Source organism: Kitasatospora sp. NPDC032757, assembly GCF_055579305.1.
Window position 1 is genome coordinate 489552 of record NZ_JBVINN010000001.1, and the last position, 55692, is coordinate 545243.

55 protein-coding genes and 1 riboswitch (2 of these 56 running past the window's edge) are annotated in these 55692 nt (G+C 72.8%); of the genes, 11 read left to right on the forward strand and 44 right to left on the reverse strand.

Going from position 1 to position 55692, the window contains the following annotated elements; genetic code table 11:
* The 6 genes in view from carB to pyrR are tightly spaced (at most 5 nt apart) and all read right to left on the reverse strand, a layout consistent with a single transcriptional unit that may run on beyond the window.
* On the reverse strand, nt 1-904 hold the start of the coding sequence (carB, locus tag ACZ5WK_RS02160) for a carbamoyl-phosphate synthase large subunit (RefSeq protein ID WP_465544039.1). Its footprint begins 2408 nt before the window's first position; 904 of the gene's 3312 nt are visible here — the first part of the coding sequence; its start codon is at nt 902-904; its stop codon lies off the left edge, out of view.
* A complete protein-coding gene (gene carA / locus ACZ5WK_RS02165) occupies nt 897-2087 on the reverse strand; it encodes a glutamine-hydrolyzing carbamoyl-phosphate synthase small subunit (RefSeq protein ID WP_465544041.1) in 1191 nt (396 codons plus the stop codon). Before carA ends, carB begins: the two co-directional genes overlap by 8 nt.
* Nucleotides 2084-2677 carry a PH-like domain-containing protein gene (locus ACZ5WK_RS02170; protein WP_396321643.1) on the reverse strand — a complete coding sequence of 198 codons (594 nt, stop codon included), beginning with the start codon at nt 2675-2677 and terminating at the stop codon, nt 2084-2086. Before ACZ5WK_RS02170 ends, carA begins: the two co-directional genes overlap by 4 nt.
* Nucleotides 2674-3978, reverse strand: coding sequence for a dihydroorotase (locus ACZ5WK_RS02175; RefSeq protein WP_465544043.1), 1305 nt, complete (start codon nt 3976-3978; stop codon nt 2674-2676). The genes ACZ5WK_RS02170 and ACZ5WK_RS02175 overlap by 4 nt, the downstream gene beginning before the upstream one ends.
* Complete coding sequence (locus ACZ5WK_RS02180) at nt 3975-4967, reverse strand: aspartate carbamoyltransferase catalytic subunit (RefSeq protein WP_465544045.1); 993 nt, start codon at nt 4965-4967, stop codon at nt 3975-3977. The genes ACZ5WK_RS02175 and ACZ5WK_RS02180 overlap by 4 nt, the downstream gene beginning before the upstream one ends.
* 5 nt (nt 4968-4972) lie before the next feature.
* The gene (gene pyrR / locus ACZ5WK_RS02185; RefSeq protein WP_396321646.1) at nt 4973-5596 is read right to left on the reverse strand and encodes a bifunctional pyr operon transcriptional regulator/uracil phosphoribosyltransferase PyrR; all 624 of its coding nucleotides are present in this window, start codon (nt 5594-5596) and stop codon (nt 4973-4975) included.
* A 329-nt stretch (nt 5597-5925) separates the two neighbouring features.
* On the opposite strand from pyrR, the gene bldD reads away from it, so the two are divergent.
* Entirely contained in the window at nt 5926-6429 is a 504-nt protein-coding gene (gene bldD, locus ACZ5WK_RS02190) for a transcriptional regulator BldD (RefSeq protein WP_031072501.1), read from the forward strand.
* A gap of 211 nt (nt 6430-6640) precedes the next feature.
* Here the strand turns inward: bldD and ACZ5WK_RS02195 are convergent, their stop codons facing one another.
* From ACZ5WK_RS02195 to ACZ5WK_RS02215, 5 genes are all read right to left on the reverse strand, one after another.
* On the reverse strand, nt 6641-7543 hold the full coding sequence (locus ACZ5WK_RS02195) for a hypothetical protein (RefSeq protein ID WP_465544048.1): 903 nt from the start codon (nt 7541-7543) through the stop codon (nt 6641-6643).
* Nucleotides 7544-7765: 222 nt separating this feature from the next.
* A complete protein-coding gene (locus ACZ5WK_RS02200; protein ID WP_465544050.1) occupies nt 7766-8608 on the reverse strand; it encodes a thioesterase family protein in 843 nt (280 codons plus the stop codon).
* A 159-nt stretch (nt 8609-8767) separates the two neighbouring features.
* Nucleotides 8768-9205 carry a transcription antitermination factor NusB gene (gene nusB / locus ACZ5WK_RS02205; protein ID WP_148647555.1) on the reverse strand — a complete coding sequence of 146 codons (438 nt, stop codon included), beginning with the start codon at nt 9203-9205 and terminating at the stop codon, nt 8768-8770.
* Between the two features lie 4 nt (nt 9206-9209).
* Entirely contained in the window at nt 9210-9773 is a 564-nt protein-coding gene (gene efp / locus ACZ5WK_RS02210) for an elongation factor P (protein ID WP_148647556.1), read from the reverse strand.
* Between the two features lie 85 nt (nt 9774-9858).
* Nucleotides 9859-10965 carry a M24 family metallopeptidase gene (locus tag ACZ5WK_RS02215; protein ID WP_405365934.1) on the reverse strand — a complete coding sequence of 369 codons (1107 nt, stop codon included), beginning with the start codon at nt 10963-10965 and terminating at the stop codon, nt 9859-9861.
* A 208-nt stretch (nt 10966-11173) separates the two neighbouring features.
* On the opposite strand from ACZ5WK_RS02215, the gene rpmG reads away from it, so the two are divergent.
* Together rpmG and ACZ5WK_RS02225 are read left to right on the forward strand one after the other, a co-directional pair.
* Nucleotides 11174-11338 carry a 50S ribosomal protein L33 gene (rpmG, locus tag ACZ5WK_RS02220; RefSeq protein ID WP_405365933.1) on the forward strand — a complete coding sequence of 55 codons (165 nt, stop codon included), beginning with the start codon at nt 11174-11176 and terminating at the stop codon, nt 11336-11338.
* Nucleotides 11339-11376: 38 nt separating this feature from the next.
* A complete protein-coding gene (locus ACZ5WK_RS02225; protein WP_465544054.1) occupies nt 11377-11643 on the forward strand; it encodes a type B 50S ribosomal protein L31 in 267 nt (88 codons plus the stop codon).
* Nucleotides 11644-11764: 121 nt separating this feature from the next.
* On the opposite strand, the gene ACZ5WK_RS02230 is transcribed toward ACZ5WK_RS02225, so the two are convergent.
* Nucleotides 11765-12337 carry a helix-turn-helix domain-containing protein gene (locus ACZ5WK_RS02230; protein WP_396321652.1) on the reverse strand — a complete coding sequence of 191 codons (573 nt, stop codon included), beginning with the start codon at nt 12335-12337 and terminating at the stop codon, nt 11765-11767.
* Nucleotides 12338-12476: 139 nt separating this feature from the next.
* Here ACZ5WK_RS02230 and ACZ5WK_RS02235 point away from each other — a divergent pair, with 139 nt between their 5' ends.
* On the forward strand, nt 12477-13355 hold the full coding sequence (locus ACZ5WK_RS02235; protein ID WP_465544056.1) for an EamA family transporter: 879 nt from the start codon (nt 12477-12479) through the stop codon (nt 13353-13355).
* A 22-nt stretch (nt 13356-13377) separates the two neighbouring features.
* Here ACZ5WK_RS02235 and nicT read toward each other — a convergent pair whose 3' ends face one another.
* Nucleotides 13378-14601: a Nickel transporter NicT gene (gene nicT, locus ACZ5WK_RS02240; protein WP_465544058.1), complete on the reverse strand. Its 1224-nt coding sequence runs from the start codon at nt 14599-14601 to the stop codon at nt 13378-13380.
* Between the two features lie 33 nt (nt 14602-14634).
* A riboswitch (cobalamin riboswitch) is annotated at nt 14635-14826 on the reverse strand.
* 82 nt (nt 14827-14908) lie between these two features.
* Between nicT and ACZ5WK_RS02245 the strand changes: the two genes are divergently transcribed.
* Nucleotides 14909-15337, forward strand: coding sequence for an ArsR/SmtB family transcription factor (locus ACZ5WK_RS02245; RefSeq protein WP_465544060.1), 429 nt, complete (start codon nt 14909-14911; stop codon nt 15335-15337).
* A gap of 132 nt (nt 15338-15469) precedes the next feature.
* On the opposite strand, the gene ACZ5WK_RS02250 is transcribed toward ACZ5WK_RS02245, so the two are convergent.
* Together ACZ5WK_RS02250 and ACZ5WK_RS02255 are read right to left on the reverse strand one after the other, a co-directional pair.
* Nucleotides 15470-15958, reverse strand: coding sequence for an SRPBCC family protein (locus ACZ5WK_RS02250; protein ID WP_465544062.1), 489 nt, complete (start codon nt 15956-15958; stop codon nt 15470-15472).
* Entirely contained in the window at nt 15946-16464 is a 519-nt protein-coding gene (locus tag ACZ5WK_RS02255; RefSeq protein WP_465544064.1) for an RNA polymerase sigma factor, read from the reverse strand. Before ACZ5WK_RS02255 ends, ACZ5WK_RS02250 begins: the two co-directional genes overlap by 13 nt.
* Before the next feature lie 138 nt (nt 16465-16602).
* Between ACZ5WK_RS02255 and ACZ5WK_RS02260 the strand changes: the two genes are divergently transcribed.
* Nucleotides 16603-17052 carry a DUF3995 domain-containing protein gene (locus ACZ5WK_RS02260; RefSeq protein ID WP_465544066.1) on the forward strand — a complete coding sequence of 150 codons (450 nt, stop codon included), beginning with the start codon at nt 16603-16605 and terminating at the stop codon, nt 17050-17052.
* A gap of 152 nt (nt 17053-17204) precedes the next feature.
* Here the strand turns inward: ACZ5WK_RS02260 and ACZ5WK_RS02265 are convergent, their stop codons facing one another.
* From ACZ5WK_RS02265 to ACZ5WK_RS02325, 13 genes are all read right to left on the reverse strand, one after another.
* Entirely contained in the window at nt 17205-18014 is an 810-nt protein-coding gene (locus tag ACZ5WK_RS02265; RefSeq protein WP_465544068.1) for an Fpg/Nei family DNA glycosylase, read from the reverse strand.
* 94 nt (nt 18015-18108) lie between these two features.
* Nucleotides 18109-18990: an AAA family ATPase gene (locus ACZ5WK_RS02270; RefSeq protein ID WP_465544350.1), complete on the reverse strand. Its 882-nt coding sequence runs from the start codon at nt 18988-18990 to the stop codon at nt 18109-18111.
* 313 nt (nt 18991-19303) lie between these two features.
* Nucleotides 19304-19732 carry a type II 3-dehydroquinate dehydratase gene (gene aroQ / locus ACZ5WK_RS02275; RefSeq protein ID WP_396321816.1) on the reverse strand — a complete coding sequence of 143 codons (429 nt, stop codon included), beginning with the start codon at nt 19730-19732 and terminating at the stop codon, nt 19304-19306.
* A gap of 8 nt (nt 19733-19740) precedes the next feature.
* A complete protein-coding gene (aroB, locus tag ACZ5WK_RS02280) occupies nt 19741-20829 on the reverse strand; it encodes a 3-dehydroquinate synthase (protein WP_465544070.1) in 1089 nt (362 codons plus the stop codon).
* Nucleotides 20822-21343, reverse strand: a complete 522-nt coding sequence (locus tag ACZ5WK_RS02285) for a shikimate kinase (RefSeq protein ID WP_465544072.1) — start codon at nt 21341-21343, stop codon at nt 20822-20824. Before ACZ5WK_RS02285 ends, aroB begins: the two co-directional genes overlap by 8 nt.
* The gene (gene aroC / locus ACZ5WK_RS02290; protein WP_396321663.1) at nt 21340-22524 is read right to left on the reverse strand and encodes a chorismate synthase; all 1185 of its coding nucleotides are present in this window, start codon (nt 22522-22524) and stop codon (nt 21340-21342) included. The genes ACZ5WK_RS02285 and aroC overlap by 4 nt, the downstream gene beginning before the upstream one ends.
* 304 nt (nt 22525-22828) lie before the next feature.
* Entirely contained in the window at nt 22829-23659 is an 831-nt protein-coding gene (locus ACZ5WK_RS02295; RefSeq protein ID WP_465544074.1) for a shikimate dehydrogenase, read from the reverse strand.
* 34 nt (nt 23660-23693) lie between these two features.
* Nucleotides 23694-25682, reverse strand: a complete 1989-nt coding sequence (gene mltG, locus ACZ5WK_RS02300) for an endolytic transglycosylase MltG (RefSeq protein WP_465544076.1) — start codon at nt 25680-25682, stop codon at nt 23694-23696.
* 153 nt (nt 25683-25835) lie between these two features.
* On the reverse strand, nt 25836-27113 hold the full coding sequence (gene mltG / locus ACZ5WK_RS02305; protein ID WP_465544078.1) for an endolytic transglycosylase MltG: 1278 nt from the start codon (nt 27111-27113) through the stop codon (nt 25836-25838).
* A gap of 90 nt (nt 27114-27203) precedes the next feature.
* Nucleotides 27204-27695, reverse strand: coding sequence for a Holliday junction resolvase RuvX (gene ruvX / locus ACZ5WK_RS02310; protein ID WP_465544080.1), 492 nt, complete (start codon nt 27693-27695; stop codon nt 27204-27206).
* Entirely contained in the window at nt 27695-30364 is a 2670-nt protein-coding gene (gene alaS / locus ACZ5WK_RS02315) for an alanine--tRNA ligase (RefSeq protein WP_465544082.1), read from the reverse strand. The genes ruvX and alaS overlap by 1 nt, the downstream gene beginning before the upstream one ends.
* The gene (locus ACZ5WK_RS02320; protein ID WP_465544084.1) at nt 30364-30819 is read right to left on the reverse strand and encodes a DUF6167 family protein; all 456 of its coding nucleotides are present in this window, start codon (nt 30817-30819) and stop codon (nt 30364-30366) included. The genes alaS and ACZ5WK_RS02320 overlap by 1 nt, the downstream gene beginning before the upstream one ends.
* A gap of 4 nt (nt 30820-30823) precedes the next feature.
* Entirely contained in the window at nt 30824-31300 is a 477-nt protein-coding gene (locus ACZ5WK_RS02325) for a DUF948 domain-containing protein (RefSeq protein ID WP_396321671.1), read from the reverse strand.
* Nucleotides 31301-31603: 303 nt separating this feature from the next.
* Between ACZ5WK_RS02325 and ACZ5WK_RS02330 the strand changes: the two genes are divergently transcribed.
* A complete protein-coding gene (locus ACZ5WK_RS02330; protein WP_465544086.1) occupies nt 31604-33763 on the forward strand; it encodes an ATP-binding protein in 2160 nt (719 codons plus the stop codon).
* Nucleotides 33764-33852: 89 nt separating this feature from the next.
* Nucleotides 33853-34173, forward strand: coding sequence for a tetratricopeptide repeat protein (locus tag ACZ5WK_RS02335; RefSeq protein WP_465544352.1), 321 nt, complete (start codon nt 33853-33855; stop codon nt 34171-34173).
* 229 nt (nt 34174-34402) lie between these two features.
* On the opposite strand, the gene rpsD is transcribed toward ACZ5WK_RS02335, so the two are convergent.
* The 4 genes from rpsD to ppk2 form a co-directional block, all read right to left on the reverse strand.
* On the reverse strand, nt 34403-35017 hold the full coding sequence (gene rpsD / locus ACZ5WK_RS02340) for a 30S ribosomal protein S4 (protein ID WP_063346792.1): 615 nt from the start codon (nt 35015-35017) through the stop codon (nt 34403-34405).
* A 340-nt stretch (nt 35018-35357) separates the two neighbouring features.
* Entirely contained in the window at nt 35358-36707 is a 1350-nt protein-coding gene (locus ACZ5WK_RS02345) for a replication-associated recombination protein A (protein ID WP_465544089.1), read from the reverse strand.
* A 48-nt stretch (nt 36708-36755) separates the two neighbouring features.
* A complete protein-coding gene (locus ACZ5WK_RS02350) occupies nt 36756-37370 on the reverse strand; it encodes an antibiotic biosynthesis monooxygenase (protein WP_465544091.1) in 615 nt (204 codons plus the stop codon).
* A 118-nt stretch (nt 37371-37488) separates the two neighbouring features.
* Nucleotides 37489-38316 carry a polyphosphate kinase 2 gene (gene ppk2 / locus ACZ5WK_RS02355; RefSeq protein ID WP_465544093.1) on the reverse strand — a complete coding sequence of 276 codons (828 nt, stop codon included), beginning with the start codon at nt 38314-38316 and terminating at the stop codon, nt 37489-37491.
* Nucleotides 38317-38521: 205 nt separating this feature from the next.
* Here ppk2 and ACZ5WK_RS02360 point away from each other — a divergent pair, with 205 nt between their 5' ends.
* Nucleotides 38522-39463: a LysR family transcriptional regulator gene (locus ACZ5WK_RS02360; protein WP_465544095.1), complete on the forward strand. Its 942-nt coding sequence runs from the start codon at nt 38522-38524 to the stop codon at nt 39461-39463.
* Here the strand turns inward: ACZ5WK_RS02360 and ACZ5WK_RS02365 are convergent.
* The 4 genes from ACZ5WK_RS02365 to ACZ5WK_RS02380 form a co-directional block, all read right to left on the reverse strand.
* Nucleotides 39460-39966, reverse strand: coding sequence for a GNAT family N-acetyltransferase (locus tag ACZ5WK_RS02365; protein WP_465544097.1), 507 nt, complete (start codon nt 39964-39966; stop codon nt 39460-39462). The two genes, ACZ5WK_RS02360 and ACZ5WK_RS02365, sit on opposite strands and share 4 nt — an antisense overlap.
* A 93-nt stretch (nt 39967-40059) precedes the next feature.
* Entirely contained in the window at nt 40060-41862 is a 1803-nt protein-coding gene (gene aspS, locus ACZ5WK_RS02370) for an aspartate--tRNA ligase (RefSeq protein ID WP_465544099.1), read from the reverse strand.
* A complete protein-coding gene (gene hisS, locus ACZ5WK_RS02375) occupies nt 41859-43121 on the reverse strand; it encodes a histidine--tRNA ligase (protein ID WP_465544101.1) in 1263 nt (420 codons plus the stop codon). The genes aspS and hisS overlap by 4 nt, the downstream gene beginning before the upstream one ends.
* A gap of 11 nt (nt 43122-43132) precedes the next feature.
* Nucleotides 43133-43840, reverse strand: coding sequence for an MBL fold metallo-hydrolase (locus tag ACZ5WK_RS02380; RefSeq protein WP_465544103.1), 708 nt, complete (start codon nt 43838-43840; stop codon nt 43133-43135).
* 243 nt (nt 43841-44083) lie between these two features.
* Between ACZ5WK_RS02380 and ACZ5WK_RS02385 the strand changes: the two genes are divergently transcribed.
* Together ACZ5WK_RS02385 and ACZ5WK_RS02390 are read left to right on the forward strand one after the other, a co-directional pair.
* Entirely contained in the window at nt 44084-44920 is an 837-nt protein-coding gene (locus ACZ5WK_RS02385; RefSeq protein WP_465544105.1) for a peptidylprolyl isomerase, read from the forward strand.
* 262 nt (nt 44921-45182) lie between these two features.
* Nucleotides 45183-46412, forward strand: coding sequence for a DUF349 domain-containing protein (locus tag ACZ5WK_RS02390; RefSeq protein ID WP_465544107.1), 1230 nt, complete (start codon nt 45183-45185; stop codon nt 46410-46412).
* Between the two features lie 70 nt (nt 46413-46482).
* Here the strand turns inward: ACZ5WK_RS02390 and ACZ5WK_RS02395 are convergent, their stop codons facing one another.
* The 8 genes from ACZ5WK_RS02395 to ruvC all read right to left on the reverse strand — a co-directional run.
* Entirely contained in the window at nt 46483-48900 is a 2418-nt protein-coding gene (locus ACZ5WK_RS02395; protein WP_465544355.1) for a RelA/SpoT family protein, read from the reverse strand.
* A gap of 247 nt (nt 48901-49147) precedes the next feature.
* Nucleotides 49148-49699, reverse strand: coding sequence for an adenine phosphoribosyltransferase (locus ACZ5WK_RS02400; protein ID WP_396321684.1), 552 nt, complete (start codon nt 49697-49699; stop codon nt 49148-49150).
* A gap of 26 nt (nt 49700-49725) precedes the next feature.
* Nucleotides 49726-50832: a protein translocase subunit SecF gene (gene secF, locus ACZ5WK_RS02405; RefSeq protein WP_465544109.1), complete on the reverse strand. Its 1107-nt coding sequence runs from the start codon at nt 50830-50832 to the stop codon at nt 49726-49728.
* Between the two features lie 4 nt (nt 50833-50836).
* Nucleotides 50837-52645, reverse strand: coding sequence for a protein translocase subunit SecD (secD, locus tag ACZ5WK_RS02410; RefSeq protein WP_465544111.1), 1809 nt, complete (start codon nt 52643-52645; stop codon nt 50837-50839).
* A gap of 146 nt (nt 52646-52791) precedes the next feature.
* Nucleotides 52792-53199, reverse strand: coding sequence for a preprotein translocase subunit YajC (yajC, locus tag ACZ5WK_RS02415; RefSeq protein WP_465544113.1), 408 nt, complete (start codon nt 53197-53199; stop codon nt 52792-52794).
* 247 nt (nt 53200-53446) lie between these two features.
* Nucleotides 53447-54538, reverse strand: coding sequence for a Holliday junction branch migration DNA helicase RuvB (gene ruvB / locus ACZ5WK_RS02420; protein WP_396321688.1), 1092 nt, complete (start codon nt 54536-54538; stop codon nt 53447-53449).
* 157 nt (nt 54539-54695) lie between these two features.
* Nucleotides 54696-55307: a Holliday junction branch migration protein RuvA gene (ruvA, locus tag ACZ5WK_RS02425; protein ID WP_396321689.1), complete on the reverse strand. Its 612-nt coding sequence runs from the start codon at nt 55305-55307 to the stop codon at nt 54696-54698.
* Nucleotides 55304-55692: the 3' portion of a crossover junction endodeoxyribonuclease RuvC gene (ruvC, locus tag ACZ5WK_RS02430; RefSeq protein ID WP_465544116.1), read on the reverse strand. The gene runs 181 nt beyond the window's last position; 389 of the gene's 570 nt are visible here — the last part of the coding sequence; the start codon falls outside the window, past its right edge — the gene reads right to left on this strand; its stop codon occupies nt 55304-55306. The genes ruvA and ruvC overlap by 4 nt, the downstream gene beginning before the upstream one ends.

Consider the following 55692-nt stretch of genomic DNA (forward strand, 5'->3'; position numbering starts at 1 on the left):
TGACCCGGCCGTCCTCGGGGTTGACCGCGAACTGGATGTTGCAGCCGCCGGTGTCGACGCCGACCTCGCGGATGACGGCGATGCCGATGTCGCGCAGGATCTGGTACTCGCGGTCGGTGAGGGTCATCGCCGGGGCGACGGTGATGGAGTCACCGGTGTGGACGCCCATCGGGTCGAAGTTCTCGATGGAGCAGACCACGACGCAGTTGTCGTTCTTGTCGCGCATCAGCTCCAGCTCGTACTCCTTCCAGCCGAGGATGGACTCCTCCAGGAGCACCTCGGTGGTCGGCGAGAGGGTCAGGCCCTGGCCGGCGATGCGGCGCAGGTCCTCCTCGTTGTGGGCGAAGCCGGAGCCGGCGCCGCCCATGGTGAAGGAGGGGCGGACCACGACCGGGTAGCCGCCGAGGGTGTCGACGCCGGCCAGCACGTCGTCCATGGTGTGGCAGATGACCGAGCGGGCGGACTCGCCGTGGCCGATCTTGGCGTTGACCGCCTCGACCACGCCCTTGAAGAGCTCGCGGTCCTCGCCCTTGTGGATCGACTCGACCTTGGCGCCGATCAGCTCGACGTTGTACTTGGCGAGCACGCCGTTGGCGTCCAGCGAGATCGCGGTGTTGAGCGCGGTCTGGCCGCCGAGGGTCGGCAGGAGGGCGTCGGGGCGCTCCTTGGCGATGATCTTCTCGACGAACTCCGGGGTGATCGGCTCGACGTAGGTGGCGTCGGCGATCTCCGGGTCGGTCATGATCGTGGCCGGGTTGGAGTTGACCAGGATGACCCGCAGGCCCTCGGCCTTGAGCACCCGGCAGGCCTGCGTGCCCGAGTAGTCGAACTCGGCGGCCTGGCCGATCACGATCGGGCCGGACCCGATCACCAGGACGGACTTGATGTCAGTGCGCTTAGGCACGCTGGCCCTCCATGAGCTCAACACTGTGCTTGTCGTCGCCTCGCATGAGCGCGACGAACCGGTCGAAGAGGTAGGCCGCGTCGTGCGGGCCGGCTGCCGCTTCGGGGTGGTACTGCACGCTGAAGGCGGGCACGTCCAGCGCCTGGAGGCCCTCGACCACGTCGTCGTTCAGGCAGACGTGGGAGACCTCGACGCGGCCGTAGGGCGTGTCGCTCACCTTGTCCAGCGGTGCGTTCACGGCGAAGCCGTGGTTGTGCGCGGTGACCTCGACCTTGCCGGTGGTGCGGTCCTGGACCGGCTGGTTGATGCCGCGGTGACCGTACTTGAGCTTGTAGGTGCCGAAGCCCAGCGCGCGGCCGAGGATCTGGTTGCCGAAGCAGATCCCGAAGAACGGGGTCCTGCGCTCCAGCACGCCCTGCGCCACGGCGACCTGGTGGTCGGCGGTGGCCGGGTCGCCCGGGCCGTTGGAGAAGAAGACGCCGTCCGGCTCGACGGCGTAGACGTCCTCCAGCGTGGCGTTGGCCGGCAGCACGTGCACCTCGATGCCGCGCTCGGCCATCCGCTGCGGGGTCATCGCCTTGATGCCGAGGTCCAGCGCGGCGACGGTGAACTTCTTCTCGCCGATCGCGGGCACCACGTACGGCTCGGTGGTGGCGACCTCGGCGCAGAGGTCGGCGCCCTTCATCTCGGGCGACTGCTGCACCTTGGCCAGCAGCGCGGCGTCGTCCGCCAGCCCCTTGCCGGAGAAGATGCCGCAGCGCATGGCGCCGCGCTCGCGCAGGTGGCGGGTGAGCGCCCGGGTGTCGATGCCGCTGATGCCGACGACGCCCTGGTTGGCCAGCTCCTCGTCCAGCGACCGGCGCGAGCGCCAGTTGGACGCCACGCGGGCGGGGTCACGCACGACGTAGCCGGCGACCCAGATCCGCCGGGACTCGTCGTCCTCGTCGTTCCAGCCGGTGTTGCCGATCTGCGGGGCGGTCATCACAACGATCTGGCGGTGGTACGACGGGTCGGTCAGGGTCTCCTGGTAGCCGGACATGCCGGTGTTGAAGACCGCCTCGCCGAAGGTCTCGCCGGTGGCGCCGTAGGCCTGGCCGCGGAAGGTCCGGCCGTCCTCCAGGACGAGCACGGCAGGGACACGCTCCCGCCGTTGGCGCTGCGTGGTGGGGGCAGGTGCGGTCATGGAGCGGCCTCTTCCGTCTTCGTCTTCGTACGTGTTGCGAGTTGAGCGATCGCCTCGACCCAGGCGGTGTGCTCGTCGGGGTGGTCGGCCCGGAAGCCGGAGTCCAGGGCGATGCCCGTGGGGGTCCCCCCGGCCGAAGGCTGGGGGAGCGTCCAGGTGACGACGAGCAGTCCGGACGGGACGACCTTTCCGGCGATCCCGGAGTCCGTCCGGGCACCGGTCAGGTGCTCGGCCGGGATCCAGAGGTCGACGTCACCGGGGCGCCGCACCAGCAGGCCGTTGTCGCCGAGGGTCAGATCGGCGCGGCTGCGGGTGCCCAGGCCGTGCGCGACGACCCGGTCCAGCCAGTTCCCGGCGGTGGTGGTGCCGTGGTACCGGCCGCTGGTCTCCAGGATGGTCCGCCCGGCACGCTCCGGCACGGCGGGAAGCGCCGGGATGCCGGACTGGAGGGTGCGGCGCCAGTTCCAGCCCTGGCGCATCAGCCAGTAGACCAGGCCGATGACGACCAGCAGGCCGACGGCCCAGCCGATGTACCCGGGCCAGTTGGTGACCCTGGCCTGCTCCTGGGCGAGCAGGGCGACCGAGCTCACGCGAGCCCGCCCTGCTCGACCAGCTCGCCGGCCAGCACGGTGGCGTTGCCGCGCAGGAAGGTGGCGTGCACCCGTCCGGGCAGGTCGAGGCCCCGGTAGGGGGTGTTGCGGGAGCGCGTGGCGAAGCTGTCGGGGTTCACGGCACCACGGTACGCGGGATCGAACAGCACCAGGTTGGCCGGCTCACCGACCGAGACGGGCCGTCCGTGGCCGCTGAGACGGCCGATCCGGGCCGGGCGGTGCGACATCCGGTCGGCGACGCCCTCCCAGTTCAGCAGGCCGGTGTCGACCATCGTCTGCTGGACCACCGAGAGCGCGGTCTCCAGGCCGACCATGCCCATCGCGGCGACGGCCCACTCGCAGTCCTTGTCCTCGGCCGGGTGCGGCGCGTGGTCGGTGGCGACGGCGTCGATGGTGCCGTCGGCGAGCGCCTTGCGCAGCGCCTGCACGTCGGCGGCGGTGCGCAGCGGCGGGTTCACCTTGTAGACCGGGTCGTAGGAGCGGACCAGCTCGTCGGTCAGCAGCAGGTGGTGCGGGGTGACCTCGGCGGTGACGTCCCAGCCCTTGGCCTTGGCCCAGCGGATGATCTCGACCGAGCCGGCCGTGGAGACGTGGCAGACGTGCAGGCGGGAGCCGACGTGCGCGGCGAGCAGCACGTCGCGGGCGATGATCGCCTCCTCGGCGACGGCCGGCCAGCCGCCGAGCCCGAGCTCGCCGGAGACCTGGCCCTCGTTCATCTGGGCACCCTCGGTGAGCCGCGGCTCCTGGGCGTGCTGGGCGACGACCCCGTCGAAGGCCTTCACGTACTCCAGCGCGCGGCGCATGATGACCGCGTCGTCCACGCACTTGCCGTCGTCGGAGAAGACCCGGACGCCGGCCGCGGACTCGTGCATCGCGCCGAGCTCGGCGAGCTTCTTGCCCTCAAGGCCGACGGTGACGGCGCCGACCGGCTGCACGTCGCAGTAGCCGGACTCCTGGCCGAGCCGCCAGACCTGCTCGACCACGCCGGCGGTGTCGGCCACCGGGAAGGTGTTGGCCATCGCGTGGACGGCGGTGAAGCCGCCCTTGGCGGCGGCCTGGGTGCCGGTGAGCACCGTCTCGGCGTCCTCGCGGCCGGGCTCGCGCAGGTGGGTGTGCAGGTCGACCAGGCCGGGCAGGACGATCAGGCCGCTGGCGTCGATGTCGATGTCGGCCTCGACGGTGAGGCCGGTGCCGATCTCCTTGATGACGCCGTCGGCGAGGTGGAGGTCCTGCGGGGCGCCGCCGAGGAGCTGGGCGTTGCGGATCAGGTAGGTGGTCACTGAGCGGTCTCCACGGAGTCGGTGCGGGGGGCTGCGTCGGCGGGGCCGTCGGCGAAGACGGCGCCTCCGAGCAGCAGGTAGAGGACGGCCATCCGGACGGAGACGCCGTTGGCGACCTGCTCGACCACGGTGCAGCGCGGCGAGTCGGCGACGTCGGCGGTGATCTCCATGCCGCGGACCATCGGGCCGGGGTGCATCACGATGGCGTGCTCGGGCAGCTGGGCCATCCGGCTGCCGTCCAGGCCGTAGCGGCGGCTGTACTCGCGCTCGGTCGGGAAGAAGGCGGCGTTCATCCGCTCGCGCTGGACCCTGAGCATCATCAGCGCGTCCGTCTTGGGGAGCACACTCTCCAGGTCGTAGCTGATCTCGCAGGGCCAGTTCTCGATGCCGATCGGCAGCAGCGTCGGCGGGGCGACGAAGGTGACGTGGGCGCCGAGGGTGGTGAGCAGGTGCACGTTGGAGCGGGCGACCCGGCTGTGCAGGATGTCGCCGACGATGGTCACCCGGCGGCCCGCGAGATCGTGGCCGGCCCCGGGGTTGAGGTGGCGGCGCATGGTGAAGGCGTCGAGCAGGGCCTGGGTGGGGTGCTCGTGGGTGCCGTCACCGGCGTTGATGACGCTGCCGCGCAGCCAGTCGGACTGGGCGAGCCGGGCCGGCGCACCCGAGGCGTGGTGCCGGATGACGACCGCGTCGGCGCCCATGGCCTGGAGGGTGAGCGCGGTGTCCTTGAGGCTCTCGCCCTTGGAGACCGAGGAGCCCTTGGCGGAGAAGTTGATGACGTCGGCGGAGAGCCGCTTCTCGGCGACCTCGAAGGAGGTCTTGGTGCGGGTCGAGTCCTCGAAGAAGAGGTTGACGACGGTTCGGCCACGGAGCGTGGGCAGCTTCTTGACGGCCCGTCCGGAGAGCTGGGCCAGCTCCTCGGCGGTGTCCAGGATCAGCAGCGCGTCGTCGCGGGTGAGGTCGGCGGCGGAGACGAGGTGGCGCTTCACGCGGGTTACTCCGGGAGGTGCGGTTCGGACGGCCGGGAGGCCAGGGCCTGCGAGGAGCGGGCCGCGTAGTCGCGGTCGCCGACCAGCACGGCGTCCACGCCGTCGGTGTCGGCGAGTCGGACCTGCACGGCCTCGCGCAGCGAGGTGGGGAGGTTCTTGCCCACGTAGTCGGCCCGGATCGGCAGCTCGCGGTGGCCGCGGTCGACCAGGACGGCGAGCTGGACGGCGCGCGGGCGGCCGATGTCGCTGAGCGCGTCGAGCGCGGCGCGGATGGTGCGGCCGGAGAAGAGCACGTCGTCGACGAGGATCACCAGCCGGCCGTCGATGCCGTCACCCGGGATCTCGGTGTGCTCCAGCGCGCGGGCGGGCTTGAGCCGCAGGTCGTCCCGGTACATGGTGATGTCCAGGGTGCCGAGCGGGATGTCGCGGCCGGTGATCTGGGCCAGCCTGGCGTGCAGGCGGCGGGCCAGGTGGACGCCCCTGGTGTGGATGCCGAGCAGCACGACGTCCTCCGCGCCCTTGGCGCGCTCGACGATCTCGTGCGCTATCCGGGTGATCACCCGGGCGATGTCCGTGCCGTCCAGCACCTGGTGCGGCGGCCGCGGCGTGGTTTCGTGGTCTGCGGTCATGCCGAAGCGGACCTCCTTCCCCGCCTCACGGGACGGGCCTTAAAGGATGTCTGGGATGGCCCCCGCCGACGTGGCGCGGGCTCCGGCCATCGTACCAGCGCGGCCACCGGCAAACGGACCGACACCATTCCGCTTCATCGGGTTAACGCCCCGGACGTTCCGCCGATGCGGGCCATTCGCACGACTGCCCCATTCGGCTTGACGCAACTACCTCACTCTACGTAACCTCACAGTGAGTTACGAGACGGGCGTCGAACCCACCGGTAACGACGTCGGCGATCGCCCGTGACCCACCACTGAACGCGAAGCAATCTCGTCCGGGGAGACCAATGTCCAGCGACTACGCGAAGCAACTCGGAGGCAAGCTCCGAGCGATCCGCACTCAGCAGGGGCTCTCCCTGCACGGTGTCGAGGAGAAGTCCCAGGGGCGCTGGAAGGCAGTCGTCGTCGGCTCGTACGAGCGCGGCGACCGTGCGGTCACCGTGCAGCGGCTGGCCGAGCTGGCCGAGTTCTACGGCGTGCCGGTGCAGGAGCTGCTGCCCGGCGGTACGCCGGGTGGTGCGGCCGAGCCGCCGCCGCGCCTGGTGCTGGACCTCGAGAGACTGACCCAGGTCCCGTCCGAGAAGGCCGGCCCGCTGCAGCGCTACGCGGCCACCATCCAGAGCCAGCGCGGCGACTACAACGGCAAGGTGCTCTCGATCCGCCAGGACGACCTGCGCACGCTGGCCGTGATCTACGACCAGTCGCCGTCGATCCTCACCGAGCAGCTGATCTCCTGGGGTGTGCTCAACCCCGACGCGCGCCGTGCGGTGCGCGAGGAGGAGGCGAGCTGACCGCTCGCCGCACCGGCTCCGCCCCGCCCTCACCTGCAGAAACGGGCGGAGCTCAGCAGAAACGTCACGGCGCGGCGCCCCGGACCGGGGCCCGCGCCGTCGCGCGTCCGCGCGCCAGGGGCCCGCACCGCCGTACGGCCACGGCCCCGAACCCCTGCACCGCCGTACGGCCACGGGCCCGCCGGAGACCCCACCTGGCCCCGCCGACGGCTCAGCAGACCGTGCCGAGCGAGTAGCCCGGCTCCGCCGCCACCCCGTCCAGCCGCACCGCGCCCTCGGCCGGGGCCCAGTCCTGCCCGCCGCTGGCCCAGGCCCACGCCGTCTGCCGGTACTCCCCGCAGGAGGCCGCCGAGCCCTGCGCGCCGTGCAGCACCGCCAGGCCCGGCAGCTCCCGCGCCAGCCCGGCGCAGAGCACCGCGCAGACCAGCTCCAGGTCCTCGTCGTTGATCCGCACGACGCCGTCCTCCCACTGCAGCACCCGGGCGGCCGCCGTCAGCCGCCCGCCGGGCGCGTCCACCGCGAGCCGCAGCTCGTACACCCCGGCACCGGCGCCCACCAGCATCCGGCGGAACACCTCGGCACCGCGCTGGTACGCCTCCCGCACCGCGCGGCCACGCTCCTCGTACAGCCCGCCGTCCAGCAGCAGGTCGGCGTGGCGCAGGGTCAGCCCGTTCTCCCGGGCCCGGACCAGCCGGGGCACGAAGTCGCCCGCCAGCTCCTCGCCCTGGTAGGCGAGCAGCTGGGTCTGCAGCGGCGGGTTGACGAGGTAGCGGTCGCGGGCGCCCGGCTCGGCCGGGTCGAGGCCGTTCAGCAGACAGAACTCCTCGAAGTCCTGGGGGTGGAACATCCGGGCCCGGACGGTGTCGAAGCCGCGCCGGGCCTCCGTCAGCAGCTCGGCGGTGTCCCGCAGGTAGGACGCGTAGTCGGGCGCGTCGGAGAGGCGCCAGGCGCGGGCCCGCTCGAAGTCGGCGGCGCTGGTCAGGACACCGATGACGAAGGCCTGGTCGCCGCCGGCCGGGCGCCGCTCGGCCCGCTCGTGCCGCGACCGCGCGCGGGGGCGCGGGCCGGCGGCGGTGCAGTCGGGGGTGCGGCGGGCGCGGCCGTTGCGACTCATCGTGGGCTCCTGGGGGCGGACGGGCGGATCAAGGTCAGCGGCGGGTAGTACCGCTGACCGTTGTCCTCCCCAACCCCGCGTGTCGCACACGTACGGCGTGTCACAGTAATGTAACCGAACGTGAGGCCGGTGTTTCGGCCCGCCCCGGCCACACCGCCGCGCCCGTCATGCGTCGCGCCCGGCGCGGCCGTCATGCGTCACGCCGGGCGCGGCCGTCACGCGTCATGCCGGGCGCGGCACCCGGGCCAGCTGGCGGGACTGCGCGACCAGCCGGCCCGCCTCGTCCCAGACCTCGGCGTCCTCCTCGAAGTAGCCGCCGGCCACGTTGCGGGTGGCGTGGGTGACGCGCAGCCAGCCGGGCACCGGCCGGGCCCGCAGGTGGACGGTCAGCTCGATGGTGGGCGCCCAGCCGGGCAGGCCGAGGTCGAAGGTGACCGGCGGCAGCGCGTCGGCGACCAGCAGGAGCAGCAGCGGGTCGGGCTCGCGGCCGTCGGCGAGCCGGAACCAGCCCTGGATCCGCCCGTTGCCGGAGGGCTGCCCGAGCGCCCAGCCGATGGTGGCCGGGTCGAGCCGCAGGTCGAACCGCTCCAGCAGGGCGGCCTGCGCGATCAGCTCCTTGGGGGCGTGCTCGACGCCGATGCACTGGTCCGGCGGCGGCAGCTGCGGCGGCTGCGCGGTGGTGCGCACCTCGCCGTCGGCGGCGGCGAGGTCGCCGTGACTGGCGACGACGCGGAGCCGCTCGACACCGTCCTGGCTCAGCGAGGCGGTGCCGGTGGAGAGCGAGCGGCCGGCACGGAGCACCTCGGTGCGGACGGTGGCTGGGCCGGGGGTGGAGGCGGAGAGGTAGTAGCCGCTGATCGAGACCGGGTCGGCATGGCCGCCCGGCTCCTGCGCGCCGTGCTCCAGGGAGAGCGCGTGGCCGGCCATGGCGAGCAGCAGCCCGCCGTTGACGCCGCCGCCGATCTGCCAGCCGGAGCCCAGTTCGCCGTCGTAGCGGCCGGGTTCGTCCGGGTGGCGGGTCAGGGCGATGCCCTGGTCGAACTCGCTGCGGATCGCCGTGGTCATGGGGGTGGCCTGCCCTTCGCTGCGGGGTCGCCGGCCAGCGGGGCCGCCGGCGCACCAGGTTACTGGCGAGTAGGGTTCCACGTCAGGCCACCCGGGCGCAACGCACGACGGCCGCCGGATCCCTTCGGAGGGGATCCGGCGGCCGAACGTCGGGTGCTGCTACCGGCGGATGCTCGGCTTCAGCTCCAGGAATCGGGCGAGCAGGCCGTTGACGAAGGCCGGGGAGTCATCCGTGGAGAACTCCTTGGCGATCTCGACGGCCTCGTCCAGGACGACCGCGTCCGGGACGCCGTCCTCCCAGATCAGCTCGTACGCACCGAGCCGCAGGACGTTGCGGTCCACGATCGGCATCCGGTCGAGCGTCCAGCCCACCGCGTACTCCGAGATCAGGTCGTCGATCCGGCGGGCGTGCTGGACATAACCCTCGACCAGCTCCATCGTGTACTCGCCGACCTGCGGGGTGCCCTCGTCCGGCTTGGGCTCCCGGGCACGGGCCACCCAGTCCGCGAGGACGGTCAGCGGGTCGACGTTGCGGTGGTCGGCCTCGAAGAGGATCTGGAAGGCCCTGGTACGGGCCTTGCTGCGTGCGGCCGACACGGACTTACTTCACCCGGCCGAGGTAGCTGCCGTCGCGGGTGTCGACCTTGATCTTCTCGCCGGTCACGATGAACAGCGGGACGGCGATCTCGGCGCCGGTCTCCAGGGTGGCCGGCTTGGAGCCACCGGTGGAGCGGTCGCCCTGCACACCCGGCTCGGTGTGGGAGATGGTCAGCTCGACCGAGGCCGGGAGCTCGATGTACAGCGGGGCGCCCTCGTACATGGCGACCAGGGCCTCGAAGCCCTCCAGCAGGTACTTGGCGGCGTCGCCGACGACGGCCGGCTCGACCGTGGTCTGGTCGTAGGTGTCCGTGTCCATGAACACGAAGTTCTCGCCGTCCTTGTACGAGAACTGCATGCCGCGCTTGTCGACGTTGGCGGTCTCGACCTTGGTGCCGGCGTTGAAGGTCTTGTCGACGACCTTGCCCGTCAGGACCTCCTTGAGCTTGGTCCGCACGAAGGCCGGGCCCTTGCCGGGCTTGACGTGCTGGAACTCGACGACGGACCAGAGCTTGCCGCCCTCCAGCTTGAGGACCATGCCGTTCTTGAGATCGTTCGTGGAAGCCACGGGCGCACTTACTCCTGGATATAGCTGTCAAGGAACCAAGGGGTGCGTCCTGCCGCCTGCGGCAGCCTCCCGGGCAGCCGCGGGTCTACAGGGCGAGGAGCTCCTTGGTGGTGATGGTGAGCAGCTCGGGTCCGCCCTCTTCGAGGGGGCGCACGACGAGCGTGTCCTCGATCCGGACCCCGCCCTTGCCAGGGAGGTGGACCCCCGGGCCGACGGTGACCGGTACGCGGCTGTCCAGTTTACCCATGTCCGACGGACCGAGGCGCGGCGCCTCCCGGATCTCCAGCCCGATACCGTGGCCGACCGGGTGCGGCGAGCTCTCGGTGTGCCCGGCCGCCTGGAGGATCTCCCGCGCCGCCTGGTCGGGTACGTACTGCTCGACCCCGGGCCCGAGCGCCTCCCGCCCGGCCCGTTGCGCCCGGAAGACCAGCCGGTGCAGCTCGACCTGCCAGGGCGCGGGGGCGGCACCGATCACGAAAGTCCGCGCCGTGGAGACCCCGTACCCCCGGTACTGCGCGCCGAGCACCACGGTGAGGAAGTCGCCCTCCTCCACCCGCCGGTCGGTCGGCTGGTGCGCCTGCTGGCCCGAGTGGCTGCCGGTGCCGACCGAGACCGGGAAGGCCGCCCGGTCCGCGCCGTGGTCGATCATCCGGCGCTCCAGCTCCATCGCCAGGTGCCGCTCGGTCCGGCCGACCAGGATCGACTCCAGCAGCTCGCCGAGCGCCTGGTCGGCGATCTCGGCCGCGATCCGCAGGTCGGCGATCTCGTGCTCGTCCTTGACCACCCGCAGCCGCTCGACCGCCTGCGCGAGATCCGCCAGCCGGACCCCCTCGGCCAGGCCCGCCACCGCCCGGTGCCGGCTCACGGTCAGATCGTGCTCCTCCACCGCGAGGTCGGACACCCGCAGCCGCGCCGCAGCCGCGGCGGCCGCCAGCGCGGTGTCCGCCCCCGCCGCCACGGGCACCTGGGTCACGTCCTCCGCGATCAGGTGCTCCCCGGTGTCGTCCGGCGGCAGGTCGTCCGGCAGCGCCAGCAGCACCCGCTCCCGGGTCAGCAGCAGCGTCGCCCCGCACGGCGGGCACCCGGTCAGGTACCGCACGTTCGCCGCCCGGGTGATCAGCGCCGCATCGGCCCCGGTCGCACTGCAGTGCTCCCTCAGCCGCTCCCGCCGGCCCGCGTACGCATCAGACATGCGTCGAGCCTACGGAGCCCCACCCCGATCCGCCCGCCGAGCACCCCCACCCGAGCACGTGTCGCCCCGGGGGTCGGCAACGGGCCGCGGCGGGGGCCGGGAATGGGCAGGGGGGAGGCCGTGTTGGACCACATGAAAATGACTCCCATTGCGGAGTGCGGTTCGGGCCGACGCCGAACCGCCCCGAGAACCCACCAGGAGGACAGCCATGGCCCGCAGCGAACTCCGCCCGATCATCAAGCTCAGGTCCACGGCGGGGACGGGCTACACGTACGTGAGCCGCAAGAACCGCCGCAACGATCCGGACCGCATGGTGCTGCGCAAGTACGACCCGGCCGCCCGGCAGCACGTCGACTTCCGCGAAGAGCGCTGACTCCGGACCCCGCCCGCACTCCCGAGAGGAGCCCCGCCATGAAGCCCGGCATCCACCCCGCCTACCGCCCGGTCGTCTTCCGCGACAAGGTCGGCGGCCTGGCGTTCCTGACCCGCTCGACCCTGACCCGCTCGACCCCGACCGGCGACCGGACGGTCGAGTGGGAGGACGGCAAGGCCTACCCGGTGGTCGACGTCGAGATCTCCTCGGCGAGCCACCCGTTCCACACCGGCCAGTCCCGCGTGATGGACACCGCCGGCCGCGTCGAGCGGTTCCGCCGGCGGTACGGCGACCGGCACAACTGAGCCCGTCCGCGCGAAACGCCGAAGCGGCGCCCGGCCGACCCCCCCGAGGGCCGGTCGGGCGCCGCTTCACGTCCACGCTTCACGTCCAGCTTCACGTCCGCGCCTCACGTCCGCGGGCGGCTCAGCGCGGCGGCGGTACGGAGACCACCATGGTCAGCCGCACGGCGGCGGTCCCCGCGTTGCGGTAGGCGTGGGCGTAGGAGGCGTCGAAGGAAGCGGTGCTGCCGGCCGGCACCAGGTGCTCGCGCTCGCCGTGGACGAGGGTCAGCTCGCCCTCCTCGACCCGGATGATCTCCACCGTGCCCGCCGGGTGCGGCTCCGAGCCGTAGCCCTCGCCCGGCTCCAGCCGCCAGGCCCACAGTTCCAGCGGTCCGGGCGCCTCGACACCGTTGAGCAGTGTGCCGGTGCCGCCGGACGGCCCGGTCCAGAGCGGGACGGCCTGGTCTCCCGGGACGATCCGGACGCCCGCGCCCTCGTCGTAGTCGAGCAGCCGGGCGATCGAGACGCCGAGCGCGTCGGCGAGCCGGACCACGGTGGCCACGCTCGGGTTGGTGCGGTCCTGCTCGATCTGGACGATCATGCCCCGGCTGACGCCGGAGCGGGCGGCGAGCGCGTCGAGGGTGTGGCCGCGCTCTGCGCGTACACGCTTGAGGTTCCGGGCGAGGGCCTGGGAGACGAGGTCGGGGTCCGGCACGCGGTCAGTCCAGTTCAATATATTGATTCGAATAGTTCAGTTGAGTGGACTACGCTGCCCACTCGGCAACGAGTCCATTCGACTGTACTGCGGGGTACATTGTGCTGTCCTACGTTCTGCGAGCCCTCCGGGTCGCCCCGTGAGCGCCCTGCTCGCCCTCTCCGCCAGCCTGCTCTGGGGCCTGGCCGACTTCGGCGGCGGCGCGCTGACCCGCCGGCTGCCGGCACTGGCCGTGGTGGTCGCCTCCCAGCTGACCGCCACCGTGCTGCTGCTCGCCGCCGTCCTGGCCACCGGCGGCTGGACGGACGCCTCCCCCGCCCTCTGGTACGCCGTCGCCGCCGGGGTGATCGGCCCGTTCGCCATGCTCGCCTTCTACCGGGCGCTCGCGCTCGGCCCGATGGGCGTGGTCTCGCCGCTGGCCACCATAGGCGTCGCGGTACCGGTCGGCGTCGGTCTGGCGTTGGGCGAGCGCCCCGGGCTCGGCCAGGCCGCCGGGATCGCGGTCGCCGTGGTCGGCGTCGTGCTGGCCGGCGGCCCGGAGCGGGGCGGGGCGGCCGCCGCCCGGCGAGTGCTGGCGCTCACCCTCGCCGCCGCCTTCGGCTTCGGCGCGGTGATGGCCCTGATCGCGCACGCCTCCGCCGGCGGCGGGCTGCTGCTGGTGCTCTGCGTCCAGCGGCTCTGCAACGTCGCCGTCGGCGGCGGTGCGCTGCTGCTCAGCCTGCGCGGCAGCAAGGGCGGGGGCCGCAGCGAAGGCGGGCGCGGTGACCGGCTCCTGCCCGGCCTGCGGGACAGGCTCCCCGCGCTCACCGCGGTCGGCGTGGCCGACGTCGCCGCCAACGGCACGTACGCGATGGCCTCGCACAGCGGCTCGGCCGCGGTGGCCGCCGTGCTGGCCTCGCTCTACCCGGTGGTCACCGCGCTGATGGCCCGCGGGGTGCTGAAGGAGCGGCTGCGCCCCGTCCAGGTGGTCGGCGCCGGGCTCGCCGTGGCCGGGACACTGATGCTCGCGGCGGCCTGACGGACGCCGGCTGGTTCACGGGCTACTTCGCGGCCTCCGACGCAGCGGCCTCCGACGCAGCGGCCTCCGACGCTGCGGCGCCCGACGCTGCGGCCTGCGGAGCAGCCGCCTCCGAGGCGGCCGGCTCCGCGCCCGGCGTCACCGCCTGGGGGCTCCAGCGCTGCTCGACCCCCGCGACCCGCCAGTAGGCGATCGCCGCCGCCCAGACCACCACGAACAGCCCGACGATCGCGTAGCCGACGTTGTCCAGCGAGATGTCCGCGATCCAGCCGCTGACCGGGTCGGTGAGGTCCAGCTTCTCGTGCAGGACCCCGACCAGCTCGATGGTGCCGATGATGAACGCCACCGCGATCGACAGCCCGGTGATGGTCAGGTTGTAGTACACCTTGCGCACCGGGTTGGAGAACGCCCACTGGTACGCGAAGTTCATGAACGTCCCGTCCAGCGTGTCGAACAGGCTCATCCCCGCCGCGAACAGCAGCGGCAGGCAGACGATCGCGTACCAGGGCAGCCCGGAGGCCGCGCCGGAGCCGGCCATCACCATCAGGGTCACCTCGGTCGCGGTGTCGAAGCCGAGGCCGAGCACCATGCCGACCGGGAACATCTGGCCGGGCCGGGTGATCGAGCGGGTCGCCCGGTTCAGCACCCGGGCCAGGAAGCCGCGCGAGTTGAGGTGCTCCTCCAGCTCGGCCTCGTCGAACTGCCCGGCCCGCATCGAGCGGAACACCTTCAGGATGCCGAACAGGGCGGCCAGGTTGAGCGCGCCGATCAGGTAGAGGAAGGCTCCGGAGGCGGAGGTGCCGACCACACCGAGCCACTGGTGGGTGGCCGACTCGTCGTCCATCAGCGTGTTGGCCAGCTGCGCGCCGCCCGCCACCAGGGCGGCCATGATGACCACCATCGAGGAGTGGCCGAGGGCGAACCAGAAACCCACCGAGACCGGGCGCTTGCCGTCCGCCATCAGCTTGCGGGTGGTGTTGTCGATCACCGCGATGTGGTCGGCGTCGAAGGCGTGCCGCATCCCGAGGGTGTACGCGGTGATGCCCAGGCCCACCCCGAAGACCTGGGTGCCGACCTCGTACTTCTCCGGGGCGACCAAGAATATGAGCGTCCCGAACGCCACCACGTGCATGGCCAGGATCACACCGATCAACCCGGCCGTGCGGACGGTGTCCTCCCGCCTCCAGCGGAAAGTGGGCAGGACGGACGGCGCCGCCGGAGCAGCGGCGGTTTCGGGCACGGTCATCTGCGGATCACGCTCCAGCACCTCGTGGAAAGTCGTTCGTGAGATGCCGTGGCCGGTCTCCTGGCTGACGGGGCTTCCGTACCCGCCTTCCCAGGCGCGCGAGGCGCCCAGTGGCGTCGTGGGTACGGACGACTCCCCCGATCACAGTGGCGAGGGCCGCTCCGGACTTGAACCCCTGAGGGTTCGTCACCGGTCTTCCCGAGCACCACGGCGGGCTACACGGTAGGGGTCCCCGCATCACCCTTGCAAGGCTGCGCACCTGCGCAGGTGTCCAGGATCACAGGCCGAGGCCTGCGAGAATGTCCGCATGCATCTCGTACCGGCCGACCGCGCGGGTCAGCGCACCATCGACGGGCACCGGGTCTGCGAGGCCATCGCCGCCATCGGCGACACCGGGCACGTCCGGTCCTGGGCCGAGCGGTTCTCACTGCTCGCCGACCCGGGGCGGCTCTCCCTGCTGCTCGCCCTGCACCGCGCCGGTCCCCTCGCCGTCACCGACCTCGCCGTCGCCACCGGCATGCGCGACCCCGCCGTCTCACAGGCGCTGCGACTGCTCCGCACGGCCGGCGTGGTCACCGGGGACAGGGACGGACGCGTGGTGCGCTACCGGCTCGTGGACGATGCCATGCGCCCCCTGCTGGACGAATGCGCCGCCGCCGAGCACCACGAGCCCGCGCCCGACACCGCCGACGGCTCCGCGACCGACCGGCACGGGCCCACCGCCGCAGCCGGCTGACCCACCTGTCGGCCGACCCGCCCGTCTGCCGACCCGCCCGGAAACCACCCCGGGCGAGGCCACCGGCCGCTCCGGGCGTGTCCGGCCGGCGGGGGCTCCCGAGCCGGCATCAACCGTTCCGGGCGACCGGGGTCACCCCTCCCGCACCAGCCGCTCGAAGCGGCGGAGCGAGCGCCGGGCCAGCGGGTCGGTGGCGGGCCGCAGGGCGCGGGTGACCAGGCCGGCGGCGGGGAGACGGAAGGCGCCGAGGAAGGCGAACCGGGTGCCGCCCGGCTCGGGGCGGGCGGCCATGCCGCCGAGCAGGAAGCGGCTGCGCATCAGGCACCAGCCGGGCGTCAGCTCGACGTCGAAACGGGCCCGCAGCCGGCTGTGGCCCACCACCAGGGCCTCGGCGCGGCCGTCCGCCGGGCCCGCGGTGAGGCGGACGGAGCGGAGGTCCGGCAGCCAGCGCGGCAGCCCGTTCTCCAGGTCCGCCGCGACCGCCCAGACCTGGTCGAACGGCGCGTCGATCACCGTCTCGCGGACGTCGGCGCCGGGGGTGACGGCGGCGATGACGTGCAGTCGGCGCACCGGGTCGAAGGCCGCCACCGGCCAGGGGTTCTGCGCGCTCACTGCTGCCACGCCCTTCGGAAGCTGAGTCGGGCCCGGGAGAGCCGGGACTTCACGGTGCCGGCCGCCACGCCCAGCAGGTCGGCGGTGGACCGCTCGTCCAGGCCATCCAGGTCTCGCAGGACCAGGACGGCACGGTGCTCGGGGCTGAGCCGGGCGAGGACGTCCTCGATGTCGGTGGCCAGCTGCGGATCACCGGGGCGGGGCAGTTCGGAGAGGTCGGCCGGGACGCAGCGGGCGACCCGCTTCACGTGCCGGACCGCCTCCCGGACGGCGATCGAGCGGACCCAGCCGAACAGCGCGGCCGGGTCCTGGAGCTGCCCCAGGTTGCGGAAGACGGCGATCAGCGCCTCCTGGGTCGCGTCGGGGCCGTCGTCCAGGGCGATCGGGCCGCAGAGCCGGCGGACATAGGGCGTGACCAGCTCCAGCAGTCCGCTCACCGCCAGCTGGTCGCCGCGCTGGGCGGCGCGGACCAGGGCGGCGAGGTCACTCGCGGTTCGGGTGTCGGGACCATCCACATCCGCATCAGAGGCGGCGGGAGGCCCGGACGTTCCCTCGCCCGGGCGACTTCCCGGTGTGACGCTCGCCACGGGAACGTCCGGCGGGCAGGGCCGCTCCTGCGGGTGACACACCGTCGCATCCCCTGGGGGACCACCATGAACCGCCGCCGTACCGCCGTCGCCGTCGCCGCCGTGCTCGCCAGCGACGGCCTGCTGCACCTCTACTGGGCCACCGGCAGCACCTGGCCGGCGGCCGGACGGGCGTCGCTCTCCCAGGCCGTGCTCAACGCCGACGTGCCGTTCACCCCACCGGTCGTCCTCCCGCTCGCCGCGGCGCTGTTCACGGGGGCGGCCCTGGTACTCGCCCGGGGCGGCGTACTGGACGGCCTGGCCCACCGGGTGCCCGCGGTGGCGCTGCGTTGGGGCCCTCGCGCGGTGGCCGGCGGGATGCTCGCCCGCGGGCTGGCCGGGCTGGTCTGGGCGGCCGGGATCGGAGCCGACACCGGCTCGGTCTTCTACGCGCTCAACCTGGCGCTCTACACGCCGCTCTGCCTGGCCAGCGCAGCCGCCGCCTGGTCGGTCGCCCGCGAGCGGGCGGACGGCTGACACGGCTTGTACGGCTGACGGCTGACGGCTCCTGCCCGGACCGGCTCGGCCGACCCACCGAGCCTCAGGCCGGGTCGGTTCGGATCGGCGCGGCTCGGCGCGGCCGGCCGGGGGACCGCCCGGACCTGGTCGGCCCGCCGACCGGGCGGTCCTCAGGCCTGCTGGCAGGCCGGGCACCAGAAGAGGTTCCGGGCGGCGTGCTCCTCGGTCCGGACGTCGGTGCCGCAGACCAGGCAGGGCATCGCGGCGCGGCGGTACACGTAGACCTCGCCGCCGTGGTCGTCCACCCGGGGCGGACGGCCCATCGCCTCGGGCGTGTGCTCGGGGCGGACGGTGTCGATCCGGCCCGCGCCGACGCCCTCGTGCATCAGGGCGACGAGGTCGGCCCAGATCGCGTCCCACTCGGCGCGGGTGAGGTCGCGACCGGCCCGGTGCGGGTTGATGCCGTGCCGGAACAGCACCTCGGCACGGTAGACGTTGCCCACGCCGGCCAGCACCTTCTGGTCCATCAGCAGCGCGGCGACCGTCGTCCGGCTGCCGGATATCCGCCGCCAGGCCGGCTCCGGGTCGGCGTCCGCGCGCAGCGGGTCGGGCCCGAGCCGGTCCGCGACGGCGGCCTTCTCGGCGCCGGTGATCAGCGCGCAGGTGTTGGGGCCGCGCAGGTCCGCGTAGGAGTCGTCGTTCTCCAGGCGCAGCCGGACCAGGCCGACCGGCTCGGGCGCCGGGCCCTCGCCGAAGGTGAACCCGCCGTACAGGCCGAGGTGGATGTGCACCCAGGAGCCGCCCTCGAAGCCGAGGAAGAGGTGCTTGCCGGTGGCCTCGGCACCCGTCAGTACATGGCCGTCGACCAGCTTGGCGCTGTCGGCGAACCGGCCCTGCGGGCTGCTGGCCCGGACGGGTCGGCCGCCGAAGGCCCTGGCGTTCTCGGCGGCGAGGCGGTGGATGATGTGGCCTTCCGGCACGGGCGTCAGCTCCCCCGGGTGGTTCGACAGGACGCGTCCATCATCGCAGCCGGCACCGACAGCCCGGCCGGGCGCGGGCCCGGGGCCAGGCGGCTCAGCGGACCGGGATACCCATCAGCCGTGCCAGGATCACCCGGTCCAGCTCGGCGGCGGTGGCGGCGACGTCCAGGTGCGAGTTGTCGATGATCGGCAGCCCGGAGTTGTACCAGCCGGCCATCCGCCCGTGGATCCGGGCCACCTCCTCGTCGCTGAGCCGCCGGTTGCCGCTGCGCCGGGCGTTGCGGCTGAGCACCGAGTCCAGGCTGGGCAGCAGCACGACCGGGATCATGCCGGGCCCGATGTGGCGCTTCCAGCCGCCGAGGCCGATCGCCGGGCGGTCCGGGAAGACGGCGTCGTCGATGATGCACGAGATGCCGTTGGCGAGGTAGTTGCGGCAGGCGAAGCCACAGGTGCGGCGGGCCAGCCGGTACTGCGCCTCGGAGGCGTTGTTCCAGCCGGACTGCGGGTTGGCGAAGCCGGACTGCACCCACTCGCGGACGTCGTCCAGGCTGATGTGCGCGGTCGGCGTGGGCCGGCGCTCGGCCCAGTGCCGGGCGACGGTCGTCTTGCCGGCACCGGCGGGGCCGATCAGCAGCACGGCGAGCGGCCCGGTGGGCGCGTGCGGCTGCGGGTGCGCCGGGAGCTGAACGGGCGCGCCGGAGGGCAGCAGGAAGTGCCCGGTGGACCCGGCGGGCACGGGCGCCGGGGGCTGAGCGGCGGAATGAGCAGGGCCTGAGGGGACGACCGGTGCCGCGGGTGCCATCGGACCGGGCGGCGGCACGGGCGCGCCCGGCGGCACCGGTGCCGGACCGGTCGGCGGGACGGCCGGGTGCCCACCGTACGGGGGCCGGCCTGCGGCCTGCGGTGCGACCGGCAAGGGCACCACCGGCTGCGGAGCCACCGGCGGAGACTGCACCCCGGCCGGCGAAGGCTGCACCGCGGCCGGCGAAGACTGAGGGGCCACCGGCGAAGGCTGCGGAACCACCGATGGTGCAGACACGGCCTGGGGCGCGCGGGGCGCGCCCTGCGCCACCGCGCCTGCCGGTTGCGGCGGGGCCGGCGACGCCGCGGCGGTCGCGGTGCCGGGGTACGGCGGGACCGGTGGGGCGACGGGACGTGGGGGGACGTGCCCACCCCCGGCGTACTGCGTCACGGTCACCTCCCGACTTCCTCCAGCGGGACACTACACGTCGGCCCGGCAGCGGGCACAGTCCGCCGCCGGGCCGCTGACGAGGGCGGCTGCCGCCGCCTCAACGTGTGGTGAGCTGCTCCGCGAGCGCGCGCAGCGCCAGTTCGTACGAGCCGAGGCCGAACCCGGCGATCGTCCCGGAGGCGACCGCGGCGATCACCGAGGTGTGCCGGAAGGTCTCCCGGGCGTACGGGTTGGAGATGTGCACCTCGATCAGCGGCGCGGTCCGCTGGGCGGCGGCGTCGCGCATCGCGTACGAGTAGTGGGTGAAGGCGCCCGGGTTGATGACCACGGGGACCCGGCCGTCGGCCGCCTCGTGCAGCCACTCCACCATCTGCTGCTCGGAGTTGGTCTCGTGGACTTCGACCTCGAAGCCGAACTCCTTGCCGAGCACGGTGCAGCGCTCGACCAGCCCGGCGTACGAGGTGGCGCCGTAGACGTCCGGTTCGCGGCTGCCGAGCCGGCCGAGGTTGGGGCCGTTGAGCACCATCACCCGGGTCACGAGGAGACCTCCGCGTAGGCGGCGACCAGCAGCGACGGGTCGGGGCCCTCCAGGACGGAGGTCTTGCCGAGACCGTCCAGGACGATGAAGCGGATCAGGTCGCCGCGCGACTTCTTGTCGATCTTCATGGCGTCCAGCAGCTTCGGCCAGGCGTCCGCGCGGTAGCTCAGCGGCAGGCCGACCGAGGCCAGCACGGTGCGGTGCCGGTCGGCCGTCTCGTCGTCCAGCCGGCCGGCCAGGCGGCCGAGTTCGGCGGCGAAGACCATGCCGATGGAGATCGCGGCGCCGTGCCGCCACTTGTACCGCTCGTTGCGCTCGATGGCGTGGCCGAGGGTGTGGCCGTAGTTGAGGATCTCGCGCTTGCCGGCCTCCTTGAGGTCCCCGGAGACCACGTCGGCCTTGACCTGGATGGCGCGGCGGATCAGCTCGACGGTGTGCGGCCCGGCCGGGGTCTTGGCTCCCTCCGGGTCGGCCTCGATCAGGTCGAGGATGGCCGGGTCGGCGATGAAGCCGCACTTGACGACCTCGGCGAGGCCGGAGACGTAGTCGTGCTTCGGCACCGTCTCCAGGGTGTCGAGGTCGGCCAGCACGCCCACCGGCGGGTGGAAGGCGCCGACCATGTTCTTGCCCTCGGCGATGTTGATGCCGGTCTTGCCGCCGACGGCCGCGTCGACCATGCCGAGCAGCGTGGTGGGCATCGAGATCCAGCGGACCCCGCGCAGCCAGGTCGCGGCCACGAAGCCGGCCAGGTCGGTGGTGGCGCCGCCACCGAGGCCGACGATCACGTCGCTGCGGGTGAACCCGGTCTGGCCGAGCACCGACCAGCAGTACGCGGCGACCTCGACGCTCTTCGCGTCCTCGGCGTTGGGCACCTGCAGGACGATCGCCTCGTAGCCCTCGCCGAGCAGGTCCTCGCGGATCGCGTCGGCGGTGGCGGCCAGCGCCTCCGGGTGGATGAGCGCGACCCGCTTGGCCCGGGTACCGATCAGCGGCGCCAGCTCGCCCAGCAGCTGGTGCCCGACCAGCACGTCGTACGGGTCGTGGCCGGCGCTGCCGCCGACGTGGATCGTGACGGTGTCACTCATGAGGGGTCTTCAGCTCCAGTGCTTCCAGTACGGCGTCCGCGACCTGTCCGGGCGTACGGCCGGCGGTGTCGACGACGGCGGTGGCCACCTCCAGGTAGAGGGGGCGGCGGGCCTCCATCAGCTCGCGCCAGCGGGCCCGCGGGTTGACGGCCAGCAGCGGGCGGGGGGCGTCCAGGCCGACCCGCTTGACCGCGTCGGCCAGCGGGACCTCCAGGAAGACCACCGGCAGCTCGTGCAGGAGCGCGCGGGTGGCCTCGGCCATGACGGCGCCGCCGCCGAGCGCGAGCACACCGTCGTGGGTCCCGGTGGCGGCGCGCACGGCGCTCGCCTCCAGCTCGCGGAAGTGCGGCTCGCCCTCGTCGATGAAGATCTCCGGGATCGGCTTGCCGGCCAGCTGCTCGATGTCGGCGTCGGTGTCCCGGAACCCGACGCCGAGGCGCTCGGCGAGCGCCCGCCCGACCGTGGACTTGCCACTGCCGGGCGGGCCGACCAGCACCACCAGTGGCGTGGTCATCGGACGATCAGGTTGTCCAGGTAGCCCTGGACGTTGCGGCGGGTCTCGGAGACGTGGTCGCCGCCGAACTTCTCGCTCACCGCGTCGGCCAGCACCAGGGCGACCATCGCCTCGGCGACGATGCCCGCGGCCGGCACGGCACAGACGTCGGAGCGCTGGTGGTGGGCCTTGGCCGGCTCGCCGGTGCGCACGTCCAGGGTCTGCAGGGCGCGCGGGACGGTCGCGATCGGCTTCATCGCGGCGCGCACGCGCAGCAGCTCGCCGGTGGTCAGGCCGCCCTCGGTGCCGCCCGAGCGGCCGGAGGTGCGCTTGATGCCGTCGGCGGTCGGCACGATCTCGTCGTGGGCCTGGGAGCCGGGCACCCGGGCCAGGTCGAAGCCGTCGCCGACCTCGACGCCCTTGATCGCCTGAATGCCCATCAGCGCGGCGGCGAGGCGGGCGTCCAGCCGGCGGTCCCAGTGCACGTGCGAGCCGAGGCCGACCGGCACGCCGTAGGCCAGCACCTCGACCACACCGCCCAGGGTGTCGCCGTCCTTGTGGGCCTGGTCGATCTCGGCGACCATCGCCTTCGACGCGTCGGCGTCCAGGCAGCGCACCGGGTCCTCGTCGAGGCGCGCCTCGTCGGAGGGCAGCGGCAGCACGCCGGCCGGGGCCTTGGCGGCGGCCAGCTCGACCACGTGGCTGACGATCTCGATGCCGCAGGTCTCCTTGAGGTACGCGCGGGCGACGGCGCCGAGCGCGACCCGGGCGGCCGTCTCACGGGCGCTGGCGCGCTCCAGGATCGGGCGGGCCTCGTCGATCGAGTACTTCTGCATGCCGGCGAGGTCGGCGTGGCCGGGGCGCGGGCGGGTCAGCGCCTCGTTGCGGGCGAGGCCGGCCAGCACCTCGGGGTCGACCGGGTCGGCCGACATGACCTGCTCCCACTTCGGCCACTCGGTGTTGCCGACCATGATCGCCACCGGGCTGCCCATGGTCTCGCCGTGCCGGACACCGCCGAGGAAGGTGACCTCGTCCTGCTCGAACTTCATCCGTGCGCCGCGACCGTAGCCGAGCCGGCGGCGCGCCAGCGCGTCGGCCACCACGGCGGTGGTGACCGGTACACCGGCGGGCAGGCCCTCCAGCGTCGCGACGAGTGCGGGGCCGTGCGACTCCCCCGCCGTCAGCCAGCGCAACGTACCCAACGGAGCTCCTTCATCAGCGGACCGGCCACGGGTGCAGCCGTGACCCGCCCGGGCGTGCCTTTGTCCCTGAATCCTTTCATGCCCTGGGCGCACCCGGGAGCAGAGTCCGGGTGACGGACAGCAACCGGCCAACCGACGGACGCAACGACCCGCGACCGGTGGCCGGACCTGCCGCAGTGGCACAAAATGCCACACGTGCATCCCGCGCCACGGCACGTCGTGCCGGTGTGGCAGGACGCGCCGCAACAGCACCCGCCGGGCCACCCCGCCCGCGTCGGCGCCCGCCCGGGCCACCCCGCCCGCGTCAGCGCGCGGCGAGCGCCGCCTCGCCCGCCGCCCGGACGGCGGCCAGTGGGCCCGGCGTCCGGCCGGTGAAGCGCTCGCTCTGCAGCACCGCCTGGTGCACCAGCAGATCCAGCCCGCCCAGCACGGTCGCACCGCGCTCGGCGCAGGCGGCGGCCAGCGCCGTCGGCCACGGGTGGTACAGCACGTCGAACAGCGCGCCGGGCGCGGCCGGCAGCCCGGCGGCGAAGGCGTCGGTCGCGCCGACCGGCGTGGTGGAGACGGTGAGCGGCTGGGCCAGCGCCTCGGCGCCGTGCTCCCAGCCGGCCGTCCGGACGGCGACGCCCAGCCGCTCGCCCAGCTCGGCCATCTCCCGTGCCCGCTCGGGGCTGCGCACGTAGACGGTCACCTCACCGGTGCAGATCTGGGCCAGTGCCGCCAGCGCCGAGGAGGCGGTCGCCCCGGCCCCGAGCACCGCCGCGCCCGGCACCTCGGTGATGCCGCGCTCGCGCAGCGCGTTGACCAGCCCGGGAATGTCGGTGTTGTCCCCGGTGCGCCGCCCGTCGGCGGTGAACACCACCGTGTTCACCGCCTCGACCGAGCGGGCCGTCGCGCTCACCTCGTCGAGCAGCGGGATGACCGCCCGCTTCAGCGGCATGGTGAGCGACAGGCCCGTCCACTCCGCCTCGTCCAGCCCGGCGAGGAAGCCGGGCAGCCCGGCCTCGTCCACCTCGAACCGGTCGTAGCGCCAGCCGTCCAGGCCGAGCGCCGCGAAGGCGGCCCGGTGCAGGTCCGGCGAGAGCGAGTGGGCGATCGGCGAGCCGAGGACGGCCGCCCGGTGCTTGCTGGTCAACGCTGCTTCTCCGTAGGCGAGTTACCCGCGCGGGCTACTTGGCGGTGGTGCAGTGGACGCGCACCTTGTCGAAGCCCTGGCCGGCCGCCTTGCAGTACTGCTCGACGTTGGCCGCGTGCTCCTTGTCCGTCTCCGCGAAGAGGGTGTGCGTCGCGTCCATCGCGATGAAGTACAACCACTTTCCGTCCGCCGGGTGGGTCACCGCGTTGATCGCGTCCTCGCCGGGGTTGGAGATCGGCCCGGGCGGGAGACCCGGGTTGATGTAGGTGTTGTACTTGTTGGACGCGTCGTCGATGTCCTTCTTGTCGAGCACCTTGCGGCCGAGCGAGTACTGGAGCGTGGTGTCCATGCCCAGGCGGTGCTTGATCTCACCGTCGGCCGCGAGGCGGTTCTGAATGGTCCTGGCCATCTTGGCGAAGTCGGGCGGGTTGTTGCCCTCGCGCTGCAGGATGCTCGCCTCGATGACCACCTCGTAGCCGTTCTTCAGCCCCGCGGCGGAGGCCTGGGCGTCCAGGCCCTGGTACTTCTCGGTGGCGTTCTTCACCATCTGCTTGAGGAGGTCCTCGGGCTTCATGCCCTCGGCGATGTTGTACCGGGTCGGCCAGAGGAAGCCCTCGATGTTGCCGTTCGCGTACGCCGGCAGGCCGAGGTTGGCCACCTGCGCCTTGGCGACGTCCGCCGTGGTGCCCTTCTGCAGCTTCAGCTTGTCGTCGATCTTGGCGTAGACCTCGGTGGAGTTCAGGCCCTCGGGCAGCACCAGCGCGGCGCCACCGTTCTGCTCGAGCAGGGCCTGGAGGGCGGCCGAGGCCGACATCTCCTTCTTCAGCGCGTAGAAGCCATACGGAATGGTCGTGCACTTGGGCTCTTTGTCGCAGGCCTGGGTGTACGCCTCGACGCTCTTGACCACGCCGGCGGCCTTCAGGGTCATGCCCATCTGACCACCGGTCGAGCCCTTCTTGATCTCGACCTGCACGCTGCTGGTGCCCTCGCCCTGGAAGTCCGGGGGCGGGCCGAAGTGGTCCTTGTAGAAGCCGTAGCCCCACCAACCGGCGCCGCCGGCCACGCCGAGCAGCACCAGCGCGACCACCAGGCAGGCGCCACCGTTACGGCGCCCGGACTTCTTGCCCTTCTCCTTGCGCTTCTTCTTGCCCTCGCGGGAGTTGTCCTCCTCGCCGAGGAAGCCGCCGTTCTCGTCCTCGCCGCTGCCGGCGTAGTCGTCCTGGTGGCCGTCCCACTCGTCCTCGGCCGCCTCGGGCTCCGCCTCGGCCGGGTGGCCGCCGGCCTCCAGTGCGGCGGCCTCGGCCTCCCAGTCGATGCCGTCGGCACCGGGGCCGGCCGGGGCCGCAGCCTGCTGCTGCCGCCGGGCCGCGCGCCCACCCGGCTGCGGCGCCGCACCGGGCTGACCCGCACCAGGCCCGCCGACGCCGGGCTGACCGGGCTGACCGGCGCCGGGCTGACCGGGCATCTGCTGCTGGGGCATGCCCTGCTGACCCGCGCCCGGCTGGGGCACCTGCTGCGGGTAGCCCTGCTGCTGGCCCTGGAACCCCTGGGGGTTCTGCTGCTGTCCGGGGAATCCCTGCTGGCCCTGCTGGCCCGGGAAGCCCTGCTGACCCTGGTACCCGTGCTGGTCCTGGTAACCCTGCTGGTCCTGGTAGCCCTGCGGGCCGGGGAAGCCCTGGCCGCCACCCGGCACCTGGCCGCCCTGCTGTGGGTAGCCCTGCTGGCCACCGCCGTACTGCGGCTGCTGCTGCCCCTGCGGGAACTGCTGCCCGCCGTACTGCTGCTGCTGCGCGTACTCGGCCGGGTAGCCCTGCTGCGGGTACCCCTGCTGAGCCGGCTGCTGCATCTGCTGCGGGTAGCCCTGCTGGCCACCGCCGTACTGCTGGGGCTGCTGAGCCTGCGGCTGCTGCTGCCACTGGCCGTCCTGCTGGCCGGGGACCGGCTGCTGGCCTCCGTACGCGGGATCACCGGGGTGCCACGGCTCGGAGCCCTGGGGGCCGTAGCCCCGACCCAGATCGGTCATTGATCCCCTTACACCGACGGAGACGGCCGGAGGATCGGACCGGCCGTCCCGGGACGGCGTCCCGGTTGTTTCTCGAACCGGCGTGCTACTGCATCGCCTGGAGGGAGACGTTACCGTACCGCAGACCGGTCACCGGCAGGGTCGACGCCTCGGTCAGTGCCCGCCCGGCGCAGCCGGCGAGGCCTCCGCAGAACCACTCCCCGATGCCCCCGAAGCCTCCGCAGACGCGCTCCCCGGGGAAGCCGACGCAGACGCCGACCCGCTCGCCTTGGCCGCGTTGTTGGCATTGAACTCCGCCACGTTCCGCTGCTGCACCTCGAAGCTGTCGGTGAACCGGGTGTCCCCCGGCTTCACGGTGACGAAGTAGAGCCAGTCCCCCTGCGCCGGGTCGACGGCCGCCATGATCGCCTGCCGCCCCGGGTTGCCGATCGGCGTCGGCGGCAGGCCGGCGTGCAGGTAGGTGTTGTACGGCGAGTCCAGCTTGGTCTCGCCGACCGTGGTGTTCAGGGTCGAGCGGCCGAGCGCGTAGTTGATCGTGGAGTCCAGCTGCAGCGGCATGTTCTTGGCCAGCCGGTTGTAGATGACCCGGGCCACCTTGGCCATGTCCTCGGTGTTGTCCGCCTCGCCCTGGACCATGCTGGCGATGGTGACCAGCCCGTACAGGCTCTGCCCGAGGTTCTGCGCGACGACGTCCGCGTCGTCCCTGGCGAACTCCTTGCCGGCCCGCTCGACCATCTGTTTCAGCAGGTCCACCGCGGTGGTGCCGTCGGTCACGCTGTAGGTCGCGGGGAAGAGGTACCCCTCGGGGCTGCCCTTGGCGAACTCCGGCAGGCCCAGCTCGCCGGCCTGCTCCTGGGCCGCCTTCTGGGCGGTGCCCGCGGGCAGGTCCAGCTTCTTGTCGATCGCCGCGTAGATCTGGTTGCCGCGCCACCCCTCGGGGATGGTCAGGCCGTTGGCGTTGGCGGGGTCGACCAGGATCGCCAGCGCCGCGGCCGCCGACATCTTCTGCTTCAGCGTGTACGTGCCCGGCTGGATCCGCCCCGCGGCGGCCGCGCTCCCCTTCGCCGCCCGGGTGAAGGCGAGCGAGCTGGCCACCACGCCGTTGCGCACCAGCGCAGAGGCGATCTGGGAGAGCCCGGCGCCTTCGGGCACCGAGACCTGGACCTGGCCGCTGCCCACCCCCGCGAAGTCGGCTGCGGCCGGCGGCTTCTGCTGCCCCCGCAGCCAGGTGTAGCCGGTCAGGCCGATCCCGCCGAAGACGGCGACGAGGGCGAGCGCGGTCAGCCCGCAGGCCAGGCCGTTGCGCCGACGGTGTGGATCGGGTGCATCGGGGCGGGGCCGGGGCGTGCCCGGCGCGCGGCCCTCCGGTTCCATCACCGGCGCACCGAGGTGGCCGGGCGTGAGCCCCGGGGTGAAGTCCTGGTCGGTCATTGCGCCCCCTCGGCGGTCCCGGAAACGGAGCGAGGGGCCCGTGCGGACGCGTCCGCACGGGCCCCTCACCGGGACGTTAGACCAGACCGATCAGCTGACCGCCTCGACGCTCTCGCCCGGCGGCCGCCCGCTCACCCGTTCGGACTCAAGGGCGGTCTGCAGGATCACCACCGCGGCGGCCTGGTCGACCACCGAGCGGCCCTTCTTCGCCTTGACCCCGGAGGCCCGCAGGCCGTGGGTCGCGGTGACGGTGGACATCCGCTCGTCGACCAGCCGCACCGGCACCGGGTAGAGCCGGTTGGCCAGCCGGGTGGCGTAGGCCCGGACCTTCTCGGCCGCCGGGCCCTCCTTGCCGCTGAGCGAGCGCGGCAGCCCGACGATCACCTCGATCGCGTCGTACTCCTCGGCGATCGCGGCGATCCTGGCCTGCGACTTCACCCCGGCGGGGACGGTCTCCACCGGCGTGGCGAGCACCCCGTCGGGGTCGCAGGACGCGACCCCGATCCGGGCGTCACCGACGTCGACGGCGATCCGCCGCCCCCGCCGGAAGGGGGGCCGTTCCGCCTGGGGTTCCTCGACCATCAGTTGGCGCGCTCCGCGACCAGGCCGCGCACCGCGGCGATGGCCTCGCCGACCGCGCCCGGGTTGGAGCCGCCACCCTGGGCGACGTCGTCCTTGCCGCCACCGCCGCCGCCGAGGGTCTTGGCGGCGACCCGGACCAGCTCGCCGGCCTTGATGCCGCGCCCGCGGGCGTCCTCGTTGGTGGCGATCACGGTCAGCGGGCGGTCGTTGGCCACGGTGAAGGCGGCGACGACGGCCGGGCGCGCGCCGAGGCGGCCGCGCACGTCCAGGACCAGCTTGCGCAGCTCGTCCGCGCCGGTGCCGTCGGCGACCTGGGCGGCCACCACGGCGATGCCCTGCACGTCCTCGGCCGCGTCGGCCAGGCCCGCCGCGGCGGCCAGGACCTTCTCGGCGCGGAAGCGCTCGATCTCCTTCTCGGCGTCCTTGAGCTTGGCGAGCATGCCCGAGATCTTCTCCGGCAGCTCCTCCGGGCGGCCCTTGACCAGCTCGGTCAGCTGGGAGACCACGGTGTGCTCGCGGGCCAGGAACTTGTACGCGTCCACGCCGACCAGCGCCTCAACACGGCGCACGCCGGAGCCGATCGAGGACTCGCCGAGCAGCTTCACCAGGCCCAGCTGGGCGGTGTTGCCGACGTGCGTGCCGCCGCAGAGCTCCTTGGAGAAGTCGCCGATGGTGACGACCCGGACCTCGTCGCCGTACTTCTCGCCGAACATGGCGATGGCGCCGGCCTTGCGGGCCTGGTCCATCGTCATGACCTCGGCGGTGACGTCCAGCTCGCGGGTGAGCACGTCGTTGATCTTCTGCTCGACGTCGACCAGCACGGTGCCGGGCACGGCGGCGGGCGAGCCGAAGTCGAAGCGGAAGCGGCCGGGGGCGTTCTCGGAGCCGGCCTGGGCGGCCGTCGGGCCGAGCGCGTCGCGCAATGCCTGGTGGGTCAGGTGGGTGGCCGAGTGGGCGCGGGCGATCGCCCGGCGGCGGTCCACGTCGATGGTGGCGTACGCGGAGGCGCCGAGCACGACCTCGCCGAACAGCACGCCGCCGGAGTGCACGATGACGCCCGGAACGGGCTGCTGCACGTCGCGGATCTCCACCACGGCGCCGGAGTCCAGCCGGATCCGGCCGTGGTCGGCGAGCTGGCCGCCGCCCTCGGCGTAGAACGGGGTGCGGTCGAGGATGATCTCGACCTCGTCGCCCTCGCTCGCGGCCGGCGCCGGGAGGCCGTCCACCAGCAGGCCGACGACGGTGGCCTCACCCTCGGTGAGCTTGTAGCCGGTGAAGACGCTGGCGCCGGACTTGTCGGCGACCTCGCGGTACGCGGCGACGTCGGCGTGGCCCATCTTCTTGGCCTTGGCGTCCGCCTTGGCGCGGTCCCGCTGCTCCTGCATGAGGCGGCGGAAGCCGGCCTCGTCCACCTGGAGGCCCTGCTCCTCGGCCATCTCCAGGGTGAGGTCGATCGGGAAGCCGTAGGTGTCGTGCAGCTTGAACGCCTGCTCGCCGGAGAGCACCGCGCCGCCGGCCTGCTTGGTCTCGGTGACGGCGGTGTCCAGCAGGCTGGTGCCGGCCTTCAGGGTCTGCAGGAAGGCCGCCTCCTCGCCGGCGACGACCGTCTCGATCCGCTTGCGGTCGGTCTCCAGCTCCGGGTACTGCGGGGCCATCGCCTTGATGGCGGTGTCCGTGAGGTCCTTGGCGACCACGCCGGTGGCGCCCAGCAGGCGCATGTTGCGGATGGCACGGCGCAGGATGCGGCGCAGCACGTAGCCGCGGCCCTCGTTGCCGGGGGTGACGCCGTCGCCGATGAGCATCAGCGCGGTGCGGATGTGGTCGGTGACCACGCGCAGCGAGACGTCCGACTTGTGGTCGGCGCCGTAGGTGTGGCCGGTCAGCTCGGCGGCGCGGTCGAGGATCATCCGGCTGGTGTCGATCTCGAAGAGGTTGTCGACGCCCTGGAGGATGGCGGCGAGGCGCTCCAGGCCGAGGCCGGTGTCGATGTTCTTGCTCGGCAGGTCGCCGAGGATCTCGAAACCGTCCTTGCCGTCACCGTGGCCGCGCTCGTACTGCATGAAGACCAGGTTCCAGATCTCCAGGTAGCGCTCGCCGTTGACCGCCGGGCCGCCCTCCTCGCCGTACGCGGGGCCGCGGTCGTAGTTGATCTCCGAGCACGGGCCGCACGGGCCGGGGACGCCCATCGACCAGAAGTTGTCCTTCATGCCGAGGCGCTGGATGCGCTCGGACGGCACGCCGATGACGTCCCGCCAGATCTGCTCGGCCTCGTCGTCGTCCTTGTAGACGGTGATCCAGAGCTTCTCCTTCTCCAGGCCGTAGCCACCGTCCGCGACGGGGCTGGTGAGCAGCTCCCAGGCGAACTTGATGGCTCCTTCCTTGAAGTAGTCACCGAAGGAGAAGTTGCCGCACATCTGGAAGAAGGAGCCGTGCCGGGTGGTCTTCCCGACCTCCTCGATGTCCAGGGTGCGCACGCACTTCTGGACGCTGGTGGCGCGCGAGAACTGCGGCTTGACCTCGCCCAGGAAGTACGGCTTGAAGGGCACCATGCCGGCGTTGACCAGCAGCAGGGTGGGGTCGTCGGCGACCAGGGACGCCGACGGAACGACGGTGTGGCCGCGCTCCTCGAAGAAGCGCAGCCAGCGGCGGCGGATCTCTGCCGACTCCATTAGTGGTCCTTCCGGTTCGGGGTACCGCCCGGCTGCGGCAGCGCGCGGCGGGGCGTCTTTTCGATGGCTTCGGGGGTGTTGCGGGCACTGCTGGACGAAGGCAGGGCGGCGGCCGGGCTGCCGGGCGCCGCCGAGATAGCTCGGTACTGGGGCTCGCGCGAGGGGGGCAGCCCGGAGCGCTTCCCGGGAAGCCCGGCGGCCCCGCGGCGGCGGGGCTCGACGACGGCGGTGCCGTCCAGTCCGAGGTCCTCGCGCAGCTGCTCCTCGCGCTCGGCCATGCCGGCCCTCACGTCCTCTGCGAAGCGCTTCGCCGCGTCGCCCAGGTGCAGCGCACCGCGCGCGGCGGTGCCGGAGAGGCTGTCCGGGGTGAGCCGGTGGACGGCCTCGTTGGCCTTGTTCATGGCCCAGACGGTGGCGCCGGCGCCGACCGCCATCCAGAAGATGCGTCGCACCATGCCGTCAGCCCCTCACCGCACGCCGTACCCGGGCGAGCAGGCCGCTCCTGGGCGCCGTCGCGGCGCGCACCTCGGCCCGGATCAGCCGGGCCAGCTCCTCGCGCTCGCCCGGCTGGGTGGGCAGCGTCAGGGTGCCGTTCTGCTTGGCGACGGCCTTGCGGACGCCGTAGCTGAAGGCCGCGACCTTGACCAGCGGCCCGCCCAGGGTGGCCGCGACGGTGGAGGAGAGCGCATTGGCGTTGGCGGCGGCGTCCTGCACGTTGGCGGTGATCTCGTCCACCCGCTCCAGCTGCTCGTTGGCGCTGCGCACGGCGGCGCCCGCGTCGGTCAGCAGCGGCACGGCCTGTTCGGTGACGGCGGAGACCAGGACGGTGGCCTCCTTGAGCACCCGCGAGAGCCGGACGAGGACGACGGCGAGCAGGGTGACCAGGACCGCCCAGAAGACGGCGACGAGCAACCCGGCCAGCTCTCCCACGGACACCTTGTGCGCTCCCTCGCCTTGCTGTTCTCCGAGGGAACCCTATCGCGCCGACGCCGGGTTTCCCGACCGGGTTGTCGCCCGTCGGGCTCCCGCGATCCGGTCGGGTGTGCGAGCCGTGCGCGTAACCTCCGACTGGTCACCTCGTTCCACCGGGCGGGCCGTCGCCGGGGCGGTCCGAGCGACGTCCGGGCCGTGAGGGTCCGGGCCCGGACCCGGGAGCATCGGTTGGCCGGCGACTCGACAGCGGAGCCGAGAGGGACGGCGGCGCGGCGGACACCGGCGCCCGGCCGGCTGCCCGCGGAGGTGACCAGTTTCGTCGGGCGGCAGGAGGAGCTGACCGCCCTGGCCGGGCTGCTGGCCGCCTCCCGGCTGGTGACGGTGACCGGGCCGGGCGGGGTGGGCAAGAGCCGACTGGCGGTGCGCGCGGCGGCCCGGGCGGCCGGCGCCTTCCCGGACGGCACCTGGCTGGTGGAGGTGGCCCCGGTGCAGGACCCGCTGCTGCTCGGCCACGCGGTGCTGGAGGCGCTGCGGCTGACCGACGGCACCGCCCGGGCACCCCTGGACGTCCTGACCGAGCAGCTGGCCGGGCGCCGGCTGCTGATCGTGCTGGACGGCTGCGAGCACCTGGTGCAGCCCTGCGCCGAGCTGGCCGACACGCTGCTGCGGGCGGTGCCGGGCCTGCGGGTGCTGGCCACCAGCCGGGAGACGCTGCGCGCCTCGGGCGAGCACCTGCTGACGCTGGCGCCGCTGCCGGTCGGCGCCGTCCGCCCCGGCGTGCTGCCGGACGCGGTGCGGCTGTTCGCCGACCGGGCGCGGGCGGTGCTGCCGTCCTTCGAGATCACCCCGGCCACCGCCGAGGGGATCGCCCAGCTCTGCCGCCGGCTGGACGGCATCCCGCTGGCCGTGGAGCTGGCAGCCGGCCGGCTGCGCTCGCTGTCGGTGGAGCAGATCAGTGCCCGGCTGGACGACCGGTTCCGGCTGCTCACCGGCGGGTCCAGAACGGCGCTGCCGCGCCATCAGACGCTGCGGACGACGATCGGCTGGAGCCACGAACTCTGCACGGTGCAGGAACGTTTACTCTGGGCCCGCCTCTCGGTCTTCGCCGGCAGCTTCGACCTGGAGGCCGCCGAGTACGTCTGCGCCGGCGAGGGCCTCGAACCGGACGGGCTGCTCGACCTGCTGACCGAGCTGATCAACAAGTCGGTGGTCATGCGGCTGGGGGCACCTCCCGGCCGGACCGGCGCGGAGAGCGCCGTCGGCGTCCGCTTCCGGCTGCTGGACACGCTGCGCGAGTACGGCGGGCACTGGCTGCGCGCCGCCGGCGAGGAGCAGCGGCTGCTGCGCCGCCACCGCGACTGGTACCTGGGCGTGGCCACCTGGGGTGAGGTCGAGTGGTTCGGCCCCCGGCAGGCCGAGACCGCCGAGCGGACCGGGCTCGCCCACCCCAACCTCCGTGCGGCGCTGGAGTTCTGCCTCGCCGAACCGGGCGAGGAGCAGCTCGCCCTCCTGCTGGCCGGCACGCTCTGGTTCTACTGGGTCGGCTGCGGCCACCTCGGCGAGGGCCGGCACTGGCTGGACCGCGCGCTCGCCCTCGACCCCCAGCCGACCGAGGCCCGCGCCAAGGCGCTCTGGGTCACCGGCTACATGGCCACCCTCCAGGGCGACCTGGTCTCCGCCCGCCCCGCCCTGGAGGAGTGCCGCCGTCAGGCGCTGGACACCGGCGACGACCGGGCGCTCGCCTACGCCGTCCACCGGCAGGGCTGCGCGGCGCTGATCGGCGACGAACCGGCCCGCGCCGCCGAGCTGTTCGAGGAGGCGCTCTGGCACTACCGGACCATCGGCGAGCTGAACAGCAACGTCCTGATGGCCATGTTCGAGCTGGGCATCGCCTACCTCTTCCAGGGCGACCAGGAGAGCGGCGACCTCTGGCTCGGCCAGGTCCGCGAGCAGTGCGAGGAGCACGGCGAGCAGTGGGTGTACGCGTACGCGCTGTACGCGCTGGCGTACTCGCACTGGCTGAACGGCGAGATCCGGCCGGCCCGCGCGCAGGCCCGGGAGAGCGTCCGGCTCAACCACCTCTTCCGCGACCTGCTCGGCATCGTGCTGGCGATCGACCTGCTGGCGCTGCTGGAGACCGAGCCGGCCGGCCCGGGTGAGCCGGGCGACCTGCGCGAGGCCCGGGTGCTGCAGGGCACCGCGCACCGCATCTGGCAGGCCGTGGGCAAGCCGTTCTTCGGCTCGCGCACCTTCAACGGCCCGCACCGGGAGTGCGAGGAGCGGGCCAGGGCCGGCCTGACCGAGCAGGAGTTCACCGGCTGGTTCGACTGCGGCACCCGGCTGGACCTCGACGCCGCCGTCCACCGCGCCCTCGGCGGCGACGGCCGGGCGGACGGCCCGGGGCCGCTGCCCGGCCCCTTCCCGGTGCCGCCGGCGCCCCGCCCGTCACCGGTCAGGAATAGTTGAAACTTGTCCATTGCTCAACCGGGCAGCACCACTCGGCACCGTCGCACCGGTACCGGCGCCGAGCAGACCCGGAAGGAGCAGCCGTGGCCATCCACACCGCCGCCGACGAGTACCGCCTCGCGAAGTTCCACTTCGAGTCCAAGGCCTACTCCGACGCCGCCCGCATGCTGGAGGGCGTCCTCGCCGAGGAGCCGGCCAACCTCGCGGTCCGGCTGCTGCTGGCCCGCAGCTACTACCACTCGGCCCAGCTCTCCCGGGCCGAGGCGGAGCTGCGCCGCATCGTCGACGCCGCCCCGGCCGAGGACTACGCCCGGCTGATGCTCGGCCGGACGCTGGAGCGCCAGGGCCGTCCCGAGGAGGCCCGCCCGCACCTGCGACTGGCCGCCGCGATGACCGGCGAGGACGTCTGAGAGGACATCTGAGCGGCCCGGTCCCGCCCCGGGCCAAAGGGCGCACCGGTGCCGAAAGCGAGAGACCGATGAAGCGACCGACGCAGGAGGGAACGCGGGAGCGATGAGCGTCGGCGCCGGGTCCCGAGCGCCCGGAGGCGAGCGGGCGAGTCACAGCAAAGGGGCGAGCCCCCGCCGCCTCGAAAGGCGGCGGGGGCTCGCTGGGTACGGCAGGCGTACCGCTCGCGGGTCAGCGCGAGTAGTACTCGACGACGAGCTGCTCGTCACAGATCACCGGGACCTCCTTGCGCTGCGGCGCACGGTCCAGGCGGAAGGCCAGGGCCTTCAGGTTGACCTCGAGGTACTTCGGGGTCTGGCCCTCGCCCGCGTAGCCACCCTCACGGGCGACCTGGAACGGGACCTTCTCCTTGCTGCGCTCGCGCACAGTCACCACGAAGCCCGGCTTCATCTGGTACGACGGCTTGTTGACCTTGCCGCCGTTGACCTCGATGTGGCCGTGGACGACCATCTGGCGGGCCTGGTAGATGGTGCGGGCAATGCCCGAACGCAGCACCAGGGAGTCCAGACGGGTCTCCAGCTCGGCGACGAGCGCCTCACCGGTCTTGCCCTCGGCCTTCTTGGCGCGGTCGAACGCGCGCGCCATCTGCTTCTCGCTCAGGTCGTACTGGGCGCGCAGACGCTGCTTCTCGAGCAGACGGACCTTGTAGTCCGAGTTCTGCTTGCGGCCACGGCCGTGCTGGCCGGGCGGGTACGGGCGGGCCTCGAAGTACTTGACGGACTTCGGGGTCAGCGGCACGCCGAGCGCACGCGCGATCTTGACCTTGGGACGCTTCTGGTTCGCCATGAACCAAACCTTCCTTGCTTACGAATACGGCTTCACCAGGTGTTGACGGAGGTCGCTCGTCGCGGTCCGGAGGAAAACCGCACCGCCCACGGGCAGTGTGGTCAGCCGTTCTCCGAGGCCGGGCACGGAAGTGCTTGCACACGAGTGGCCCACCGAACCGGGGTTGGTGGGCTGCACGCGACACCGAAACGGTGCGCGACGCTCCTGAAGACCCCGCGAGGGGTCTACCGCCGGTGCCCCGCTGGTGCGGCCGGTCGGTCAGGGTCTCCCCTGCCGCCGTCCCGGGACACGGCACTCCGCACGAGTATACCCGCAGCTTTCGCGGCGGGTTCCCCACCCGTCACTCGCCCCTGAGCCGGCCCCTGGTCCACTCCACGATGTCCGCGTACCGGGCCTCCCCGCCGTGCCGGGTCGGCTGGTAGTACGCCTTGCCGTGCACCGCGTCCGGCGCGTACTGCTGCGCCGCGATGCCCTCCGGAAGATCGTGCGGGTACTGGTAGCCCTGGCCGTGCCCGAGCTTGCCGGCGCCGCCGTAGTGCGCGTCCCTCAGGTGCGGCGGCACCGCGCCGGCCAGGCCCTGCCGGACGTCCGTCAGCGCCGCGTCGATCGCCAGGTAGGCCGCGTTGGACTTGGGCGCCAGCGCCAGCGCGATCGCCGCCTGGGAGAGGATGATCCGCGCCTCCGGGAAGCCGATCAGCGCCACCGCCTGGGCCGCCGCCACCGCCGTGGTCAGCGCGGTCGGGTCGGCCAGGCCGACGTCCTCGCTGGCCGAGATCATCAGCCGCCGGGCGATGAACCTCGGGTCCTCCCCCGCCTCGATCATCCGGGCCAGGTAGTGCAGGGTGGCGTCGACGTCGCTGCCCCGGATCGACTTGATCAGCGCGCTGGCGACGTCGTAGTGCTGGTCGCCGTCCTTGTCGTACCGGACGGCCGCCTGGTTGACCGCCGTCTCGGTGGTGGCCAGGGTGATGGTCGCCTCGCCCTTCTCCAGCGCCGCCCCCGCCGCCGCCTCCAGCGTGGTCAGCGCCCGCCGGGCGTCCCCGCCGGCCAGGCGGACGAGGTGGTCCTCCGCCTCCCCGGACAGCTCCAGCGCGCCCTCCAGGCCACGCTCGTCGGCCACCGCGCGGCGCAGCAGGGCGCGGATGTCCTCGTCGGTCAGCGACTCCAGGGTGAGCAGCAGCGAGCGCGACAGGAGCGGGGAGATCACCGAGAAGTACGGGTTCTCGGTGGTCGCGGCGATCAGGGTGACCCAGCGGTTCTCCACCGCGGGCAGCAGCGAGTCCTGCTGGGCCTTGGAGAAGCGGTGGATCTCGTCCAGGAAGAGCACCGTCTCCTTGCCGCTCATGCCGACCGCCCGGCGTGCGCCCTCGATGACCGCGCGGACCTCCTTGACGCCCGCGGTGATCGCCGACAGCTCGACGAAACGCCCCTCGACGGCCTGGCTGATCACGTGCGCGAGCGTGGTCTTGCCGGTGCCGGGCGGGCCCCAGAGGATCACCGAGCTGGTGGCCGCCGGCCCGCGCGAGCCGGCCACGAGGCGGCGCAGCGGTGAGCCGGGCTTCAGCAGCTGCCGCTGCCCGGCCACCTCGTCCAGGGTGCGCGGACGCATCCGTACGGCGAGCGGGGCCCGGCCGGGCTCCTTGGCCTGGCGTTCCTCGGCGGCGGCGGTGAAGAGGTCCGGTTCGTCCACACCGGAAGCCTATGCGAGGGCGCCGACAGCCCCGCCCGGCCGTGACCGCTACGGCTGCTGCGGAAGGTCCAGCAGGATGACCTCGAACTCCTCCAGGGACTGCAGGACGGCGCCGCCGGCGGCCACGGCCCGCGTCCGGGCCTCCGCGACCGGGCCGCGGGAGGCCACCAGGGCGGCCTTGTCGGCGAAGAGAAGACCGACCGCACCGCGCTCGTCCTCGGAGTTGATCAGCATGGAGCCGCCGAGGAACCCGTCGATGCGCTGCATCGCGGGCAGCGCCCCCTCGCGGAACGCGGCGGCCACCTGGTCGGCCTGCGCCCGGCCGAGGTCGAACTTGGTCAGCCGGAACCAGGCGCCCGGGGCGGCCTGGGCGGGCCGGGCGGCGACCACGGCCTCCCAGTGCTCCTGGGTGGCCGTCCCCCCGAACGGCGCCAGCAGCTCCGCGCGCCGCCCGCGCAGCTGCGCGTCGCTGTCCCGTTCCGCCTGCTCGCTCTCCCACCAGGAGCCCATGGTGATGATGCCGAGTTCCCGGTTGGCGAACAGGCCGTAGCCCCGGTAGCCGGGCTGCGCGGACAGCAGGCCGACCGCCTCGGCGCGCAGCCCCTCGAGGGTCCGGTCGAGCCTGGCCGGGTCACCGGTCGCGTAGACGGTGCGAACGAACATGGGCGGGTCTCCTGACATCCGGCGGGCGCCGCGGCGGGCGTCCGTGCGTTCACGGGCACGTCCATCGCACGCTCCGGCACCGCCGACGGCAACGCCGCGGGGCCGTTCGGAGGAGGCGCTATCCGATCCCCGCCGCGTGGTCCGGCACGTACTTCTGCAGGTCGCGCGGCGGCCGCTGGTAGCCCCGGGGGCGCGGGCGGAGCGGCAGCTCGATCCGGGGCGGGGCCACCTCGCGGTACGGGAGGGTGGAGAGCAGGTGGGCGATCATGTTGATCCGGGCCCGCCGCTTGTCGTCGCTCTCCACCACGTTCCACGGCGAGTCCGGGATGTCGGTGTGGATGAACATCTCGTCCTTGGCCCGCGAGTAGTCCTCCCAGCGGGTGATCGACTCGACGTCCATCGGCGAGAGCCTCCAGCGCTTCATCGGGTCCTCCAGCCGGCCCCGGAAGCGCAGCTGCTGCTCCGTGTCGCTGACCGAGAACCAGTACTTGCGCAGCAGGATGCCGGCCTCGGTCAGCATCCGCTCGAACATCGGGCACTGGTGCAGGAACTGCCAGTACTCCTCGTCCGTGCAGAAGCCCATCACCCGCTCGACCCCGGCCCGGTTGTACCAGCTGCGGTCGAACAGCACGATCTCCCCGGCGGCGGGCAGCTGCTCGACGTACCGCTGGAAGTACCACTGGCCGCGCTGGCGTTCGGTGGGGGCGGGCAGTGCCACGACCCGGGCGATGCGCGGGTTCAGATACTCCGTCACCCGCTTGATCGCGCCACCCTTGCCGGCCGCGTCGCGCCCCTCGAAGACGACCACCAGCCGGGCGCCCTCGGCGCGCACCCACTCCTGGAGCTTCACGAGTTCGTTCTGGAGCCGCAGCAGCTCCCGCTCGTACGGCTTCCTCCGCAGCCGCTCCGGAGGGCGGGCTCGGTCACGCTCGGGCCTGACTGCCACCTGGGTGCCTCCGTCCGGAGAGTACTGATGACCACTCACCGTAGGCGCTGCGCCCCGTGCCCGCAGGCCGGGGGCAGAAGCGGCAGCGGCGGCCCCCTGAACCGCCGCTGCCGGGCTCCCCCGTGGGCCGGCCCGAGGGCCGAGTGATCAACCTTGTCGCAGACCTGCCGGGCCGGTCCAATATCCCGTTCCATAACCTTGGGGCATGGATGTGGACACCCGACTGCTGCGCAGCTTCGCCGCGGTCTGCGAGGAGGGGCAGCTGACCGCCGCCGCGGCCCGGCTGTTCGTCTCCCAGCCGACGCTGACCAAGCAGATCCGCCAGCTGGAGGCGCTGCTCGGGGTGGAGCTGTTCGAGCGGTCCCGCCGGGGCATGGCACCGACCCCGGCGGGCCGGGCCCTGGCCGAGCGCGCCGGCCCGATGCTGGCGGACTGGGACGACGCGCTGCGCGCCACCAGGGCGGCGGCGGCCGAGCAGGGCTCGACGCTGCGGGTGGGTTTCGAGGGCGGCACGATCAACGTGATGACCCGGAGCACCGTGGCGGACTTCACCCGGCGGATGCCGGGCTGGCAGGTGGAGCTGCGGCAGAACAACTGGTTCGACCCCACCTCGGGGCTGGCCACCGGGGAGATCGACCTGACGCTCTGGCACGCCCCGCCGTCGATGTCCGAGCACTACAACGTCGCGGTGCTGGGCGAGGAGCCGCGGTGCGCGGCGCTGCCGGCCGGACACCGGCTGGCCGGGCGTGCGGTGATCGACTTCGAGGAGCTGCTGGACGAGCCCTTCGTGGCGATACCGCACGAGGCCGGGCACTGGCGCGACTACTGGCTGGCGGTCCGGGAGCGGGAGGGGCGGCCGGTGCGGATCGGCGCGGTGGCGCACAACACCGACGAGTGGCTGGCCGCGGTGGTGTGCGGCCAGGGCATCGGCTTCGCCCCGGAGACGATGAGCCGGCTGGCGGCGCGGGAGGATGTCGCGTACCGGCCGGTGCGGGGGCTGAGCCCCAGCCTGGTCGGGCTGTACTGGCCGAAGGAGCGGGAACTGACCCAGGCGATGGCCGCGTTCGTGCAGAGCTGCCGGGCGACGGTCGGCCCCCCGCCGGGCGGGAGTCCCGCCCGCAGGAACGGCGCCGACCGGGCGCCCTAGACGGCCTCGAACGGCTCCGGGTAGCGGCAGAGCCCGCGCGGGCCGTCGTCGTACGCGGGCAGGGCGAGCGCCTGGAAGTAGGCCTCCGGCACCTCGAACGGGCCGGTGACCTCGTGCTGCCGGGCCGGCAGGAAGCCGAACCGGCCGTAGTAGCCCGGGTCGCCGAGCACCACGACGAGCTTCTCGCCCGCCACCTCGGCGGCGGCCAGCGCGGCCCGGACGACCAGCTCGCCGACGCCCTTGCGCTGCCACTCCGGCGCGACCGCGACCGGCGCGAGCGCCAGACCCTGGCCGTCGCCGACCCGCAGCCGGGTGAGCAGCGCATGTCCCACGACCAGGCCGGCCTCGTCCACCGCGACCAGCGACAGGCCGGGCAGCCAGGCGGGGTCGCGGCGCAGCGCGTCCACCAGGTCGGCCTCGTCGGGGCCGGGGAACGCGGCCATGTGGACCCGTCTGGTGGCGGGCGCGTCGTCCGGACACTCGACTCTGGTGCTGACCTTCATGGGGGGAAGCCTCTCTCCGTCGCACACCGTTGTGGACCGGCCCCGGACGGCAGGTGCGCCGTCCGGGGCCGTGAAAGGTTAGCCGATGGGACGTCAGGCCTTGGGCTGGGCCTCGGACTTGGCGTCGGCCTTCGCGTCCTCGCGGACCTTCGGCTGGGCGTCGACGCCGGCCTCGCGGCGCTGCGCCGGGGTGATCGGCGTGGGGGCGCCGGTCAGCGGGTCGCCGCCGGTGGACGTCTTCGGGAACGCGATGACGTCCCGGATGGTGTCGTACCCGCCGAGCAGCGTGACGATCCGGTCGAGGCCGAAGGCGACGCCACCGTGCGGCGGCGGGCCGTAGTTGAAGGCGTCCAGCAGGAAGCCGAACTGCGAGGCCGCCTCCTCCTCGGAGAGGCCGATCGCGTCGAACGCCCGCTTCTGCACGTCCCGCTGGTGGATACGGATCGAACCGCCGCCCAGCTCCGAGCCGTTGAGGACCAGGTCGTAGGCGTTGGAGAGCGCCGAGCCCGGGTCGGTGTCGAAGGTGGCGAGCGACTCGACGGTCGGGGCGGTGAAGGGGTGGTGCACCGCGTGCCAGCCCTGGAACTCGCCCTTGTCGTCCTCGATCGGCTCGAACATCGGGAAGTCGACGACCCAGAGGAAGGCCCACTGGGACTCGTCGATCAGCTCGCAGCGGCGGCCGATCTCCAGGCGGGCGGCGCCGAGCAGCTCCTGCGAGGGGCGCTGCTTGCCGGCCGCGAAGAAGATCGCGTCACCGTTCTTGGCGCCGGCGGCGTCGGCCAGGCCGGCCAGGTGCTCGGCGGAGAGGTTCTTGGCGACGGGGCCGCGCAGCTCGCCGGTCTCGGCGTCGATGACGACGTAGGCGAGGCCGCGGGCGCCGCGCGCCTTGGCCCAGTCCTGCCAGGCGTCGAGCGCCTTGCGCGGCTGCGAGGCGCCGCCGGGCATGACCACGGCGCCGACGTACGGGGCCTGGAAGACGCGGAACTCGGTGCCCTTGAAGTACTCGGTGAGGTCGGTGAGTTCCTGGCCGAAGCGGACGTCCGGCTTGTCGGAGCCGTAGCGGGCCATGGCGTCCGCGTAGGTCATCCGGGGCAGCGGGTTCGGGATCTCGTAACCGTGCACCTCGCGCCAGACCGAGCCGACGATCTTCTCGCCGAGGGCCAGGACGTCCTCCTGGTCGACGAACGAGGCCTCGATGTCCAGCTGGGTGAACTCCGGCTGCCGGTCGGCGCGGAAGTCCTCGTCGCGGAAGCAGCGGGCGATCTGGTAGTACCGCTCCATGCCGGCCACCATCAGCAGCTGCTTGAACAGCTGGGGCGACTGCGGCAGCGCGTACCAGTGGCCGGGCTGGAGGCGGACCGGGACGAGGAAGTCGCGGGCGCCCTCGGGGGTGGAGCGGGTGAGGTACGGCGTCTCGATGTCGAGGTAGTCGTTCTCCTCCATCACCCGGCGGATGATGTTGTTGACCTTCGAGCGCAGCCGCAGGCCCTTGGCCGGGCCCTCACGGCGCAGGTCCAGGTAGCGGTAGCGGAGCCGGACCTCCTCGTTGACCGTGCCGGGCTCGTACTCGGCGACCGGGAAGGGCAGCGGGGCGGCCTCGGAGAGCACCTCGATCTCGCTGACGACGACCTCGACGGCGCCGGTCGGGATGTCCGGGTTCTCGTTGCCCTCGGGGCGCACCCGGACGTCGCCGACGACCTTGACGCAGTACTCGGCGCGCAGGCCGTGCACCGAGTCGAGGTCGCGGACCACGATCTGCACGGTGCCGGAGGCGTCGCGCAGGTCGATGAAGGCCACGCCGCCGTGGTCGCGGCGGCGGGCGACCCAGCCGGCCAGGGTGACGGTGGTGCCTGCGTGCTCCGGGCGGAGCGTGCCCGCGTCGTGCGTGCGGATCACAGCTGCTTCTCCTTCAGGGTGGTGACGAGTGCGTCGAGGGCGACGGGGTTCTGCTCGCCGGTGGTCAGGTCCTTGAGCTGGACGACGCCGTCGGCGAGGTCCCGGTCACCGGCGAGCACGGCGAAGCGGGCGCCGGAACGGTCCGCGGACTTCATCGCGTTCTTGATGCCCTTGACGCCGAAGGCGAGGTCGGTGGCGACGCCCTCGCGGCGCAGCTCGACCACCTTGGCGAAGAGGACGTTCTTCGCTTCGTCGCTCAGGGCGACGGCGTAGACGGAGGTGGTGGAGGGCAGGTCGAGGACGACGCCCTCGGCCTCCATCGCCAGGTAGGTGCGGTCGACGCCCAGGCCCCAGCCGACGGACGGCAGCGCCGGGCCGCCGAGCATCTCGGAGAGGCCGTCGTAGCGGCCGCCGCCGCCGATCGCGGACTGCGCGCCGAGGCCGTTGTGCACGAACTCGAAGGTGGTGCGGGTGTAGTAGTCCAGCCCGCGGACCAGCTTGGGGTCGTCGGTGAAGGGCACGCCGGCGGCGGTGAGCAGCTCGCGGACCTTCTCGTCGTAGGCCTTGCACTCCTCGCAGAGGTAGTCGCGCAGCCTGGGGGCGTCGGTCAGCTGGGCCTGGACGGAGTCGCGCTTGTCGTCCAGCACCCGCAGCGGGTTGATCTCGGCGCGGCGGCGGGTGTCCTCGTCGAGGTCCAGGCCGGCCAGGAACTCGATCAGCGCGGCGCGGTAGAGCGGCCGGCACTGCTTGTCGCCGAGGCTGTTGATCAGCAGCGAGTAGTCGGCGAGGCCCAGCGAGCGGAAGGCGTCGTCGGCCAGGATGATCAGCTCGGCGTCCAGCGCCGGGTCCTCCGCGCCGATCGCCTCGGCGCCGACCTGGGCGAACTGGCGGTAGCGGCCGGCCTGCGGGCGCTCGTAGCGGTAGAAGGAGCCGGAGTACCAGAGCTTGACCGGCAGGTTGCCCAGCTTGTGCAGGTTGGCCTGCAGGGTGGCGCGGACCACCGACGCGGTGCCCTCGGGGCGCAGCGCGAGGTCCTCCTTGCCGCGCTTGGTGAGCGAGAACATCTCCTTGGTGACGATGTCCGTCGACTCGCCGACACCGCGGGAGAACAGCTTGACGTCCTCGAAGACCGGGGTCTCGATGTAGCCGTAGCCGGCCCGGCGCAGCGGCGCGCTGAGGCGCTCGCGGATCGCCAGGAAGGTCGCGGAGCTGGGGGGCAGCAGGTCGTAGGTGCCCTTGGGGGCGGTGAAGGTGCTCAACTTCTCTTCCGTCACATTCCTCGTCGCGGGACGGCCGGAGCGCCCTGCGCTCCCGCCGCCTGCCTGAGGTAGGGGTTGGTGGCGCGCTCACGGCCGATGGTGGTCTGTCCGCCGTGGCCGGAGAGGACCACGGTCGCGTCGTCGAGGGGCAGGCACACCCGGGCCAGCGACTGCATGATCGCCTCGCTGTCCCCGCCCGGGAGGTCCGTACGCCCGATGGAGCCGGCGAAGAGCAGGTCGCCCGAGAAGAGCACCGGGGGCAGGTCCTCGGCGCCGGGCGTCCGGAACGTCACCGACCCCTTGGTATGGCCGGGCGCGTGGTCGACGGTGAGCTTCAGGCCGGCCAGGTCGAGCACGCTGCCGTCGGTGAGTTCGCGCACGTCGTCGGGCTCGCCGACGGTGAGCTCGCCCATCAGCTGGGTGCCGAGCGAGCGGCCGAGCGCCTTCTCCGGGTCGGCCATCATGTAGCGGTCCTCGGGGTGGATCCACGCCGGGACGCCCTTGGCGCCGCAGACCGGGACGACCGAGGCGATGTGGTCGATGTGGCCGTGGGTGAGCACGACCGCGACGGGCTTGAGCCGGTGCTCGCGGATCAGCTCGTCGACGCCGTGGGCGGCCTGGTGGCCGGGGTCGACGATGACGCACTCCTCGCCCGGCGCCGGAGCGACCAGGTAGCAGTTGGTGCCCCAGGCTCCAGCGGGGAATCCGGCGATGAACACGCGCGTCCTTCGTGACTCGGTCGGCAGTGGCGGCTACGGGATGCGGCTACACGAGGTGGTGTAAGCGCAGCCTACCGGCGGTCCGGGTCCGGTTGCGAACCAGATAGGGGTGACAGGACCAACCGTCCTGACAGGTTCACCGCGTTCTTACAGCCGCGGTACCTACACTTGGCCATCGATGGATGCGATGATCCGCTCCAGCATCCGTACACAAGTCCAGCGCATATGTAGGAGACACGGCCTGTGGTCACCAGCGAACAGCGGCGGCGGCAGCTCGCCCGCGAGAAGTACGAGCGCCAGGCGCAGCGCCGGGCCGAGGCCCACGCCGCGCGCAGGCGCCGCAACACCATCATCGGGGCCTCGCTCGCCGTGGTGGTGCTGGCGGGCGGCGGCGCCCTGGTGGGCACGGGTGCGTTCGACTCCGAGGACAAGAAGGACTCGTCCTCCACCGCGCAGGCCGCGCCGACCGCCACCGGGGAGCCCACCACCCCGACCCGCAAGCCGGTCGAGGGCTGCACCGACCCGGCGCCGGGCGCGCCGAACGGCAAGCAGTGGCAGACCGAGCCGGCGATGAGCATCGACGCCACCGGCAGCTACACGTCGACGCTGGACACCAACTGCGGCAAGGTGACGCTCACCCTGGACGCGGCCAAGGCGCCGCACACGGTCAACTCCTTCGCCTTCCTCTCGGGCCAGCAGTTCTTCGACCACACCAAGTGCCACCGGCTGACCACGGGCGGCATCTTCGTGCTGCAGTGCGGCGACCCGACGGCCAGCGCCACCGCCCCGGGCGGCACCGGCGGCCCGGGCTACAAGTTCGCCGACGAGAACCTGACCGGCGCGACCTACCCGGCGGGCACGGTGGCGATGGCCAACTCGGGCCCGGGCACCAACGGCAGCCAGTTCTTCCTGGTCTACAAGGACACCAAGCTGGACCCGAACTACACCCCGTTCGGCAAGATCACCGGCGGTCTGGACGTGCTTCAGAAGATCGCCGCCGCGGGCACCCTGGAGGGTGGGGCGGACGGCCACCCGATGGCCGACGTCACCCTCAACTCGGTTACCACCGCGAAGGGTTGACCCGTACCGGGGCCGCGCCGCGCACGCCCGGGAGGCGTGCGGGCGCGGCCCCGGCCCGAAATCGCCCGGCCCGGATGCGGACAGCACCGGGCCTGGTCGCCTATGTTGGCGTTGTGTAGGGTGCCCAGACCCGCCGGCCGTCACCCTCGGCAGCAAGACACGGCGGACGGGACGGCGGACTCATCGGTCCGCCGCACATCAACTGTGGACGACGTACGCGTACCGCCCCGGCGCGGGCGCGACGTCATGTGGAGGACGCGCTATGAGCAGCGACCCGTGGGGCCGTGTCGACGAGCAGGGCACGGTCTACGTCAGGACGGCCGACGGCGAACGCGTCGTGGGTTCCTGGCAGGCCGGCTCGCCCGAAGAGGCTCTCGCCTACTTCGAGCGCAAGTACCAGGGCATCGAGGTGGAGATCGGCCTGCTGGAGAAGCGGGTGCGCACCACCGACCTGGCCGCCAAGGACGCCCAGACGGCGCTGGAGCACCTGCGCGCGCAGGTGGCCGAGGGGCACGCGGTCGGCGACCTGGACGCCCTGGCCAAGCGGCTGGACACGCTCGCCGGTGAGATCGAGAGCCGCCGCGAGCAGCGCAAGGCGGCCCGCGCCAAGGCCCAGGACGAGACCCGGACGGCCAAGGAGGAGCTGGTCGCCGAGGCCGAGCGGCTCGCCGAGTCGACCCAGTGGCGGGAGGCCGGCGACCGGCTGCGCGCCCTGGTGGACATCTGGAAGGGCCTGCCGCGGCTGGACCGCAAGAGCGACGACGAGCTGTGGCACCGCTTCTCGCACGCCCGCTCGGTCTTCTCCAAGCACCGCAAGGCGCACTTCGCCACCCTCGACGCCGAGCGCGACCAGGCCCGGGCGGTCAAGGAGCGCCTGGTCACCGAGGCGGAGGCGCTCTCCTCGTCCACCGAGTGGGGCGACACCGCGGCCCGCTACCGGGACCTGATGGCGCGCTGGAAGGCCGCCGGGCGCGCCCAGCGCGACATCGAGGACGAGCTGTGGGCGCGGTTCCGCGGCGCCCAGGACGTCTTCTTCCAGGCCCGGTCCGCCGTGTTCAGCGAGCGCGACGCCGAGCAGGTCGCCAACCAGAAGCTCAAGGAGGTGCTGGCGGCCGAGGCCGAGACGATCCTGCCGATCACCGACCTCAAGGCCGCCAAGGCGGCGCTGCGCGACATCAACGAGCGCTGGGAGGCGATCGGGCACGTGCCGCGCGACGTCCGGCCGAAGCTGGACGGCCGGCTGAACACGGTCGAGCGGGCGATCCGCGAGGCCGAGGACGCCGAGTGGAAGCGCTCCAACCCGGAGGCCAAGGCCCGTGCCGCCGGCATGGTCGGCCTCTTCGAGGCCAAGGCCGAGAAGATCCAGGCCGACCTGGACAAGGCCCGCGCGGCCGGCAACGCGAGCCGCGTCGCCAAGCTGGAGTCCGAGCTGGCCGGCGTCCAGACCCTGCTGGAGCAGGCGCACAAGAGCCAGGACGAGTTCAGCGGCTGAGTCCCCCGCCGCAGGACACGACGAAGGGCCCCGGGCGAACCCGGGGCCCTTCGTCGTGTCCTGCCGTCCGCTACTTGCGGGCCGAGGTGACCCGGTAGACGTCGTACACGCCCTCGACGCCGCGGACCGCCTTGAGCACGTGCCCGAGGTGCTTCGGGTCGCCCATCTCGAAGGTGAAGCGGCTCATCGCCACCCGGTCGCGGGAGGTCTGCACCGCCGCCGACAGGATGTTGACGTGCTGGTCGGAGAGGACCCGGGTGACGTCCGAGAGCAGCCGCGAGCGGTCCAGCGCCTCGACCTGGATGGCGACCAGGAAGACGGACGACTGGGTGGCCGCCCACTCGACGTCGATCATCCGCTCGGGCTGCTGGCTGAGCGCCTCCACGTTGACGCAGTCGGCGCGGTGCACCGAGACGCCGTTGCCGCGGGTGACGAAGCCGACGATCGGGTCGCCCGGCACCGGCGTACAGCAGCGCGACAGCTTGACCCAGACGTCCTCGACGCCCTTGACGATGACGCCGGGGTCGCCCTTGGCCCGGCGGCGCACGGCACGGCGGGTGTCGTGGGTCGGGGTGGCCGTCTCGGCGAGGTCCTCGGTGGCACCCTCCTCGCCGCCGAGCGCCTGCACCAGCTTCTGCACGATGTTCTGCGCGGCGACGTGGCCCTCGCCGATCGCGGCGTACAGCGAGGAGATGTCGGGGTAGCGCATCTCGTGGGCCAGGGTGACCAGCGAGTCGCCGGTCAGGATCCGCTGGATCGGCAGGCCCTGCTTGCGCATCGCCCGGGCGATGGCCTCCTTGCCGTGCTCGATCGCCTCCTCGCGGCGCTCCTTGGAGAACCAGGCGCGGATCTTGTTACGGGCGCGCGGGGACTTGACGAAGCCCAGCCAGTCCCGGGAGGGGCCGGCGTTCTCCGCCTTGGAGGTGAAGACCTCGACGCTGTCGCCGTTCTCCAGGGTCGACTCCAGCGGCACCAGCCGCCCGTTGACCCGGGCCCCTATGCAGCGGTACCCGACCTCGGTGTGGACGGCGAAGGCGAAGTCCACCGGGGTGGCGCCGGCCGGCAGCGCTATCACGTCGCCCTTGGGCGTGAAGACGAAGACCTCGTTGTTGGAGAGGTCGAAGCGCAGCGACTCCAGGAACTCGCTCGGGTCCTCGGTCTCCTTCTGCCAGTCCAGCAGCTGCCGCAGCCAGGCCATCTCGTTGACGGCGCCGGCCTTGTCGTCCTTGCGGGCCTGGGTGGGGGTGTCGGTGCGGACCTTGGAGGCGCCGGCCACCGCGCGCTGCTTGTACTTCCAGTGCGCGGCGATGCCGTACTCGGCCCGGCGGTGCATGTCGAAGGTGCGGATCTGGAGTTCGACGGGCTTGCCGCCGGGGCCGATCACCGTCGTGTGCAGCGACTGGTACATGTTGAACTTGGGCATCGCGATGTAGTCCTTGAACCGCCCCGGCACCGGGTTCCACCGTGCGTGGATGGTGCCCAGCGCCGCGTAGCAGTCGCGGACGGTGTCGACCAGGACCCGGATGCCCACCAGGTCGTAGATCTCGGCGAAGTCCCGGCCCCGGACGATCATCTTCTGGTAGACCGAGTAGTAGTGCTTCGGCCGGCCGGTGACGGACGCGGTGATCCGGGCGCCGCGCAGGTCGCCCTGGACCTGGTCGATCACGGTCGCCAGGTACTCGTCCCGCTTGGGCGCGCGCTCGGCGACCAGGCGGACGATCTCGTCGTACATCTTGGGGTAGAGGATCGCGAAGGCGAGGTCCTCCAGCTCCCACTTGATGGTGTTCATGCCCAGCCGGTGCGCCAGCGGGGCGTAGATCTCCAGCGTCTCGCGGGCCTTCTTCTCCTGCTTCTCCCGCTTGAGGTAGCGCATGGTGCGCATGTTGTGCAGGCGGTCGGCCAGCTTGATCACCAGGACGCGCGGGTCCTTGGCCATCGCGACGACCATCTTGCGGACGGTCTCGGCCTGCGCGGCCTCGCCGAACTTCACCCGGTCCAGCTTGGTGACGCCGTCGACCAGCAGGGCCACCGAGTCGCCGAAGTCCCTGCGCAGGGTCTCCAGGCCGTAGTCGGTGTCCTCGACGGTGTCGTGCAGCAGCCCGGCCATCAGGGTCGGGGCGTCCATGCCCAGCTCGGCCAGGATGGTCGCGACCGCGAGCGGGTGGGTGATGTACGGGTCGCCGCTCTTGCGCTTCTGCCCGCGGTGCCACTTCTCGGCGACCGCGTACGCCTTCTCGATGTCCCGCAGCAGCGCCGGGTCGGCCTTGGGGTCGTTGGCCCGGATCGAGCGGAACAGCGGCTCCAGAACGGGGTTGAGCACGCTGGAGCGCTGGCCGCCGAGGCGGGCCAGGCGGGCGCGCATGCCGCCGGAGGAGGACGGGCGGCTCGCGGGAGCCACCGGACGCGAGGAGGTCGGCGCCGGACGTGCCGGGGTGGCCCCCGAGGGCGTGGGACGGTCTTCGGGGGCGGCCGCTGCGGCCGTGGGCACAACCTCGTCGGGCAAGGACACTCCTCGGGGCACCGGGCCGACCCCCCGTACGGCTGCCACCAACGCGGACAACCGGGAGGGGATGAATCTTCATGGTACCGAGCCGGGCGCTCCGGTGTTCAGCCGCCCGGGCCCGGACACGCTCCGGGCACGCGAAGGGCGGCGGTCGGATGATCCGACCGCCGCCCTCGTCCGTGCCTCGGCCCGTCTCCCGGCCCGCTCCCCGGCCCGTTCTCCGGACCGCTTCTCAGACCGTGACCAGCGTCTCCAGCGGGGCGGTGCCCAGGTGCCCGGAGAGCCGCTCGCGGCCGTCCAGGAAGCCCAGCTCCATCAGCACCACGACGCCCGCCAGCTCGGCGCCGGCCTCCTTCACCAGGTCCAGCGAGGCCCCGATGGTCCCGCCCGTGGCCAGCACGTCGTCCACCACCAGCACCCGCTCACCGGGCGCGAAGGCGTCGCACTGCACCTCCAGCGTCGCCTGGCCGTACTCCAGCTCGTACGAGCGGCGGAACACCTCGCCGGGCAGCTTGCCCTGCTTGCGGATCGGCACGAAGCCGAGCCCGGCCGCGAAGGCCGCCGGGGCCGCCAGCACGAAGCCGCGCGCCTCCAGGCCCACCACCTTGGTCGCACCGAGGGCCGTCGCCCGCTCCGCCAGCGCCCGGGTGAGGGCCGCGAAGGCCTCGGCGTCGGCGAGCAGCGGCGCGATGTCCTTGAACAGCACACCCGGCTTCGGGTAGTCCGGGACATCCCGGATCCGGCTGTTCAGCAGCTCGGCCAGTGCGGTGTCGGCGGTGGTCACGAAGTGTCCTTACGGTCGGTCGGAGGTCAGCGCTTGGTGGACGGACGGCCCTTGGCACGGGTGCCGCCCGCCCGGCCGCGCTGACCGACCATACCCGCCGGAAGGTCGCCGTCGGCGAACTCCTCACCCTCCGGCGTTCCGTCCCCGCCCTCGGCCGCGGCCTTGGCGTCCGCGGCGCGCCGCTGGGCGACCCGCTTGGCCAGCGCCTTCATGTCGGGCTGCTCCTCCTTGAGCTGCGCCAGCAGCGGGGTGGCGACGCAGATCGAGGAGTAGGCACCGGCGGCGAGGCCGATGAACAGCGCGAGCGAGATGTCGTTCAGCGTGCCGGCGCCCAGGATGCCGCCACCGATGAACAGCAGCGCCGCCACCGGGAGCAGGGCGACCACCGTGGTGTTGAGCGAGCGCACCAGGGTCTGGTTGAGGCCCGCGTTGGCCGCCTCGCTGTAGGTGAGCCTGTTCTGCTTGGTGAGCCCCTTGGTGTTCTCCTTCACGGTGTCGAAGACGACGACCGTGTCGTAGAGCGAGTACCCGAGGATGGTCAGGAAGCCGATCACCGTACCGGGGGTGACCTCGAAGCCCACCAGGGCGTAGACCCCGATGGTGATCAGGAGGTCGTGGATGAGGGCGACCAGGGCCGCCACCGCCATCCGCCACTCGAAGGCGATCGCCAGGTAGGCCGTCACCAGGACCATGAAGATGATCAGGCCGGTGAGGGCCTTGCTGGAGATCTGCTCACCCCAGCTGGGACCGATCACCTGGGTGTCGATCTCCTGGAGCGGAACGCCGAGCTCCTTGGACAGCTTGTCGGTGAAGACCGACGAGCTGACGTTCTCCTCGGAGGAGACCTGGATGCGGAACTTCTTGCCGTTGTCCACGGACTGCACCAGCGGGTGCGAGTGGACGATCTTGTCCACCGCCTCCTGCGTCTGCGAGATGCTCAGCCCGGGCTTGGAGACGGTGTAGACCGAACCGCCCTTGAACTCGATGCCGAGTTTCAGGCCCAGGGCCAGACCGACCGCCGCGACCAGCACGATCACACCGGAGATGCTGTACCAGAGCTTGCGGCGACCGACGAAGTCGAAGCTGACCTCGCCCTGGTAGAGCCGGTGGCCCAGATTGGAGAAGCGTGACACGGTGTCAGGCCCCCTTCACGGCGGCGGACGAGGGGGTACGGCGACGGCTGCTGCGCAGCGGCGGGCGGGCGCCCAGGCGCTTCGGGTCCAGACCGGACCACGGGTGGCCGTCGGAGAAGAACTTCCGGCGGGCCAGCAGCGTGATCAGCGGCTTGGTGAAGAGGAAGATCACGACGACGTCGAGCGCGGTGGTCAGGCCCAGCGTGAACGCGAAGCCCTGCACCTTGCCGACCGAGACCAGGTAGAGCACGGCGGCACAGAGGAAGGACACGAAGTCCGACACCAGGATGGTGCGCCGGGCACGCGGCCAGGCCCGCTGGACCGCCGGGCGCAGCGGGGCGCCCTCGCGGACCTCGTCGCGGATGCGCTCGAAGTACACGATGAAGGAGTCCGCGGTGATACCGATCGCGACGATCGCACCACAGACGGCCGGCAGGTTCAGCGCGAAGCCGATCCCCGCGCCGAGCAGGCTCATGATCGAGTAGGTCAGGATCGCCGAGACGATCAGACCGGCGATGGAGACCAGGCCGAGGCCGCGGTAGTACACCAGCGAGTAGAGGACCACCAGCAGCATGCCGATGGCGCCGGCGATCAGACCGGCCTGCAGCTGGTCGCCGCCGAGCTGCGGGGAGACGGTGGTGACGTCGTCCGTGGTGAACTCCAGCGGCAGGGCGCCGAAGCTCAGCACGTTGGCGAGGTTCTGCGCCTCGGCCTGGGTGAAGTTGCCCGAGATCACGCCCGAGCCGCCGGGGATGGCGCCGCGCACGTACGGGTGGGAGACGACCTGGCCGTCCAGCACGATGGCGAACTGGTTGGCCGGAGCGGCCTGGGGCGCCAGCTGGCCGGTGATCTTGGTGAAGGCGTCGGTGCCGGCACCGTTGAACTGCAGCTGGACCTGCCAGCCGGCACCCTGCTGGGTGTCGATGCTGGCCTGCGCCTTGGAGATGTCGGAGCCCTTCACCGCGACCGGGCCGAGGGCCAGCTTGTAGTAGACGCCGTCCTCGTCCTTCTGGGTGCAGGCGACGGTCGACTGTTCCTCGGACTTCTGCAGGTTCTGGCGCTGCTCCGGCTTGGAGCAGTCCAGGGCGGCGAACTGGGCGGCCAGCTCCGGCGGCACGGTGCCCTGGGTCATCGCGGCGGAGAGGTCCGGCGTGGTCGGGGCGGTCGCGGCGGCGCTCGGGGTCGCGGCGGGCGAACCCGAGGCGGCGGCGCTCGGGGCGGCGCTCGCGCTGCCGGTGGCGGCCGCGGACGGGCTGGCGTCGGCGGCGAGGGCCTCACCGACGGCGCGGCCCTGCTTGGTGGGGCTGGCGCTGCCTGTCGCGGCACCCGCCGAGGCGGAGGCCGACGCCGAGGGGCTCGCGCTCGGGGCGGCACTGCCGCTCGCCGAGGGGGCCGCACTCGGGGTCTGCGCCTGGACGCCGGTCGGGGCGAGGGCGAGGACCGGGCGGAAGTACAGCTTCGCGGTGGTGCCGACCTGGTCGGCCGCGTTCTGCTTGTCACCGCCCTTGGGGATGTTGACGATGATGTTCCGGTCGCCCTGGGTCTGGACCTCCGCCTCGGAGACACCCATCCCGTTGACGCGCTGCTCGATGATCCCGGTGGCGATGTCCATCTTGGACTTGTTGATCGCCTTGGGATCGGTCGACTTCGCGCTCAGCGTGATACTGGTGCCGCCTGCGAGGTCGATCCCCAGGCGGGGCTTGGTGTTGCCCGTCCCGAACATGAGGGCGACCAGTCCGACGGTGACCACCAGGATGAGGGCCAGCGCCCGCCCCGGGTAACCGTCGCGCGGGCGCGACTTGGGTGTTGCCACCTTGCTCGTTTCTCCCTGTCCATGCCACCTCCCCTACCGGACCCCCGTCCGGCTCGTGGCTGGACGGGGGCGTGGCGGATCTGCGGCCCTGAGATCCTGTGGACTCGCGGCACTGCGCCGCGCGACCGGGCGGGTGCCCGGCCGTACTACTTGCTCGCGGGAGCCCCGCCCTCGGCCTCGCCCTTGTCGGCGCCGTCCTTGGTGAGCGTCAGCGGCTTCTCGTCGACCGGCTCGGCGTCGGCGTCCTCGGCCTCCGGCTCCGGAAGCTCGTCGTCGGCCGGGCGGCCGTTGATGATCGCGTCGTACTCCGCCGGCTCCAGGACCGCCGCGATCGCGCTCTTGGTGAAGTGGGTCACCACGCCCGGCGCGATCTCGAGCTCGATGGTCTCGTCGTTCACCGCCTTCACCTGGGCGTACAGGCCGCCGATGGTACGCACTCCAGCCCCGGGCTCCAGCGCCGTCTGCATCTGCTGCATCTGCGACTGGCGCTTCTTCTGCGACCGGAACATGAGCACGATCGCGATGATCGGGAGGAGAAGGATGATGAGGTTCACTGCAGCCAGGGTCCTTTACGGGCCGCCGGCCGGCGGCCTGTGTGGTATTGGTCGGCCCGTCAGGTGAGAGGGGCGGTCCGGCGGAGTCTAGGCGACCCCGAACTGATCGGACAACGCCAAGCATCGCATCCTGCCGCCGAAAGTGGCGAGCCTCGGCCTGCACAGTTTCCCCGGGCTTCTCCCCCGGCTTCTCCCCGCGGACCTGCGCCGGGCCCTGGTACGCCCCTATCGTCCCGGTGTCACCCGTTCAGCCCTCGTCGGCCGGGAAAAGCTCCGACTGGGCCGGCAGAACGCCCCGAGTGGTCTGGACCGGAGGGGTCTGGAACGGCGGAGTCAGGCCGAGGTGCTGCCACGCGGCAGCGGTGGCGATCCGGCCCCGCGGGGTGCGGGCGAGCAGGCCCTCGCGGACCAGGAACGGCTCGGCGACCTCCTCGACCGTCTCGGACTCCTCCCCCACCGCGACCGCCAGGGTGGACAGGCCGACCGGGCCGCCGCCGAACAGCCGCAGCAGCGCGTCCAGCACCGCGCGGTCCAGCCGGTCCAGCCCTCGGGCGTCCACCTCGTAGACGTCCAGCGCCTGGGCGGCGATCTCCGGCGTCACCACGCCGTCGTGCCGGACCTGCGCGAAGTCGCGGACCCGGCGCAGCAGCCGGTTGGCGATTCGGGGCGTGCCGCGGGAGCGCCCGGCGATCTCCGCCGCGCCGGCCGGGTCGATCTCGACGTCCAGCAGCGCGGCCGAGCGGTGCACCACCCGCTGGAGCTCGGCGGGCGCGTAGAACTCCATGTGGCCGGTGAAGCCGAAGCGGTCGCGCAGCGGCGGCGGCAGCAGGCCGGCCCGGGTGGTCGCGCCGACCAGGGTGAACGGCGGCAGCTCCAGCGGGATGGCGGTGGCGCCCGGCCCCTTGCCGACGATCACGTCGACCCGGAAGTCCTCCATCGCCATGTAGAGCATCTCCTCGGCGGGCCGGGACATCCGGTGGATCTCGTCGAGGAAGAGCACCTCACCCTCGGTGAGCGAGGAGAGGATCGCCGCCAGATCCCCCGCATGCTGGATCGCGGGGCCCGAGGTGATCCGGATCGGGGCGCCCAGCTCGGCCGCGATGATCATCGAGAGGGTGGTCTTGCCGAGCCCGGGCGGGCCGCTGAGCAGCACGTGGTCGGGCGCGGTGCCGCGCTTGCGGGCCGCCTGGAGCACCAGGGACAGCTGCTCGCGGACCCGCTCCTGGCCGATGAACTCGTCCAGCTGCTTGGGGCGCAGCGCCGCCTCGACCGCCTGGTCCTCGCCGTCGGCGGCGGCCGTGACCAGCCGGTCGGCCGGGTCGGAGTCGTAGGAGCTCATGCCCCCTCCTCGCTTCGCTCGTCGGCGGCTTCGCCGGCGCCCCGCATCATGGTTTCCTCGCTGCGCTCGGCCACGACCCCCTCCTCGCTTCGTCCGCTCACTGCTGCGGGCTCCAATGTCGACAAGATGACAGGTGGTCAGATCGGTAAAGAGGTGCTCAGCGGGCCCGGTTGAGAGTCCGCAGGGCCGCCTTGAGCAGGGCGCCGACGTCGGTCACGGTCTGCGCCTCGGCCTCCGGAGTGACGGCGGTGACCGCCTCGTCCGCCTCGCGCGGCGCATAGCCGAGGCCCACCAGGGCCGCGTGCAGCTGGTCGCTCCACGGCGCCGGGCCGGCCGCGATCGGCTTCTGGGCGGGGACACTGCCGTGCGGGGCGCCCAGCTTGTCCTTGTACTCCAGCAGCAGCTTGGCGGCCTTGGCCTTGCCGATACCGGGGACGGCGATCAGAGCCTTCTCGTTCCCCGCGGCGACGGCGGCGCGCAGTTCGTCCGGGCGGTGCACCCCGAGCATCGCCTGGGCGAGGCGCGGGCCGACCCCGGGCGCGGCCTGGAGGATCTCGAAGACCGCCCGCTCGTCGTCGTCGGCGAAGCCGTACAGGGTGAGCGAGTCCTCCCGGACGACGAGCGAGGTGGCCAGCCGGACGGGCTCGCCGAGGCGCAGGCCGGCCGCGGTGTTCGGTGTGCACTGGACGGCCATCCCGACGCCGCCGACCTCGACGACGACGGTGCCGCCGGAGACGGCGGCCACCGGGCCCTGGACGAAGGCGATCATCGGGCGGCTCCTCGGGGGGCTCGGTAGGAGGACGGGCGGGCGGACGGACGGGCGGGCGCCGCCTTGGCCACGGCGGCGGCGATCCGGTCCGTCGCGCCGCCGCGCCAGATGTGGCAGATGGCCAGCGCCAGCGCGTCGGCGGCGTCGGCCGGCTTGGGCGGGGCGTCCAGCCGCAGCAGCCGCTGCACCATGGCGGTGACCTGGGCCTTGTCGGCCCGGCCGGAGCCGGTGACGGCGGCCTTGACCTCGCTGGGGGTGTGCAGGGTGACGGGGATGCCGCGCCGGGTGGCGCAGAGCATCGCGACCGCGCTGGCCTGCGCGGTGCCCATCACGGTGCGGACGTTGTGCTGGGCGAAGACCCGCTCGACGGCGACGAGGTCCGGCC

Bases quoted from the DNA above. Each gene is read 5' to 3' on its own strand.
- bldD (WP_031072501.1), top strand. From the start codon at position 5,926: ATGTCCAGCGACTACGCGAAGCAACTCGGAGGCAAGCTCCGAGCGATC.
- ACZ5WK_RS02195 (WP_465544048.1), bottom strand. From the start codon at position 7,543: ATGAGTCGCAACGGCCGCGCCCGCCGCACCCCCGACTGCACCGCCGCC.
- ruvA (WP_396321689.1), bottom strand. From the start codon at position 55,307: ATGATCGCCTTCGTCCAGGGCCCGGTGGCCGCCGTCTCCGGCGGCACC.
- mltG (WP_465544076.1), bottom strand. From the start codon at position 25,682: ATGACCGATCTGGGTCGGGGCTACGGCCCCCAGGGCTCCGAGCCGTGG.
- ACZ5WK_RS02245 (WP_465544060.1), top strand. From the start codon at position 14,909: ATGCATCTCGTACCGGCCGACCGCGCGGGTCAGCGCACCATCGACGGG.
- ACZ5WK_RS02260 (WP_465544066.1), top strand. From the start codon at position 16,603: ATGAACCGCCGCCGTACCGCCGTCGCCGTCGCCGCCGTGCTCGCCAGC.
- rpsD (WP_063346792.1), bottom strand. From the start codon at position 35,017: ATGGCGAACCAGAAGCGTCCCAAGGTCAAGATCGCGCGTGCGCTCGGC.
- ACZ5WK_RS02215 (WP_405365934.1), bottom strand. From the start codon at position 10,965: ATGTCTGATGCGTACGCGGGCCGGCGGGAGCGGCTGAGGGAGCACTGC.
- ACZ5WK_RS02350 (WP_465544091.1), bottom strand. From the start codon at position 37,370: ATGTTCGTTCGCACCGTCTACGCGACCGGTGACCCGGCCAGGCTCGAC.
- rpmG (WP_405365933.1), top strand. From the start codon at position 11,174: ATGGCCCGCAGCGAACTCCGCCCGATCATCAAGCTCAGGTCCACGGCG.
- ACZ5WK_RS02360 (WP_465544095.1), top strand. From the start codon at position 38,522: ATGGATGTGGACACCCGACTGCTGCGCAGCTTCGCCGCGGTCTGCGAG.
- carA (WP_465544041.1), bottom strand. From the start codon at position 2,087: ATGACCGCACCTGCCCCCACCACGCAGCGCCAACGGCGGGAGCGTGTC.
- ruvX (WP_465544080.1), bottom strand. From the start codon at position 27,695: ATGGTCGAGGAACCCCAGGCGGAACGGCCCCCCTTCCGGCGGGGGCGG.
- aroB (WP_465544070.1), bottom strand. From the start codon at position 20,829: ATGAGTGACACCGTCACGATCCACGTCGGCGGCAGCGCCGGCCACGAC.
- ruvB (WP_396321688.1), bottom strand. From the start codon at position 54,538: ATGAGCTCCTACGACTCCGACCCGGCCGACCGGCTGGTCACGGCCGCC.
- nicT (WP_465544058.1), bottom strand. From the start codon at position 14,601: ATGACCGTGCCCGAAACCGCCGCTGCTCCGGCGGCGCCGTCCGTCCTG.
- ACZ5WK_RS02320 (WP_465544084.1), bottom strand. From the start codon at position 30,819: ATGGTGCGACGCATCTTCTGGATGGCGGTCGGCGCCGGCGCCACCGTC.
- ACZ5WK_RS02285 (WP_465544072.1), bottom strand. From the start codon at position 21,343: ATGACCACGCCACTGGTGGTGCTGGTCGGCCCGCCCGGCAGTGGCAAG.
- alaS (WP_465544082.1), bottom strand. From the start codon at position 30,364: ATGGAGTCGGCAGAGATCCGCCGCCGCTGGCTGCGCTTCTTCGAGGAG.
- ACZ5WK_RS02225 (WP_465544054.1), top strand. From the start codon at position 11,377: ATGAAGCCCGGCATCCACCCCGCCTACCGCCCGGTCGTCTTCCGCGAC.
- ACZ5WK_RS02365 (WP_465544097.1), bottom strand. From the start codon at position 39,966: ATGAAGGTCAGCACCAGAGTCGAGTGTCCGGACGACGCGCCCGCCACC.
- ACZ5WK_RS02390 (WP_465544107.1), top strand. From the start codon at position 45,183: ATGAGCAGCGACCCGTGGGGCCGTGTCGACGAGCAGGGCACGGTCTAC.
- mltG (WP_465544078.1), bottom strand. From the start codon at position 27,113: ATGACCGACCAGGACTTCACCCCGGGGCTCACGCCCGGCCACCTCGGT.
- ACZ5WK_RS02200 (WP_465544050.1), bottom strand. From the start codon at position 8,608: ATGACCACGGCGATCCGCAGCGAGTTCGACCAGGGCATCGCCCTGACC.
- pyrR (WP_396321646.1), bottom strand. From the start codon at position 5,596: ATGACCGCAGACCACGAAACCACGCCGCGGCCGCCGCACCAGGTGCTG.
- aroQ (WP_396321816.1), bottom strand. From the start codon at position 19,732: ATGGTGCTCAACGGCCCCAACCTCGGCCGGCTCGGCAGCCGCGAACCG.